General features: G+C 68.1%; 56 protein-coding genes and 3 tRNA genes (2 of these 59 cut by a window edge). 31 read left to right on the top strand and 28 right to left on the bottom strand.

Features of this window, described 5'->3' with window-relative positions:
- The 3 genes from LX13_RS09935 to LX13_RS09925 form a co-directional block, all read left to right on the top strand.
- A protein-coding gene (locus LX13_RS09935; protein ID WP_188487452.1) for an ABC transporter ATP-binding protein crosses the window boundary here: on the top strand, positions 1-422 show its final stretch. It extends 772 nt beyond the left edge of the window; 422 of the gene's 1,194 nt are visible here — the last part of the coding sequence; its start codon lies off the left edge, out of view; the stop codon is at positions 420-422.
- Positions 419-1,183 carry an ABC transporter permease gene (locus tag LX13_RS09930; RefSeq protein WP_253661168.1) on the top strand — a complete coding sequence of 255 codons (765 nt, stop codon included), beginning with the start codon at positions 419-421 and terminating at the stop codon, positions 1,181-1,183. Before LX13_RS09935 ends, LX13_RS09930 begins: the two co-directional genes overlap by 4 nt.
- 86 nt (positions 1,184-1,269) lie before the next feature.
- The gene (locus tag LX13_RS09925; RefSeq protein WP_253661167.1) at positions 1,270-2,214 is read left to right on the top strand and encodes a glycine betaine ABC transporter substrate-binding protein; all 945 of its coding nucleotides are present in this window, start codon (positions 1,270-1,272) and stop codon (positions 2,212-2,214) included.
- A 41-nt stretch (positions 2,215-2,255) separates the two neighbouring features.
- Here the strand turns inward: LX13_RS09925 and LX13_RS09920 are convergent, their stop codons facing one another.
- Both LX13_RS09920 and LX13_RS09915 read right to left on the bottom strand, forming a co-directional pair.
- The gene (locus tag LX13_RS09920; RefSeq protein WP_253661166.1) at positions 2,256-2,531 is read right to left on the bottom strand and encodes a hypothetical protein; all 276 of its coding nucleotides are present in this window, start codon (positions 2,529-2,531) and stop codon (positions 2,256-2,258) included.
- Between the two features lie 167 nt (positions 2,532-2,698).
- Entirely contained in the window at positions 2,699-2,899 is a 201-nt protein-coding gene (locus LX13_RS09915) for a hypothetical protein (protein WP_253661165.1), read from the bottom strand.
- Positions 2,900-3,068: 169 nt separating this feature from the next.
- Between LX13_RS09915 and LX13_RS09910 the strand changes: the two genes are divergently transcribed.
- Together LX13_RS09910 and LX13_RS09905 are read left to right on the top strand one after the other, a co-directional pair.
- Positions 3,069-4,871, top strand: a complete 1,803-nt coding sequence (locus LX13_RS09910; protein WP_253661164.1) for a penicillin-binding transpeptidase domain-containing protein — start codon at positions 3,069-3,071, stop codon at positions 4,869-4,871.
- An 85-nt stretch (positions 4,872-4,956) separates the two neighbouring features.
- A complete protein-coding gene (locus LX13_RS09905) occupies positions 4,957-5,244 on the top strand; it encodes a hypothetical protein (protein WP_253661163.1) in 288 nt (95 codons plus the stop codon).
- Here LX13_RS09905 and LX13_RS09900 read toward each other — a convergent pair.
- The 3 genes from LX13_RS09900 to LX13_RS09890 all read right to left on the bottom strand — a co-directional run bounded on the left by LX13_RS09900 (position 5,241) and on the right by LX13_RS09890 (position 7,303).
- Positions 5,241-5,561, bottom strand: a complete 321-nt coding sequence (locus LX13_RS09900; protein WP_253661162.1) for a PucR family transcriptional regulator — start codon at positions 5,559-5,561, stop codon at positions 5,241-5,243. The two genes, LX13_RS09905 and LX13_RS09900, sit on opposite strands and share 4 nt — an antisense overlap.
- Positions 5,489-6,445 (bottom strand): RsbRD N-terminal domain-containing protein, encoded by a 957-nt coding sequence (locus tag LX13_RS09895; RefSeq protein ID WP_253661161.1) that lies wholly within the window; start codon positions 6,443-6,445, stop codon positions 5,489-5,491. The genes LX13_RS09900 and LX13_RS09895 overlap by 73 nt, the downstream gene beginning before the upstream one ends.
- Before the next feature lie 114 nt (positions 6,446-6,559).
- Positions 6,560-7,303: a pirin family protein gene (locus LX13_RS09890; RefSeq protein WP_253661160.1), complete on the bottom strand. Its 744-nt coding sequence runs from the start codon at positions 7,301-7,303 to the stop codon at positions 6,560-6,562.
- A 151-nt stretch (positions 7,304-7,454) separates the two neighbouring features.
- Between LX13_RS09890 and LX13_RS09885 the strand changes: the two genes are divergently transcribed.
- The 3 genes from LX13_RS09885 (at position 7,455) to LX13_RS09875 (ending at position 9,889) form a co-directional block, all read left to right on the top strand.
- On the top strand, positions 7,455-8,501 hold the full coding sequence (locus tag LX13_RS09885) for a beta-ketoacyl-ACP synthase III (protein ID WP_253661159.1): 1,047 nt from the start codon (positions 7,455-7,457) through the stop codon (positions 8,499-8,501).
- Positions 8,502-8,553: 52 nt separating this feature from the next.
- Complete coding sequence (locus LX13_RS09880; RefSeq protein ID WP_253661158.1) at positions 8,554-9,171, top strand: MarC family protein; 618 nt, start codon at positions 8,554-8,556, stop codon at positions 9,169-9,171.
- Positions 9,172-9,232: 61 nt separating this feature from the next.
- Entirely contained in the window at positions 9,233-9,889 is a 657-nt protein-coding gene (locus LX13_RS09875) for a hypothetical protein (protein WP_253661157.1), read from the top strand.
- Between the two features lie 112 nt (positions 9,890-10,001).
- On the opposite strand, the gene LX13_RS09870 is transcribed toward LX13_RS09875, so the two are convergent.
- Both LX13_RS09870 and LX13_RS09865 read right to left on the bottom strand, forming a co-directional pair.
- On the bottom strand, positions 10,002-10,532 hold the full coding sequence (locus tag LX13_RS09870) for a hypothetical protein (RefSeq protein WP_253661156.1): 531 nt from the start codon (positions 10,530-10,532) through the stop codon (positions 10,002-10,004).
- 178 nt (positions 10,533-10,710) lie between these two features.
- Positions 10,711-10,796: transfer RNA gene (locus tag LX13_RS09865), tRNA-Leu, on the bottom strand.
- 351 nt (positions 10,797-11,147) lie between these two features.
- Here LX13_RS09865 and LX13_RS09860 point away from each other — a divergent pair.
- The 7 genes from LX13_RS09860 to pknB all read left to right on the top strand — a co-directional run bounded on the left by LX13_RS09860 (position 11,148) and on the right by pknB (position 21,030).
- The gene (locus tag LX13_RS09860; protein WP_253661155.1) at positions 11,148-12,611 is read left to right on the top strand and encodes an FHA domain-containing protein; all 1,464 of its coding nucleotides are present in this window, start codon (positions 11,148-11,150) and stop codon (positions 12,609-12,611) included.
- 232 nt (positions 12,612-12,843) lie between these two features.
- Positions 12,844-13,311: an FHA domain-containing protein FhaB/FipA gene (locus LX13_RS09855; protein ID WP_188487486.1), complete on the top strand. Its 468-nt coding sequence runs from the start codon at positions 12,844-12,846 to the stop codon at positions 13,309-13,311.
- Complete coding sequence (locus LX13_RS09850; RefSeq protein WP_253661154.1) at positions 13,308-14,810, top strand: PP2C family protein-serine/threonine phosphatase; 1,503 nt, start codon at positions 13,308-13,310, stop codon at positions 14,808-14,810. The genes LX13_RS09855 and LX13_RS09850 overlap by 4 nt, the downstream gene beginning before the upstream one ends.
- Entirely contained in the window at positions 14,810-16,237 is a 1,428-nt protein-coding gene (locus LX13_RS09845) for an FtsW/RodA/SpoVE family cell cycle protein (RefSeq protein ID WP_253661153.1), read from the top strand. Before LX13_RS09850 ends, LX13_RS09845 begins: the two co-directional genes overlap by 1 nt.
- Positions 16,234-17,739 (top strand): peptidoglycan D,D-transpeptidase FtsI family protein, encoded by a 1,506-nt coding sequence (locus LX13_RS09840; protein WP_253661152.1) that lies wholly within the window; start codon positions 16,234-16,236, stop codon positions 17,737-17,739. Before LX13_RS09845 ends, LX13_RS09840 begins: the two co-directional genes overlap by 4 nt.
- A gap of 22 nt (positions 17,740-17,761) precedes the next feature.
- On the top strand, positions 17,762-19,132 hold the full coding sequence (locus tag LX13_RS09835) for a serine/threonine-protein kinase (protein ID WP_253661151.1): 1,371 nt from the start codon (positions 17,762-17,764) through the stop codon (positions 19,130-19,132).
- Positions 19,132-21,030, top strand: a complete 1,899-nt coding sequence (gene pknB / locus LX13_RS09830; RefSeq protein ID WP_253661150.1) for a Stk1 family PASTA domain-containing Ser/Thr kinase — start codon at positions 19,132-19,134, stop codon at positions 21,028-21,030. The genes LX13_RS09835 and pknB overlap by 1 nt, the downstream gene beginning before the upstream one ends.
- Positions 21,031-21,034: 4 nt before the next feature.
- Here pknB and LX13_RS09825 read toward each other — a convergent pair whose 3' ends face one another.
- A complete protein-coding gene (locus LX13_RS09825; protein WP_253661149.1) occupies positions 21,035-21,700 on the bottom strand; it encodes an aminodeoxychorismate/anthranilate synthase component II in 666 nt (221 codons plus the stop codon).
- Between the two features lie 160 nt (positions 21,701-21,860).
- On the opposite strand from LX13_RS09825, the gene crgA reads away from it, so the two are divergent.
- The 3 genes from crgA to LX13_RS09810 all read left to right on the top strand — a co-directional run bounded on the left by crgA (position 21,861) and on the right by LX13_RS09810 (position 23,884).
- On the top strand, positions 21,861-22,151 hold the full coding sequence (gene crgA, locus LX13_RS09820) for a cell division protein CrgA (RefSeq protein WP_188487493.1): 291 nt from the start codon (positions 21,861-21,863) through the stop codon (positions 22,149-22,151).
- Between the two features lie 103 nt (positions 22,152-22,254).
- A complete protein-coding gene (locus LX13_RS09815; RefSeq protein WP_253661148.1) occupies positions 22,255-22,698 on the top strand; it encodes a PH domain-containing protein in 444 nt (147 codons plus the stop codon).
- A gap of 31 nt (positions 22,699-22,729) precedes the next feature.
- On the top strand, positions 22,730-23,884 hold the full coding sequence (locus LX13_RS09810) for a GNAT family N-acetyltransferase (RefSeq protein ID WP_253661147.1): 1,155 nt from the start codon (positions 22,730-22,732) through the stop codon (positions 23,882-23,884).
- 47 nt (positions 23,885-23,931) lie between these two features.
- On the opposite strand, the gene LX13_RS09805 is transcribed toward LX13_RS09810, so the two are convergent.
- Both LX13_RS09805 and LX13_RS09800 read right to left on the bottom strand, forming a co-directional pair.
- Positions 23,932-24,618: a rhomboid family intramembrane serine protease gene (locus LX13_RS09805; protein WP_308214727.1), complete on the bottom strand. Its 687-nt coding sequence runs from the start codon at positions 24,616-24,618 to the stop codon at positions 23,932-23,934.
- 182 nt (positions 24,619-24,800) lie between these two features.
- On the bottom strand, positions 24,801-25,337 hold the full coding sequence (locus LX13_RS09800) for a peptidylprolyl isomerase (protein ID WP_253661145.1): 537 nt from the start codon (positions 25,335-25,337) through the stop codon (positions 24,801-24,803).
- A 116-nt stretch (positions 25,338-25,453) separates the two neighbouring features.
- On the opposite strand from LX13_RS09800, the gene LX13_RS09795 reads away from it, so the two are divergent.
- The 4 genes from LX13_RS09795 (at position 25,454) to LX13_RS09780 (ending at position 28,367) form a co-directional block, all read left to right on the top strand.
- Complete coding sequence (locus LX13_RS09795) at positions 25,454-25,819, top strand: hypothetical protein (protein ID WP_253661144.1); 366 nt, start codon at positions 25,454-25,456, stop codon at positions 25,817-25,819.
- A 61-nt stretch (positions 25,820-25,880) separates the two neighbouring features.
- On the top strand, positions 25,881-26,624 hold the full coding sequence (locus tag LX13_RS23435; RefSeq protein ID WP_253661143.1) for a DUF4190 domain-containing protein: 744 nt from the start codon (positions 25,881-25,883) through the stop codon (positions 26,622-26,624).
- 108 nt (positions 26,625-26,732) lie between these two features.
- Positions 26,733-27,080 (top strand): YciI family protein, encoded by a 348-nt coding sequence (locus LX13_RS09785; RefSeq protein ID WP_253661142.1) that lies wholly within the window; start codon positions 26,733-26,735, stop codon positions 27,078-27,080.
- A 3-nt stretch (positions 27,081-27,083) separates the two neighbouring features.
- Positions 27,084-28,367, top strand: coding sequence for an RNA polymerase sigma factor (locus LX13_RS09780; RefSeq protein WP_253661141.1), 1,284 nt, complete (start codon positions 27,084-27,086; stop codon positions 28,365-28,367).
- Here LX13_RS09780 and LX13_RS09775 read toward each other — a convergent pair.
- The 10 genes from LX13_RS09775 to dnaA form a co-directional block, all read right to left on the bottom strand.
- Positions 28,341-28,413: transfer RNA gene (locus LX13_RS09775), tRNA-Ala, on the bottom strand. The genes LX13_RS09780 and LX13_RS09775 overlap by 27 nt on opposite strands.
- 142 nt (positions 28,414-28,555) lie before the next feature.
- Positions 28,556-28,629, bottom strand: a tRNA-Ile gene (locus LX13_RS09770).
- A gap of 75 nt (positions 28,630-28,704) precedes the next feature.
- Positions 28,705-29,751 carry a DUF3566 domain-containing protein gene (locus LX13_RS09765; RefSeq protein ID WP_253661140.1) on the bottom strand — a complete coding sequence of 349 codons (1,047 nt, stop codon included), beginning with the start codon at positions 29,749-29,751 and terminating at the stop codon, positions 28,705-28,707.
- Positions 29,752-29,792: 41 nt separating this feature from the next.
- Positions 29,793-32,309 (bottom strand): DNA gyrase subunit A, encoded by a 2,517-nt coding sequence (gene gyrA / locus LX13_RS09760; protein ID WP_253661139.1) that lies wholly within the window; start codon positions 32,307-32,309, stop codon positions 29,793-29,795.
- A 58-nt stretch (positions 32,310-32,367) separates the two neighbouring features.
- Entirely contained in the window at positions 32,368-34,407 is a 2,040-nt protein-coding gene (gene gyrB / locus LX13_RS09755; RefSeq protein WP_253661801.1) for a DNA topoisomerase (ATP-hydrolyzing) subunit B, read from the bottom strand.
- A 361-nt stretch (positions 34,408-34,768) separates the two neighbouring features.
- Complete coding sequence (locus LX13_RS09750; RefSeq protein WP_253661138.1) at positions 34,769-35,320, bottom strand: DUF721 family protein; 552 nt, start codon at positions 35,318-35,320, stop codon at positions 34,769-34,771.
- A complete protein-coding gene (gene recF / locus LX13_RS09745) occupies positions 35,317-36,564 on the bottom strand; it encodes a DNA replication/repair protein RecF (RefSeq protein ID WP_253661137.1) in 1,248 nt (415 codons plus the stop codon). The genes LX13_RS09750 and recF overlap by 4 nt, the downstream gene beginning before the upstream one ends.
- A gap of 17 nt (positions 36,565-36,581) precedes the next feature.
- On the bottom strand, positions 36,582-37,475 hold the full coding sequence (gene gnd / locus LX13_RS09740; RefSeq protein WP_253661136.1) for a phosphogluconate dehydrogenase (NAD(+)-dependent, decarboxylating): 894 nt from the start codon (positions 37,473-37,475) through the stop codon (positions 36,582-36,584).
- Positions 37,476-37,553: 78 nt separating this feature from the next.
- Positions 37,554-38,720: a DNA polymerase III subunit beta gene (gene dnaN / locus LX13_RS09735; protein WP_253661135.1), complete on the bottom strand. Its 1,167-nt coding sequence runs from the start codon at positions 38,718-38,720 to the stop codon at positions 37,554-37,556.
- Positions 38,721-39,249: 529 nt separating this feature from the next.
- A complete protein-coding gene (dnaA, locus tag LX13_RS09730) occupies positions 39,250-40,773 on the bottom strand; it encodes a chromosomal replication initiator protein DnaA (protein ID WP_253661800.1) in 1,524 nt (507 codons plus the stop codon).
- Positions 40,774-41,277: 504 nt separating this feature from the next.
- Here dnaA and rpmH point away from each other — a divergent pair.
- The 9 genes from rpmH (at position 41,278) to LX13_RS09685 (ending at position 47,931) form a co-directional block, all read left to right on the top strand.
- The gene (gene rpmH, locus LX13_RS09725) at positions 41,278-41,421 is read left to right on the top strand and encodes a 50S ribosomal protein L34 (protein ID WP_188487522.1); all 144 of its coding nucleotides are present in this window, start codon (positions 41,278-41,280) and stop codon (positions 41,419-41,421) included.
- Between the two features lie 51 nt (positions 41,422-41,472).
- A complete protein-coding gene (rnpA, locus tag LX13_RS09720) occupies positions 41,473-41,868 on the top strand; it encodes a ribonuclease P protein component (RefSeq protein WP_253661134.1) in 396 nt (131 codons plus the stop codon).
- Positions 41,865-42,206 (top strand): membrane protein insertion efficiency factor YidD, encoded by a 342-nt coding sequence (yidD, locus tag LX13_RS09715; protein WP_253661133.1) that lies wholly within the window; start codon positions 41,865-41,867, stop codon positions 42,204-42,206. Before rnpA ends, yidD begins: the two co-directional genes overlap by 4 nt.
- Positions 42,207-42,210: 4 nt before the next feature.
- On the top strand, positions 42,211-43,437 hold the full coding sequence (gene yidC / locus LX13_RS09710) for a membrane protein insertase YidC (protein WP_253661132.1): 1,227 nt from the start codon (positions 42,211-42,213) through the stop codon (positions 43,435-43,437).
- Between the two features lie 96 nt (positions 43,438-43,533).
- On the top strand, positions 43,534-44,142 hold the full coding sequence (locus tag LX13_RS09705; RefSeq protein WP_253661131.1) for a Jag family protein: 609 nt from the start codon (positions 43,534-43,536) through the stop codon (positions 44,140-44,142).
- A gap of 110 nt (positions 44,143-44,252) precedes the next feature.
- A complete protein-coding gene (gene rsmG, locus LX13_RS09700) occupies positions 44,253-44,933 on the top strand; it encodes a 16S rRNA (guanine(527)-N(7))-methyltransferase RsmG (protein WP_253661799.1) in 681 nt (226 codons plus the stop codon).
- 160 nt (positions 44,934-45,093) lie between these two features.
- A complete protein-coding gene (locus tag LX13_RS09695) occupies positions 45,094-46,038 on the top strand; it encodes a ParA family protein (RefSeq protein WP_253661130.1) in 945 nt (314 codons plus the stop codon).
- Positions 46,035-47,039: a ParB/RepB/Spo0J family partition protein gene (locus LX13_RS09690; RefSeq protein WP_253661129.1), complete on the top strand. Its 1,005-nt coding sequence runs from the start codon at positions 46,035-46,037 to the stop codon at positions 47,037-47,039. The genes LX13_RS09695 and LX13_RS09690 overlap by 4 nt, the downstream gene beginning before the upstream one ends.
- A gap of 160 nt (positions 47,040-47,199) precedes the next feature.
- Positions 47,200-47,931 (top strand): hypothetical protein, encoded by a 732-nt coding sequence (locus LX13_RS09685; RefSeq protein ID WP_253661128.1) that lies wholly within the window; start codon positions 47,200-47,202, stop codon positions 47,929-47,931.
- Between the two features lie 4 nt (positions 47,932-47,935).
- On the opposite strand, the gene LX13_RS09680 is transcribed toward LX13_RS09685, so the two are convergent.
- The 8 genes from LX13_RS09680 to murJ form a co-directional block, all read right to left on the bottom strand.
- Positions 47,936-49,114 (bottom strand): N-acetylmuramoyl-L-alanine amidase, encoded by a 1,179-nt coding sequence (locus LX13_RS09680; protein WP_253661127.1) that lies wholly within the window; start codon positions 49,112-49,114, stop codon positions 47,936-47,938.
- Positions 49,115-49,334: 220 nt separating this feature from the next.
- Positions 49,335-49,673, bottom strand: coding sequence for a thioredoxin (gene trxA, locus LX13_RS09675; protein ID WP_253661126.1), 339 nt, complete (start codon positions 49,671-49,673; stop codon positions 49,335-49,337).
- Between the two features lie 53 nt (positions 49,674-49,726).
- On the bottom strand, positions 49,727-50,716 hold the full coding sequence (gene trxB / locus LX13_RS09670) for a thioredoxin-disulfide reductase (protein ID WP_253661125.1): 990 nt from the start codon (positions 50,714-50,716) through the stop codon (positions 49,727-49,729).
- Between the two features lie 102 nt (positions 50,717-50,818).
- Entirely contained in the window at positions 50,819-51,619 is an 801-nt protein-coding gene (locus LX13_RS09665; RefSeq protein ID WP_253661124.1) for an RsmA family anti-sigma factor, read from the bottom strand.
- A 33-nt stretch (positions 51,620-51,652) separates the two neighbouring features.
- Positions 51,653-52,261 (bottom strand): RNA polymerase sigma factor SigM, encoded by a 609-nt coding sequence (sigM, locus tag LX13_RS09660; protein ID WP_253661123.1) that lies wholly within the window; start codon positions 52,259-52,261, stop codon positions 51,653-51,655.
- 77 nt (positions 52,262-52,338) lie between these two features.
- Complete coding sequence (locus tag LX13_RS09655; protein ID WP_253661122.1) at positions 52,339-53,385, bottom strand: NAD(P)H-dependent flavin oxidoreductase; 1,047 nt, start codon at positions 53,383-53,385, stop codon at positions 52,339-52,341.
- Between the two features lie 5 nt (positions 53,386-53,390).
- Complete coding sequence (locus tag LX13_RS09650) at positions 53,391-54,014, bottom strand: DNA-3-methyladenine glycosylase I (protein ID WP_308214725.1); 624 nt, start codon at positions 54,012-54,014, stop codon at positions 53,391-53,393.
- A gap of 6 nt (positions 54,015-54,020) precedes the next feature.
- Positions 54,021-57,671, bottom strand: partial view of a murein biosynthesis integral membrane protein MurJ gene (gene murJ / locus LX13_RS09645; protein ID WP_372499900.1) — the 3' portion only. It continues 201 nt past the right edge of the window; only the last 3,651 of its 3,852 coding nucleotides appear in the window; the start codon falls outside the window, past its right edge; it ends in the stop codon at positions 54,021-54,023.

Below are 57,671 nucleotides of genomic sequence, written 5' to 3'. Positions count from 1 at the left end.
GCGGCGGCGCACTTCTGCAGCAGCTCGGATTGGTGCGCGTGCGTGACGTCGACCTACAGCAACGCCCGACGGCCCACGAGAACGATCCGGTCGACGATCTCGCCCGTGCCATCGACGCGACCGACGACAACTGGGGGATCATCCTCGACGATCGCGACCGGCCGGTGCGCTGGGTACGCGACCACCACCTGCGCAACGCTCGATCGTTGCGCGACAACGGAGTTCCCGCCGACCTGGTGTCGATGTCGTCGACGCTGCAGCAGGCGCTCGAGGCCATCCTGTCCACCGGTTGCGTCTCGGCCATCGTCACCGGCAAGAACGGAAGATACGAGGGCATCGTGACCATCGAGACCCTGATGGCCGCGATTCGTGACATCCGTGTGGAGACCGGACCCGACGCCGAAGCCAGGGAACCGGAATGACCACCACCGTCGACGCCGAGGTCGCCAAGGGCGAGGGCAGACTCCGTCTGTTCATCCAGCCCGTCCTGGTGCTGATCGTCGCTGCGGCCGTGCTGATCTGGGCGTTCACCCGCGACCTCACCGCGACGCAGAAGGAGACCATCAACGGCTCCAACGTGAGTTCGTTGGTCTGGCAACACCTGGTTATCAGTCTCGTCGTCGCCGCGATCGTCGTGGCCATCTCGGTTCCGCTCGGAACGGTGTTGAGCCGACCCCGTTTCCACCGTCTCGCCCCGATTGCCATCGCGATCGCGAACATCGGTCAGGCCACGCCGGCCATCGGCTTGCTGGTTCTCCTGTTTCTCTGGACCGCCACGACCGGGTTCTGGATCGGTGTCATACCGATCGCGATCTACTCGTTGCTGCCGGTACTCGCCAACACCCTCCTGGGTTATGAGCGCGTTGATCCCGCCGTGATCGACGCCGGTCGGGGTCAGGGCATGTCGAAGATGGGAATCCTGGTGCGCCTGGAGTTCCCGCTCGCCATCCCCTACATCCTGGCCGGGCTCCGCACCTCGCTCGTCCTCGCGGTCGGCACCGCGACACTGAGCTTCCTCGTCGACGCCGGTGGCCTCGGCATCCTCATCGACACCGGTTACAAGCTGCGCGACAACGTCGCCCTGGTGCTGGGCAGCGTGCTCGCAGCCTGCCTGGCTCTGATGGTCGACTGGGTGGGCGCATTGGCCGAACGCTGGCTGGGACCAAAGGGATTGCGAGTATGACAACCACATTGCAACACCGAGACCGACGGCCGGGACGCGTACGCCGCGCACTCAGAGCCACTACCCTGCTCGCGGCCGTCGCCTCGATGACCGCTGCGATCGGGGCCTGCGGACTCGCGTCCGGCAGTACGCCGCCGTTCACCGTGGGGGCCGGATCGATCAAGAACATCCCCGCGCTCGACGGGGTCAAGGTGACCGTCGGCTCCAAGGAGTTCACCGAGCAGGTGATCCTCGGCTACATCATCGAGTTCTCGTTGATGGCGGCCGGTGCCGACGTCCGCGACCTCACCAGCATCGTCGGTTCGCGCAGCACGCGCGACTCCCAGACGCAAGGTCAGGTCGACGTCACCTACGAGTACACCGGTACCGGGTGGATCAACTATCTCGGCAACGAGAAGCCGATCCCCGACTCGCGCAAGCAGTTCGAGGCCGTACGCGACGAGGACCTGAAGAAGAACAACATCGTGTGGACCGCGGTCGCGCCGATGGACAACACCTACGCGCTGGCGGCGAGTCCCGAGGTCATCAAGAGCACCGGGGTGAAGACGCTGAGTGAGTACGGAGCGCTGGTCAACAAGAACCCGGGTGCGGCGCGGACCTGTCTGGAGACCGAGTTCCGCAGTCGCCAGGACGGATTCCCGGGTGTGGCGAGCACATACGGCTTCCCGGTGACCAAGGCCCAGGTGTCGATCCTGCAGACCGGCATCATCTACCAGGCCACCGCAGACGCGACTCAGTGCAAGTTCGGAGAGGTGTTCACCACCGACGGGCGCATCAAGGCCCTCGGCCTGCAGCTGCTGACCGACGACAAGCAGTTCTTCCCGCACTACAACGCCGCGATCGTGATGCGCGAGGCCTACGCCAAGGAGCATCCCGACATCGAGAAGGTGATGACGCCGGTGTCGGACAAGCTGACCAACGACGTGATCACCGACCTCAACCTGCAGGTCGACGTCCAGGGCAAGGAGCCCGCCGAGGTCGCACGGGACTGGTTGATCAAAGAGGGATTCGTCAGCAAAAAGGGTTCCTGACCGGGGGGGGGCGTCCGCCGGCCGTCGCGCGAGGAGCGGCGTCAGAGCTGACCGAGCGGGACGGGCTCGGCCCCGCCGTCGGCCGACACGCGGACCGCGTGCGCGACGTCGCGGAGACCGTCGGTCCCGACCACCAGCGCGCCGTCCGGCCGCTGGACGATCGTCGTCATGCGTCCATCGCGACTGAGTAGTTCGATGACCCGTTCACCGGGCTGCCCCATGCCGTCGACCAGCACACCGGCGTGCCCACTGAGCCCGATGACCACGGTCTGCACTGCCGAACCGGTCTCACCGGTCGTCACACGCTTGTCATTCACTCGATGTCTCCGTCACGCGTCGCTCGAACCCGAAAAGCAGACACGGTAGCGAGGCCCCCCGAACGCGGCCCGTGCACATAATTCACTATCAGCAATCGACTATAGCCCCACCCGTACAGATGTGTTGTCGATCGCTCGACGGACATCGAACGATCGACTTGCTCGTCTCATCGGTCGACGGTGCGGGCCGTGCCGTCCGGGTGAACGCGAACCGCGCGACCCACCGCGTCCATGGCGTCGGTCCGGATCTCGACCGAACCGTCCGCGAACTGCACGATAGTGGCCGCAGTTCCGGCGGCATCCCCGAGTCGGACGGTTCTCGACGACTCGACCCTGGTGCGACCGCGGTCGTCCGAGTGGGAGCTCATGTCATCACCTCCGGGTGGGTACGTTTGCTAAGGATTCGTCGCCGGTCGGCATTCGGATGGTCACCGCCGCCGTGTCGCTCCGTGCCGGACGACGCCGACGGGACAGACTCGTGAACGACGTCGCGGCGGTCGCCCGTCCGTCACGGCCCGACCGAAGGGGACTCGACCCGTGCGAACCCGCCGCGCTCTGGTGGCCCTGCTCGTGACGCTGCTCGGGGTCGCGGGGTGCTCGTTGTTCGCCGACGACCCCGCCGACACCTACGACGCACTCGCCAGTGCCCTCACGACCACCGACGTCGACGCCGCGGCCGGTCACACCGACGACGCGGCGTCGGCGCGGGCCGCGATCACCTCGATGTACGCCGGGATGGGTTTCGGTGATCGCGCGGCCGCGCAGAAGGCAGGCAAGAAGGTCAGCGTGCGCGCCGAGGGCGTCGACTCGAAGTCCGGTCGCGGCTCGCTGGAGTTCCGGTGGACCTTCGGCCCCGGCAAGGAGTTCGCCTACCGCACCGAGGCCACCGCGACCGACGACGACGGGTGGCGGGTGCACTGGGACCCGACACTCCTGCATCCCGCCCTCACGCGGGCATTGAGCTTTCAGTACTCCGACGACAAGGACCTCGAGACCCCGGTGACCGACCGTCGTGGTCTCCCGCTGCTGACGTGGCAGACGGTCGGGGTCGTCACCGTGGCGCGCGATCAGGCCGCGGCGCGATCGACCGCCCTCGCCGGAATCCTGAACCGGATCGACCCGTCCATCACCGCGCGATCCATCCGCTCGTCCGCCGAGTCAGCCGGCTCCGACTCGGTCGCGGTGGTCACGCTGCGTGCGACCGACCTGGCGACCGTGCGCGGTCGGCTGCGAGCCGTACCCGGCGTCTCGGTGAGCGAGCAGGGAAAGCTGCTCACCGTCGACCGATCGCTGCGCTCCCCCGCCCTGGCGCAGATCCCGGACCGCTGGAACGACCGGATCACCGCCAGCGCCGGGTGGTCGGTGGACCTGGTGGACGGCGCGGGCACCACAGTCGACCGACTGGCCACCCGCGCGCCCGGCGACGTCGACGCCGTGCCGTTGACGATGGACCTCCGGCTGCAGCGACTGGCGCAGCAGGCGGTGGCCGGCGAGACCAAGCCGACCGCACTGGTCGCGATCTCGGCGTCGACGGGCGGAATCCTCGCGGTGGCGCAGAACACGGCCGCCGACCGCCAGGGCCCGATCGCACTGTCGGGCCTCTATCCGCCCGGGTCGACGTTCAAGACGGTGACCACCGCGGCCGCGCTGCAGTCGGGCGACGTCACCGCGGCCACGCCGCTGCCCTGCCCCGGTCGGGCGACGATCGAGAACCGCACCATCCCCAACGAGGACGAGTTCGACCTCGGCACCGTGCCACTGCGCACGGCCTTCGCGCAGTCGTGCAACACCACCATGGGCGCCCTCTCCGACAAGCTCGGTCCCACGGCGTTGCGCGACACCGCCGCCCGGTTGGGCATCGGCGTCGACTTCGTCGCACCCGGGATCACCACGGTGACCGGGAGCGTGCCCGCCGCCGACACCCCGGCACAGCGCGTCGAGAGCGGCATAGGCCAGGGACGCGTCACCACGAGCCCGTTCGGTCTCGCCGTCGCCGAGGCGAGCCTGGCGCACGGCTCGATGATCCTTCCGTCGCTGCTGTCGGGTCAGACCACGACCGCTGACCAGCGTCCCGCGGCTCTCGACCCTGCGGTGGTGTCGCAGATCCGGTCGTTGATGCGCGACACCGTGACCACCGGTACGGCGCGGTCGTTGCGGGACATCCCCGGTCTCGGCGGCAAGACCGGAACCGCCGAGTTCGGCGACAACTCGAGTGCGCACGGCTGGTTCGCGGGCATCCTCGGCGACGTCGCCTTCGCGACACTGGTCGTCGGGGGCGACTCCTCGAGCCCGGCCGTCTCGGTCTCCGGTCAGTTCCTACGCGGGTCGCTGGGCGACTGAGGTCTCCTTCCGAGCTCGCTGAGGCGTCGCTCACGTTTCTGCCACCGGCGACTGACACTATCAACGGTGTGAGATAGTCGAATCCATGAAAACGCCTGGTCGAGGTGCGACGCGCCCGACGACTGCCCTCGCCGAGCAGCCCGAGACCCACCCCGCCATCGGCTTGACGGTCGTCGTCGACACCGGCGACGGCGTCGGAGCCCGCGGAGTGATCGTGGACGACTTCGGCGACCTCGCCGGAACCCCGGTCGGGATCGGCACCGAGCGGGTGGCCACCGCACGCCGGTGGGCCGTGGACATCGACGGTGGACACATCGTCTTCGTCGACGACGCCGCGCTCCTCGAGATCCACCCCGAGGTCTCGGACTCCTAGCCCGACGTCTCCGGGGCGTCGCCGTCCGAGGCGACGTTCCCGCGATCACGGCCGTGCAGTCGCGCCGCGGCCAACACCCAGCTGCCCTCGGGGTCCTGGGGATCGTGTCCGGTCAGTTTCGCCACCCGCGCCAACCGGTAGGCCACGGTGTTGCGATGGATGTGCATGCTCTGCGCCGTCGCCAGCTGATTGCACGAGTTGTCGAGGAACGTCCACAACGTCTCCTGCGCAACCGAATCCGACCTCAGTGCATCACTGACCCGCTCCAGGTACGGATGGGCGGGCCGAGCGGTCGCCACCACGTACGGGAACAGCACGTCGTCACCGACGCAGAGGCTGTCGGACCGCTCGAGCAACCGGGCTGTGCGACACAGTGTCTGGCCTCGATCCGCGCGGCGGGGATGCCCGTCGGGGTGGCCGGTGCGGACACACCGGCCCAGAACGTCGGGGACACCTCCGACAGGTCGGACCGCGGGACGAAACCCTCGAGGACCTCGACCGCCCCACGCCCGTCGACATCGGTTGCGGCCGCCGGGATCAACGCCGTCCACCCCGACGTGTCCGACACCGTCAACGCGCCGTCGTCCGCCGCGGTGCGGGTGTGGATCTCGCGCAGGATGCGGGGATCGCAGTGCGGGGCGGGTTCGAACGCCGCCACCACATACGCCTTCGCCAGCGGGCCGGCGCGATCGAGGGTTCCCGGCGGCGGTGAGGCCCCACTGAGCAGTGCCGTCGCGACCGCGCGCTTCGCGTCACCTCGCGTCCACACATGGTCGGAGACGATCAGCGGACTGCACGCGACGGCGATCTGGCCGGTGACGGTGGTCAGGTACCGGACCAGCGCGGCGGCGGATTCCAGCATGAACGCGCTGTCCTGCTCGACCAACGCACCGGTCAGCTGGTCCCAGATCGTCGTCGCGCCGCCCTGGTACACCGCCAGGATCTCCTCGAGGGGAACGCCGTCGCGCTGACGCATGAGCGCGAGCTCGATGAGCGGACCGAGCTCCTCGGTCGTCGGCATCGTCCGCGTCTGCAGGTAGCGGAAGTACAGGTCGACGTTGAGACGCGACCCGTGCACCATGTCGTGCTCGACGGGAGCGCTCGGGGCGTCGTCGTGTGCGGGCACCTTCGACGAGAACCCGTTGATCACGGTGTACGCCTGCTGGTGCAGGCGACGGATGACCTCGGTCCGCCCCTCCATCGATCTCTCCCCCCGGCCGCCCCGACTTGGGCGCACGCACATCCAGTGTCACCAATTGTTTGTCGAAGTGCCAGTGATCGGTCGCAGGACCCGTGCCGGTGGGTCCTCGCCGGCTCAGAGGTCGAACGAGGCGTGCATCTCCCAGTAGAGGATCTCGACGTCGGACACGGCCGTCACCGCGGCCGGTCCGTCGGCGGCCATGTCGGTGTGGCGCGTGACGTCGCCGGCGGCCAGGACCCCGACACCGTCGACCTCCACCTCGCCACGCGCGACGAACAGGTGCCCGAACTGCGCGGGCGGCAGATCGACCCGCACCCCGGACGGCAGGCGCGCGACATGCAGTGCGACATAGCGATTGGCGATCGACACGGCCGGGGTGTCGGCGTGTCGGCGCAGCCCGGACACCACCGGCACCAACGCCCCGTCGGCGAGGTCGGCGGTGAAGTCCCGCTCGGCGTAGCTCGGATCGAGTCCGTCGGTGTCGGGCGGCAACCACATCTGCACGACGTGCGCGGCGAGCCCCTCGGCCCGGGTGGACGCGTTGCGTTCGGAGTGGGTGATGCCGCGGCCCGCGGTCATCCGCTGGACCAGGCCCGGGACGATCACCCCGCTGTGCCCGCTGGAGTCGCGATGCTCGATGCTGCCCGCCAACAGCCAGGTGACGATCTCGGAGTCGCGGTGCTGGTGGGTGTCGAATCCGGACCCGACATCGACGACGTCCTCGTTGTGCACCATGAGCACGCCGAACGCGTTGGCCTGGAGGTCGAAGTTGCCGGTGACCGGGAACGACTGCGCCGAATGCAGCCATTCGTTGCTCCAGTGGTGGCGCTGCGCACCACGAATCACCGCGACCGGCATCGACCGGGACCTCCCCGTCATGAAATAGCGGCACCGTGTGTGTCACGGCCCGCGACGGAGTTTAGGCTCGCAGGAGACGCCGTGCGCATGTGCGGCGGCAGGAGTCACCGGTGTGGTTGGGGACCGGACGTTCGTGCATGAGGAGAAGTAGATGACCGCCGGAATCTCGACCGCATCGACCACCGACCACGTCGGCATCCTGGGATTGGGTGTCTACCGTCCACGCCGGTCGGTACCGAACTCGGAGATCATCGAGGCGATCGACTCGAGCGACGAGTGGATCCAGACCCGCTCGGGCATCAAGACCCGTGGTTTCGCGGGTGACGACGAGACCATCGTCAGCATGAGCCTCGCGGCGGCCCGCAAGGCCCTCGAGGCCTCCGGCGTGGACCCCGCGCAGATCGGCGCCATCGTGCTCGCGACATCGTCGATGCTCGTACTCGGTCCGTCCGCGGGCGCCGTCCTGGCCACCGAACTCGGCATCGAGAACTGCGCGGCGTTCGACGTCGGCGCCGGTTGTGCCGGGTTCTGCTACTCGCTGGCCACGGCCGCGGGGCTGGTCCGCTCCGGTGCGGCCAAGTACGCACTGGTCGTCGGCGTCGAACGACTGACCGACCTGTTGGATCCGACCGACCGCAGCTGCGCGTTCATCTTCGCCGACGGCGCGGGTGCCGTGGTGATCGGACCGTCCGACGTCGAGGGCGTCGGACCGGTCTCGTGGGGCAGCGACGGCTCGCAGACCACGGCCATCAAGCAGGACAAGGACTTCGGGCAGTACTTCGACGAGGTCGCCGAGGCCGAGGCCACCGGCGGCACGTCGGTCCGGCCCTACATCCGCATGAACGGTCCCGCGGTGTTCCGCTGGGCGATCACGTTCCTCGAGAAGGCCTGCCGTGACGCCATCGACAACGCCGGCGTCACGCCGGAGGACATCGACGCGTTCATCCCGCACCAGGCCAACAGCCGCATCACCGAGGCACTCGTCCGCGTGCTCAAGTTCCCGGACAACACGGTCGTCGCCAACGACATCTCGCAGTCGGGCAACACCAGCGCCGCGTCGATCCCGATGGCCATGGAAGAGCTCCTGCGCAGCGGTGAGGCCAAGCCCGGCGACACCGCGTTGCTGATGGGATTCGGTGCGGGTCTGGCCTACGCCGGCCAGGTCGTCACGCTGCCGCCGATCGCCGCCTCCGCCTGATCGGATCGGGCCGCGATTCGCCTGACGGGCGGTCGCGGCCCACACTGCTCAGGTGGGTTTCGACGTCACCGAGTACACAACGGTCCTCATCACGCTGATCGTGATCATGGACCCGCCCGGTCAGATCCCGATCTTCCTGTCGCTGGTGGGACATCAGACGCCCGCCGAGCGACACCGTGCGGCCTGGCAGGCCCCCGCGATCAGCTTCCTGGTGATCAGCACGTTCGCCCTCGGCGGCAAGTTCATCCTCAGCTACCTGCACATCGGCGTCCCGGCGCTGCAGGGCGCAGGCGGTCTGCTGTTGCTGCTCGTCGCATTGCAGCTGCTGACCGGGCAGGGCAACGCGTCCTCACCCAAGGCCGCCGACGGCGTCAACGTGGCCCTGGTGCCGCTGGGGACCCCGCTGCTGGCCGGACCGGGCGCCATCGCGGCGGTCATCGTCGCGGTGTCGCAGGCCGACGGCCACGGAGCGGCCTACATCGCCATCGCCGCGGCGATCATCACCGTCCATCTCGTTCTCGCCCTGGTCCTGCGGTTCTCCACCGTGCTGATCCGCATCCTCGGGGTGGGCGGGGTGACGCTGGTGGCCAAGATCGCCGGTCTGCTGCTGGCCGCGATCGCCGTGCAGCTCATCGCGAACTCGATCATGGGGTTCATCGACGCGCGCTGAGTGTGCACAGCCGGTGCCTGGTGGTCTCGGGCGGCACACCCCTGCGGCACAATCAGCGACGATGAACTCGATTCTTGCGATCGTCCCGCTGGCGGCGGTCGACTCGATCAACGTCCTGGCTCTGCTCGCGGTGTCCTATGTATGGGTCTCCGCCCCGTCGCGAGGTGCCTACGTCCGGACGGCAGGCGCCTTCGTGGTCGGCGGAGTGTGCGGACTGGCGATCACGCTGGCGTTCTCGTTCACCGTGATCCTCGGGCTCGTCCATCGCGCGATCGACGCGTTCCCCCCGACCGCGATCGCGGTGATCGCGCTGGTGATCGCCGTCGTCGTCTTCGGGATGGCGGTGCAGGGCTTCCGTCGTCCACCCACATCGCTCCCCGTACAACGCACGGTGCGTCCACTCGGCGCCTTCGCGCTGGGACTGCTCACGTGGGCGATCCAGTCGTTGACGTCGGCGCCGTTCTACGGGGCGATCGCGGTGATGGCCGACGACGGCACGGTCGTCCGTGTGGTCGTGTCGGTCGTGTTCGTACTGATCGCACTCGTCCCGGTCACGAGCCTGCTGCTCGCGTTGACACTGTTCCCGCAGGAGACCGGTCAGCGCCTGCTCGACCGCATGCAACGCGCGCTGCCGATCGCGTCACGCGTCGTGTCGGTCATCCTCATGATCGGTGCGGTCATCGCCGCCGTCCTCGCCATCGACTCGCTGGCGGGCTGAGCGCCGTCGCGAGGCACTCGACGACGAACGACGAACGAGCCGGACAACCCTGGATGGGACTGCCCGGCTCGTCGGGTTCAGTGTCTCTCCAGATGAGTTGTGCTGCCGGGGATCACGATCCGAAGCAGAAGATCCCGGTGCACGGCGGTGTGTAGGTGATCGTCACGGTGAACGAACCCTCGTTGTTGGCGAAGCCGTCGACGTTGTCGTTGAACGCGAACGACAGCGGGCCGGAGCCGGACAGCGTCGTCGGGCCGGCACCCACCAGCACGGGATCGGCGGTGCCGACCTTGCCCACCAGCGCCATGAAGGGGCGGTCGGCGAGCACGCACTGACTCTCCGGCGAGCTGGTGCAGTTGAGGGTCGAGAAGCCGTTCGGCCCCGCGACGTCGGTCGTGTAGCCGGGATCGAAGGTCGCCGTCCCGGTCGCCGTCACCGACACCGTCGACCCCGCGGCCACGGTCACACCGCTCTGGGCGAAGACGTTGTTCGCGCCTGCGGTCTTGGCGTCGATCGTGATGGTCTTGGTGACCGGTGCCGCGTTCGCGACCGCCGGGGTGGCGAGGCCGATGCCACCGGCGACCACGGCCGCGGCCGCGGCGATGGCCCCGATGCGGGCGCGGGTGGTGGTGGGTGAGTTCATGATTTCCCCTTCGGACGTCGATGCTCACTGATGAGTCGAGGCACCAGGGTCTGCGGTGCCGGGGGGAAGTACAGCAACGGACTGCAAATATTTTGTAAAGCCGGATCGCGTGACCGCGCCCGAGAGACGAGAAAGCCCGGATCGCATGTCGCGATCCGGGCTGTCCCGTCGAACCTGATGGTGGGCGAAGGGGGACTTGAACCCCCACGTCCCGAAGGACACTGGCACCTGAAGCCAGCGCGTCTGCCATTCCGCCACTCGCCCGTGACTTGCCCGTCGAAGCGACCGGGCGGTGAAAAATCCGCTGCAGAAACGGACTGCAAGACGATAGCACGCAGTCCCCACCGCACTTAAATCGTCACGCCCGCACCATTGCACCCAGTCGTCGTCGAATCCGTTGCGGCGTCCCGGCGTCACCCGGCCACAGGTGCGTGATCCATATGCGCAGGTCGGGGCGATGCGTCCATCCGATCGGGGGCCGGTTACCCATCTGCGACACCTGTGACTAGCGTGGCGGGTGATGCCGTGATGGCACGATTGGCCAGTTGAATCGCTATCATCAAACGGCGTAAGAAGCACGGCGACACGCTGATGGCGCGAAGGGAGGTCCCCGACATGGGAATTCTGCAACGAATCGAGCGCAAGCTCGAGGGTGCGGTCGACGACGGTTTTGCCCGCGTGTTCGGGGGCAAGGTCGCGCCCCAGGAGGTCGAAGGCGCTCTGCAGCGTGAGGCCGAGGACTCCATCGAGGATCTCGGCGACGGCGGAAAGCTCGTGCCCAACAGCTACACAGTCGTGGTCAGCTCGACCGACCACGAGCAGATGGCGGCCGAGTACGAGCTCAACCGCAAGACGTTCTCCAAGCATTTGGAGCATTTCATCCGCGACAACGGGTGGCAGACCTACGGTGATGTGATCGTCGAGTTCGAGCACTCACCGACGCTGCACACCGGTCAGTTCCGCGCACGCGGTGCGGTCGACCCCGATGTCCGCCCGCAACCGGTCGGTTCTCGGGTGTCCGCGCCACCACCGGCCGCAGCACGGCCGCGCCCCCACCCGACCGCACACGGTTCACACCCGAACTCAGAAGCAGGAGCCTTGCCGATGACCCAGAACTCAGGACCGGACCAGCGTCGCGGTTACGAACCCGCAGGCGGATACGACCAGGGCGAGCGGGGCTACGACCAGGGTGACCGCGGCTACGGCCAGGGCGCCTACCCACCCGAGTCCGATCGCGGCTACGGCGCGCCCGCCGAGGGCGGCTATGTCAACGGCGCCGGCTATGAGCAGGGCGGCTACGAACAGGGTGGTTACCGCGGTGGAGCCGACGCAGGTGGATACGCCGCGCCCGACGCCGACCCGAACTACGCCGACCGCGGCTACCGCGACGCCGGTTACCAGCAGGGTGGCGGCTACGACCGCAACGCCGGGTACGAGCAGCAGCCCGGTTACGACCAGGGCGCCTACCGGACCGGTGGCGGCTACCAGCAGGGCGGCTACGGCCAGGCCGGCGGATACGACCAGGGCGGCTACGACCAGAACTACGACCGCGGCTACCAGCAGGGCGACGCGGCACCGAACTACGCCGACCCGGGCTACCGGGACGAGGCATACCGCGAGGGCGGCTACGACCAGGGCGGGTACGCGCCTCGCGGCGGCTACCAGCAGGGCTACGCCGACCCGCAGCACGACCAGGCCGGCTACGCGGGCGGCGGCTACGACCAGGGTGGCTACCAGGGCGGCGGGTACGACCAGGGCTACGGCGCCGCGACGGCCGCACCGGCATACGCGCCGACCGCCATCACGCTGGTCCTCGAGGACGGCAGCAACCGCACCTTCGCGCTGCGTGACGGCTCCAACGTCATCGGCCGCGGCCAGGACGCCCAGTTCCGGCTCCCCGACACCGGCGTCTCCCGTCGCCACGTCGAGATCCGCTGGGACGGCCACGTCGCGCTGCTGCACGACCTGAACTCCACCAACGGCACCACCGTCAACGACGTGGCCGTGAGCAGCTGGGAACTCGCCGACGGCGACCGCATCCGCGTCGGCCACTCCGACATCACCGTCCGCTTCGGGTAGCCGCCGCGTCGGCGCGGGACAGTTGTCCCCCGCCGACGTGATCGGGTGCTCTCGCCGCGGAGTCACGACCAACCGTTGCAGACCTGTCATGTACAGATTCCGATTCACTCGCGTGTGACCCATAGGATGTGGATCCATGGGTCGTCGTGCGGCGCCCCCGGATGATCAATGCGTACGGTGCCCGTCCCCGACGGTCGCCGGCCGAGGACACTTCGCCTGGAGGTGAGCAGCTGTGCAGGGCATAGTTCTGCAGTTGACCCGTGTGGGTTTCCTCCTGCTCCTCTGGCTCTTCGTCTGGGCCGTCCTGCGCATCCTCCGTAACGACGTCTACGCCGCGACCGGGCAACGGCCTGTCCCCCGCTACGATCGCATCGGACGCCGCTCGGGTGGTTCCGCCCGCCCGAAGGGCGCCGCGCGCTACCTCGTCGTCACCCACGGCGCGCTCGCCAACACCCGCATCACGCTGGGCACGCAACCCGTGCTGATCGGCCGCGCCGACGACTCGACGCTCGTCCTCACCGACGACTACGCCTCGGAGAAGCACGCGCGGATCTCGCGGCGCGGCGACGACTGGTACGTCGAGGATCTCGGCTCCACCAACGGCACCTACCTCGATCGGGGCAAGGTGACCACCGCCGTGAAGGTGCCCATCGCGACCCCGGTCCGCATCGGCAAGACCGTGATCGAGTTGCGCCCGTGACCCTGGTGTTGCGCTACATCGCGCGAAGCGACCGCGGTCTGGTCCGGTCGAACAACGAGGACTCGGTGTACGCCGGTGCCCGGTTGCTCGCCCTCGCCGACGGCATGGGTGGCCACGCGGCAGGCGAGGTCGCCAGCCAGCTGGTGATCGAGGCGCTGCAGCCCCTCGACGACGACGAGCCCGGCGGCGATCTGCTCGGCAAGCTCGACGACGCGATCCGCAGCGGCAACGCCGCCATCGCCGACCAGGTCGAGCAGTCCCCCGAACTCGAGGGCATGGGCACGACGCTCACCGCGATCCTGTTCGCGGGCAACCGTCTCGGCCTGTGCCACATCGGCGATTCCCGCGGCTACCTGCTGCGCGACGGCCAGCTCACCCAGATCACCCGCGACGACACCTTCGTGCAGACGCTGGTCGAAGAGGGCCGGATCACCGCCGAGCAGGCGCACACCCACCCGCAGCGGTCGCTCATCATGCGCGCGCTGACCGGCGCCGAGGTCGAGCCGACACTGACCGTGCGCGAGTCCCGGGACGGCGACCGCTACCTCCTGTGTTCGGACGGACTGTCCGACGTGGTCACCGAGGAGACCATCGCCGACACCCTGTCGTCGGTCGCCGACCACGGCGCGTGCGCCGACCGTCTCATCGAGCTCGCACTGCGCGGCGGTGGCCCGGACAACGTGACCGTCGTGGTCGCCGACGTCATCGACTACGACTACGGCGATCACCGCCCCATCCGTGCGGGCGCCGCCGGCGATGACGACGACGAGTACACCCCCGACCCGACCACCGCGGCCGGTCGCGCCGCGGCCGGTCGCGCCGCGGCCCTGCGCCCGCCGCGCGAGTCACCGCGGCGTCCGACGGTGGAGCCCGAGCCCGTCGAGGCGACCCGCAACCCGCGCCGCAAGTGGTTCATCGCCGCGGCGGCGGTGACGCTGATCGTGTTGATCGTCGCCGGCGGCCTGGTGGCGCGCGGACTGATCCGCTCCAACTACTACGTCGACGAGAACAACGGCACCGTGGTGCTCTACCGCGGCATGCAGGGGTCGATCCTTGGGCTCTCGCTCAACTCGGTCAGCCTCACCACCTGCGTCAGCGACCTCAAGGCCGAGACGCCCACCATCACCTTCGCCGACGCGAACTCCGCGCCCGACTCCTGCACGCCGCTGCCGGTCAGCGACCTGTCGCAGCCCAGCCAGAACACCGTGCGCGCGAGCAAGCCGAGCGTCCCCCTCGACCAGGCCAAGCAGAACGTCAGCCTGCTCTCGCTGCTGCCGCTGTGCGGTACCCGCACGGGGGATCCCGGTGTGAACACACCCACCACGACCACCACGGCGCCGCCGACCACCACGGTCGCGCCCGCCCCGACCCAGACCGGCGCACCCGCACCCGGGGCACCGGCATCCTCGCCCGCGCCCACCGTCGCCCCGACGACCACCGTCGACACCAGCGAAGATCGCTTCGACGACAGTGGCCGCAAGGTCTGTCGAGGACACTGATGTCGCAGGCCGCCGTAACCCAGACGCCCACAACGGGTCCCACTCGCCGCCCGAACGGCCGCAACACCGAGCTCATGCTGCTCGGTGTCGGTGCCGTCGTCGTGATGGCCGCCATGATCAACGTCGAGGCGGCGCAGTCGCAGCAGATCTCGTGGGATCTCGCCAAGTACGGGATCGCCTACATCGGGCTGTTCGGCTTCGCGCACCTCGTGATCCGTCGCTACGCGCCGTACGCCGACCCGCTGATCCTGCCGTTGGTCGCGGTGATCAACGGGCTCGGTCTGGTGCTGATCCACCGACTCGATCTCGGTTCGGGCGCCAGCGGCGAGACCGCGGTGGCCACCGATCAGACCAACAACGCCGATCAGCAGGTGCTGTGGGCGGTGCTCGGTGTCGTCGCGTTCTCGGTGATCCTGATCTTCGTCCGCGACCACCGCACCCTGTCTCGCTACAGCTACATCCTGGGCCTGGGCGGCCTCGCGTTCCTGGCGATCCCGGTGATCCTGCCCGCGTCGCTCTCGGAGATCAACGGCTCGAAGAACTGGATCAAGACACCGTTCTTCAACATCCAGCCCGGCGAGTTCTCCAAGATCCTGATCATCATCTTCACGGCGTCGCTGCTGGTGTCGAAGCGGGACCTGTTCACCACCGCGGGCAAGCACTTCCTGGGCATGGACCTCCCGCGCGCACGTGACCTCGGTCCGCTGCTCGCCGCGTGGATCGTCACCATCGGCATCTTCGCCCTGGCCAACGACCTCGGCGGACCACTGCTGATCTTCTCGACCATCCTGGTGCTGCTCTACGTCGCGACCGAACGCGTCGGATGGGTGATCATCGGCGTCGCCCTGTTCACCGTCGGTGCGATCCTGGCCTACCAGCTGTTCCCCCATCTACAGGTCCGCGTGCAGGTCTGGCAGGACCCGTTCGGTGACTTCTACGGCACCGGATACCAGGTCGGACAGGGTCTGTTCGGACTCGCCACCGGCGGGTTGTTCGGCACCGGCCTGGGGTCGGGACGCCCGAACATCGTCCCGTTCGCCAACACCGACTTCATCATCGCGACCATCGGTGAGGAACTGGGCCTGGTCGGCCTGGCCGCAGTACTCGGCCTCTACCTGATCCTGGTGGTGCGCGGCCTGCGCACCGGAATCACCGTGCGCGACAGCTTCGGCAAGCTGCTGGCCACCGGGCTCTCGTTCTCGATGGCCGTGCAGCTGTTCGTGGTCGTCGGCGGTGTCACCAAACTGATCCCGCTGACCGGTCTCACCACACCGTTCATGTCCTACGGCGGGTCGTCGCTGTTGGCCAACTACGTCCTCGTCGCGCTGCTGATCCGGGTGTCCAACGCCGCCCGCGAGCCGGACGTGTCGAAGAAGAAGTCGACGCCGGTCGCCCTCGCGCAGACTCAGGTGGTGAAGCGCCCGTGAACATCCCGATCCGACGCGTCGTCATCGCCGTGATGGTCATGGTCGTCGCCCTTCTCGCCAGCGCCACCTACGTCCAGGTCTTCAAGGCCGACAACCTACGTGCCGATCCGCGCAACCAGCGGGTGCTGCTCGACGAGTACTCACGCCAGCGCGGCCAGATCACCGCGGGCCAGGAGGTCATCGCGCAGTCGGTGCCCACCGACGACCGTCTGAAGTACCTGCGGGTCTACCCCGGCAAGTACGCCCCGGCGTTCGCGCCGGTCACCGGCTTCTACTCGTTCCAGTACGGGAGCGCCGGCATCGAGCAGTCCAACGACTCGATCCTCAACGGCAACGACGACCGGTTGTTCGGGCAGCGGTTCCTCGACATGTTCTCCGGTCGCGACCCGCGCGGCGGCAACGTCGTCACCACGGTCAACCCGCGTCTGCAGAAGGTCGCCTACGACGCGATGAACTCCGGGTGCTCCGGCGGCTGCCGCGGGTCGGTGGTCGCGATCGCGCCGAACACCGGGGCGATCCTGGCGATGGTCTCGACCCCGTCGTACGACCCGAACAAGCTCACCAGCCATGACGCGACGGTGCGTGAGAACGCCTGGAACGCATGGAATCCCAGCGACGCCGGCGACTCGGCGCAGCCGATGCTCAACCGCGCCATCAGCGAGACCTACCCGCCCGGATCGACGTTCAAGGTGGTCACCACCGCGGCCGCGCTGGCCCAGGGCGTCAACCCGGACAACACCCGCCTCACCGCGAACAGCTCGATCACCCTGCCGAACACCGAGACGTCGCTGACCAACTACGCCGGTGAGACGTGCCCCGGATCGTCGGGCGGTCAGGTCACCCTGCGCCAGGCGTTCCAGTACTCGTGCAACACCGCGTTCGTGCAGTTGGCCACCGAGCGACTGAACAACCCGATCGACTCGGTGAAGTCGACCGCGAGCCGCTTCGGCCTGGACTCCGACACCCCCGACACCCCGCTGTCGGTGTCGGAATCGACGGTCGGGCCCATCGGCGACCTCGCGGCGTTGGGGCAGAGCGCGATCGGCCAGCGTGACGTCCGCATGACCCCGCTGGAGAACGCGATGATCGCGGCCACGGTGGCCAACGGCGGTGTGCGCATGCAGCCCTACCTCGTCGACAAGCTGCAGGGCCCCGACCTCAAGACCCTCTACACCACGGCGCCGAAGAGCATGAACGAGCCGATCTCGTCGACGACGGCGGCCACACTCACCAGCCTGATGATCGACTCGGAGAAGAACACGAGCGGATCGGGCGGCCCGGTGTCCATCGCGTCGAAGACGGGCACCGCCGAGCACTCCGCGACCTCCGAGGCCGCCAACACCCCCTACGCCTGGTACATCGCCTTCGGTCCGTCGAGCAACGCGCAGATCGCCGTCGCTGTGATCGTCGAGAACGGCGACCGCGGTGTGCAGTCGACCGGCGGTTCGTCGGCGGCTCCGATCGGCCGTGCCGTGATCAACGCGATGGTGGGGAACAGCTGATGCGGCACGACAAGGGGACCCGATGAGTCTGCAGAGCGGAACCACGATCGCCGATCGGTATCGGCTGATGAGACTCATCGCGACCGGTGGCATGGGCCAGGTGTGGGAGGGACTCGACACCCGGCTGGACCGTCGCGTCGCGGTCAAGGTCCTCAAGTCGGAGTTCTCCGACGACGCAGAGTTCCTGCAGCGCTTCCGGATCGAGGCCCAGACCACCGCCCGACTGCACAACCCCGGCATCGCCAGCATCTTCGACTACGGCGAGACGCCCGACCGCTCCGGCGGCCCCGCGCTGGCCTACCTCGTCATGGAACTGGTCAACGGGGAGCCGCTCAACGCCGTGCTGTCCCGGATGGGCCGGCTCTCGCTGAACAACGCGCTGGACATGCTCGAGCAGACCGGTCGCGCCCTGCAGGCCGCGCACACCGCAGGCCTGGTGCACCGCGACGTCAAGCCCGGCAACATCCTGATCACCCCGACCGGTCAGGTGAAGATCACCGACTTCGGTATCGCCAAGGCCGTCGACGCCGCGCCGGTGACCCAGACCGGCATGGTCATGGGTACCGCCCAGTACATCTCCCCCGAGCAGGCCCTCGGTGAGGACGCCACGTCGGCGTCGGACGTCTACTCGCTCGGCGTGGTCGGCTACGAGGCCATCGCCGGTCGTCGACCGTTCCTCGGCGACGGCGCGATCACCGTCGCGATGAAGCACATCCGGGAGACCCCGCCGCCGCTGCCGAACGACCTGCCCGCGGGCATCCGGGAACTGATCGACATCACGATGGCCAAGGAACCGCTCAACCGCTACTCCGACGGCGGCGAGTTCGCCGACGCCGTGGCCGCGGTGCGGTCGGGTCGTCGCCCGCCGCCGCCGCGCGCCGGTGGGATCGTCGTGCCGCCGACCTCGACCCGCGCGATGTCGGCGCCCATCCCGCGTCCGGCCGGACCGCCGCCCCCGACCGCGACCTCGCGTCGCCCGATCCCGGCCGCTCCCGCCCGCGACGACGGCCGCTGGACGGGCGGCCAGAAGGCGCTCGCCGCGGTCGCTGTGATTTTGCTGCTCGCCGCGGTCGCCCTCGTCGGGTACTGGTTGTCGACCAACGGCAGCGACGGATCGACCACGCCGTCGACCCCGCCGTCGGTCACGACCACCACCGACGAACCGGCTCCGACGACGCAGGAGGAGACGACGACCACCGAGGAGGAGACGACGACCACCACGACGACGACTCCGCCGACGACCACCACGACCACCCCGCCGACGACTACGACCACCACGACGCCGCAGGGCGGCCTGGTCATCCCCGGGATCACCATCCCCGGCTTCGGTGGGCAGAATTACGATGACAGCAGCAGCGATCCGTCGCCGCTCGACGAGAAGAAAGGTGACTGATGTCGACTCCTCGTCACCTCTCCGATCGGTACGAGCTGGGCGAGGTCCTCGGATTCGGCGGCATGTCCGAGGTTCATCAGGCGCGTGACCTCCGTCTGCACCGCGACGTGGCCGTCAAGATCCTGCGCGCCGACCTCGCGCGCGACCCGAGTTTCTATCTCCGCTTCCGCCGCGAGGCGCAGAACGCGGCGTCGCTGAACCACCCCACGATCGTGTCGGTGTTCGACACCGGCGAGGCCGACACCCCCGAGGGTCCACTGCCGTTCATCGTGATGGAGTTCGTCGACGGCGAGACCCTGCGCGACGTCCTGCGCACCCAGGGGCACGTCGCACCGCGCCAGGCCATGACCTGGATGGCCGATGTCGCTGCGGCCCTTGATTTCTCGCACCAGAACGGCATCGTCCACCGGGACATGAAACCGGCCAACGTGATGATCGACAAGTCCGGCGCGGTGAAGGTGATGGACTTCGGCATCGCCCGCGCCATGTCGGACACGTCCAGTGCGATGACCCAGACCTCGGCGGTCATCGGCACCGCCCAGTACCTGTCGCCCGAGCAGGCGCGCGGTGAGAGCGTCGACGCACGCAGCGACGTGTACTCGATGGGCTGTGTGCTCTTCGAGCTCCTCACCGGCGAACCGCCGTTCACCGGCGACTCCCCGGTCGCGGTCGCCTACCAGCACGTGCGCGAGGATCCGCCGGTCCCGTCGAGCATCCGCCGGGAGATCCCGCCGCAGCTCGACTCGGTGATCCTCAAGGCGATGAGCAAGAACCCGTTCAACCGCTACCAGTCGGCCGGCGAGATGCGCTCGGACCTGATGAAGGTGCTCGCGGGCGGACGCCCCAGCGCACCGATGCTGCTGTCCGACGAGGACAAGACCGGCATCATCGAGCCGGCGCGCAACCGCCCGGGTCGGGTTGGCCCGACCTCGCATCGTCGCCCCGATCCGGACGAGGACGAACGTCGCTCACCGGTGCTGAAGTACGTTGCCGCCGCGCTCGCCGCGGTGCTGGTCGTCGTCGGCGTCACCCTGCTGCTGACCACCCCGTGGGCCGACGACGCGACCGAGCAGGTGGCGATCCCGAAGGTCACCGGCCTCTCGGCGACCGAGGCCCGCTCCGAACTGGAGAAACTCGGCTTCCGGGTGAACAACCCCCTCGAGGAACCGAGCAACGACGTCGAGTCGGGCATGCCGACGCGCACCGCACCATCGGAGGGCGTGCAGGCGGACAAGGGATCCCAGGTCACGCTGTACGTGTCCACCGGCCCGCAGCGCCAGGACATCCCCAACCTCGTCGGCCAGACCTTCGAGCAGGCCTCGGACACGCTCACCAAACTCGGTTTCACCAACGTCCGTCAGGGCAACGTCGCCTCGACCAATCAGCTCCGTGGCAAGGTGGCGGCGGTGTCGCCCCAGGTCGGGACCTCGCAGGCCGTCACCACGAGCATCACGCTGCAGGTGGGCACCGGTCCGCGTCGGGTCACGGTCCCTTCGCTCGTCGGTCTGACCCAGGACGCGGCGCAGAGTGCCGTCGAGGACCTGCGCCTGCGGTTCGTGGCCGTCGCCGCGGACTCCGATCAGCCCGCGGACACGGTGATCAACTCGTCCCCGGTGGCCGGTACCCAGGTCGACGAGAACAGCACGGTGCAGGTGACCGTCTCGCGCGGCAACCAGTTCCGGATGCCCGATCTGCGGGGCAAGACGGCGAGTCAGGCGCGAGACGCGTTGAACGGCGCCGGATGGCGTAACGGCACGCTGAACGAGGTCCCCCGCAACGTGGGGTTGGGCAGTCCGGACGCCGACCGCGTCATCGATCAGGAACCGGCGAGCGGCGAGATGTTGAACAACGACGCCGCCATCAGCATCACCGTGGGACGCGCCAGCCTGTTCGGCTGATCGCTCAACCGACCGCGGTGGCCGCGGTCGCCTCGAGGCTCGACACCAGGTCCTCGGAGATCTCGAACCCGGACAGTCGCAGCCAGTTCGCCAGCATCCGGTGACCGCCCTGCGTCAGGACGCTCTCCGGGTGGAACTGCACCCCGTGGATCGGCAGTTCCCGGTGCGACATCGCCATGATGATGCCGCTCTCGGTCCGCCCGGTCACCATCAGTTCGGCCGGGATCGTCTCGGGCAGGACCGTCAGGGAGTGGTAGCGGGTGGCGATGAACGGGTCGGCGAGGCCGGCCAGCACCCCGCTGCCGTCGTGGAACACTGTGGATGTCTTGCCGTGCAACAGTTCCGGCGCACGATCAACGGTGGCGCCGAAGCTCGCGCCGATGGCCTGGTGCCCGAGGCAGACCCCGAGGATGGGGGTTCCGGTCCGCGCCGCGACACCGACGATGGGCATCGTCGCGCCCGCCCGCTCCGGAGTACCCGGTCCCGGACTGAGCAGCACCGCGTCGAATTCCGTGACGACGTCGTCGAGGTCCGCGAGCCGCTCGTCGTCGTTGCGCCACACCGTCGCGTGCACTCCGAGCTGACCCAGGTACTGGACCAGGTTGTAGACGAAGCTGTCGTAGTTGTCGATGACGAGGATCGACGGTTTCCGGACGGAACTGGTGGTCACCGGGTTCACGGTACCGGCGAGCCCGGTCGGATCTCACATCGGTTTATGGGCGTGGGATACCGTGGTCGCACGCGTCCATCAGCAAGTACGACCCGCACGAGGTGAGGACACCCACCGGTCCCTCGGATCCGCGCGGTCGACGTTCATCAGCGAGGAAGTCATGCCGAAGTCGAAAGTCCGGAAGAAGACCGATTACACGATCAACCCGGCCAGCCGTACGCCGGTGAAGGTCAAGGCCGGTCCGTCGAGCACGATCTACGTCTCGGCGATGCTCGGCCTCATGCTCATCGGTCTCGCGTGGCTGATCGTGTTCTACCTCGTCGCGACCCCGTCCAGCCTCGGTGCCGACGGCAAGATCCTGCACTGGATGTACAACCTGAGCGCCTGGAACTTCCTCATCGGGTTCGGCTTCATGATCACCGGCTTGCTGATGACGATGAAGTGGCGTTGACCGGCCGTTTCCTCCCCAGCCTGTTGAATTACATGTGTGTAATTCATCCACATTGTGCATAGAGCCTGTGGATAACTCTGCGCAGTGGGCGACTCCTCGTCCCGTGGGCTTCGCCCTCCTCGGTGGTGGCGTCGTTCTGTTGGTCGCCGCGGCCCTGTCCGGATCCGATCCTCCGGGCCTGGTCATCATGGGTGTCGCCGGGCTGTTGCTCGCGGCCATGGGGCTGGGTTCGCTGCTCGTCCGACCCCGCCTGGCCGCGTGGCCGGATCGCCTGGAGATCCGCGGGATCACCGGCAGGCACAGCTACACCCGTGCCCAGATCACCCGGATCCGGATCGTCAGCTATCCCCGGTTCGGACGTCGGGTGCCCAACCTCGAGATCGACGTCGACGACGACGGATCCGAGCGGCTGGTGATCCTGGGACGGTGGGAGCTCGGTGAGGCACCGCTCGACGTCGCCGATGTGCTCAGCGCGCAGGGGTATCCGATCGACGAGGACAAGAACCTGCGGTTACGCCCGGACCGCGACCCCGACCCCGACGACTGACGGCCCCGACGCCGCCGGACCCTGAACCATCATGACGAACAACGACCAGCGCGCGAGTCCGGGCACGGTGCGGCCGAGACGGGCGGTGCCGAGCGCGGCAGCGGCTGCCGGATTCACGTCCGGCGGGATACCTGTTGCCGAGCGCGACTTCTTCGTCGAGGAGTTCCGCGGGATCACCATCGTCGTTGCCCTCCCCACGCTGAGTGCCTCGGTGGTGGACGCGGTGGAACGAACGGTCGACGAGTTCGGCACGGGTGACACCCGGTTCGTCTTCGTCGTCCCGGCCGACTGCGTTCCGACCGTCATCGCTGCGGTCGGTGGTGTGCACGTGGACGGCTCGACGGTGTGGGACGACGACACGGTCGCCGATCTGTGGCTCGCCATCGCGGACTCGCCGTGCGTCGTGGTCGGGGCTTCGGCATCCGCCGTCGCCCGCGCGGCGGGGTCTGTCTCCGCGAGCGTCCGGGCATCGAAGATGGTGCTCACCGATCCGGGCGGCGGCTGGGGCAGTCCGCCCCGCAGCTTCGCCGACATCGACGTCCACCGCGACCGGCTCACCGCACACCTTGCCGAACGAGGTCTCCACGACTTCACGTCCGCTGCGCTGGAGGCGCTCGCCGGCGGCGCATACAGCGTGAACCTCTGCCGTGCCGAGGATCTGGAGTTCGAGCTGTTGACGTTCGACGGACGGGGAACCGTCCTGACCCAGGGGCGGTATCTCCAGTTGGCCTCACTCCAGGTGGATGACTTCCCCGCCATCGAGGCGTTGGTCGCGCAGGGGGTACGAGACGGAGTTCTCAAGGTGCGCAGCCGGATCGACGTCGCCAGGATGGCTGTCGGCGGGCTTGGTGCGCGGGTCCTACGAACCGGGCATCTCGCCGGTGTCGTCGGCCTCGAGGCCGACCGCTACGCCGGAACCGGATTCGCCGAGGTGTCCGGTCTGATCACGGTGGCGGAGTTCTCCGGGCTCGGCGCGGGGGGCCTGCTCATCGACGGACTGCTGGAGATGTGTCGCGCGCGGGGGATCGCGAGTCTCTTCGCGGTGACCGTCAGTGGCGAGGCCGCGGAGTTCTTCCTCCGACGGGGATTCCGTGAGGTGGGGCACCAGGACGTGCCCGGGGCGAAGTGGGAGGGCTACGACGCCGATCGACGCACAGCCGCCCGCTGCTTCCTGCGATCCGCGTGAGGAGCCGACACGGCTGGTGAGGCCCGAGCCCGCGGGGTGACGCGGCGTCAGAGAGTCGCGGCTCGGGCGACACAGATGAGCAACGCCACCAGGACGAGGATGCCGATCGACAGCCAGCCCACGAGCGATGCGGAGGCGGCGTCGCGCCGGCCGATCCGCTGTGGCAGCAACAGGACGCCCGCGGTGGCCGCGGCGCCGAATGCGAGGCCGCCGAGATGCGCCCACAGGGAGATGTTCGGGATCGTCAGCGAGATCACGATGTTGATCACGATCAGGCCGATGATCTGTCCGGGCGGCAACTTGGCCTTGATGACCGCGACCAACAGTCCGCCCATCACGCCGTAGATGGCGCCGGAGGCACCCGCGGTCGCCGCGAACGGCGAGAAGATCAACACCGCGGCGCTCCCGCCGAACAGGGCCGTCAGATAGACCCCGAGGAACCGTCTCGTGCCGATCGCCATCTCGAGGTCGCGGCCCAGGATGTAGAGCGTCAGCATGTTCAGGCCGACGTGGATGAGCGAGTAGTGCAGGAACCCCGAGGTCAAGATCCGCCAGTACTCACCGTTGCCGACCAGCGGACCGAACAGCACGCCGTCGGCGAAGATCCGCGACCGCAACAGGTTGGCGCTGAGACCGCCTGCCTGCGCGAGGGTGATCACGAAGATGACGACGTTGACGGCGATCAGCGCATAGGTGGCGGTGGGCCGGGTGGCGCCCATGGTGCGGACGGTCACCCGCTCGCCGCCCGCCTGCCGGACGCAGTCGACGCAGTGTTGGCCGACCGAGGCCGGCCGAAGGCATTCCGGACACGCCGGCCGTCCACAACGGGTGCAGGAGAGACCCGTGGGACGGTCCGGGTGCCGGACGCAGACCATCGCGGGCGCGGGGCCCCCGAACGGTTGCGGTTGGTTCGGGTTCAGCTGATCTCGATCTTCTCGATGACGACGTCCTCGAGCGGCTTGTCACGACGATCGGTGGAGGTCGCACCGATCGCGTCGACGACCGCCTTCGACTCGTCGTCGGCCACGACACCGAAGATGGTGTGCTTGCGGTTCAGGTGCGGCGTCTTGGCCACGGTGATGAAGAACTGCGAGCCGTTGGTACCCGGGCCTGCGTTCGCCATGGCCAGCAGGTAGGGCTGGTCGAAGACGAGTTCCGGGTGGAACTCGTCGCCGAACTGGTAGCCCGGGCCGCCGGTGCCGGTGCCGGTGGGGTCGCCACCCTGCAGCATGAAGCCGCTGATGACCCGGTGGAAGACCGACCCGTCGTAGAACGGGCCGCTGTCTCCACCGGAGGCGTTCGGCTGGCTGTATTCCTTGCTGCCGGTCGCCAGACCGGTGAAGTTCTCGACGGTCTTCGGCGCGTGGTTGCCGAAGAGGTCGATGACGATGTCGCCCCGGTTGGTGTGCACGGTCGCGGTTGCGGTTTTCTGTGGTGTACTCACGACGACCATGGTGCCACCAGCCGCTACGGCACCCACACTCCCGCTGCCAACCGGCCTCGCCCGGCAGGCCGGGACACGACAGCACAGGCGCGTACGCGACGGGAAGAGGACCACCGATGGGGATCGTGACCAGCACCGATACCGACGACAGCCGTAAGATCGCCGCCGCCAGGACCGCCGGCTCCGCGGCACTGGGATACCTCGTCCCGTGGACCCGGCCGGCTCGCGTCGTCGCGAAGCGAGTCGGGCGTCGTCGCACCGCGAAGAAGTCGCGGGCTCCGAAGGTTCGGGCACTGACGCCGTCCGCGGTGGCCCCGCTGCTCACGGCCCGACGCACGTCGAGGGTGTCGCGGCGCAACGGTCTGGTGGTGCTCGGGATCGCCGGTGTCATCGGCGGTGGCGTGGTGTTCTCGGTTCTGCGCAGCGGCCGCAATGCCCCTCCCCCGGTCGCCGCGCAGCCGCCGCGTGTCGAGGACGTCCCCACCCGATAGACCTGCGCCCGGCTTTCGCCCGATTCGCCGATCGACACGGGGCCACAGGTAGCTTGTAGGCGTGCACCCCGACGACAATCCCGACGCCCGACGTGCGCCGACGCCGTCGGGACGACCGCCCGCCGGACCGGCAGGCCCCTTCGGCGGACCGCCGCGGACTCCCCCGAGCGAACCGTTTCGTCAGCCGGGTCGTCCCCCTGCCGGTCCCGCCCACGGGCAGGACCCGCGTCGCCCCACCGGCCCCAGCACCGGCGGCAATCCCCGTCCGCCTGCACCGGGTGGCCCGAACAGCGGCCGCTTCGGACAGGTCCCGCCCCCGCCGCGCGGACCCGCACCACGGTCTGGTCCGCCCCCGCGCTTCGAACCCCGCCACGGCCCGCCCCCCGAGGCACCGACACGCGCCCACCCGCCCGAGGTCCTCAGCGGACCGGCCGCCGACTCCAACGCCGCCTACTCGCTGCGGCAGCCCGACCACCAGCACCAGAACACCAGGACCGCGTCAAGGGACGACGCACCCGTGCACCACGACGATCACGACGATCACGACCCGGAGTCGAATGACATGACCGCTGCACCCCGCAACAGCACGAACGTGCTCGCGATCGTGGCGCTGGTGTTGTCGTTCCTCGGTCTCACGTCGATCTTCGGCGTGATCTGCGCCCACATCGCACGACGTCAGATCCGCACGACCCGCGAGCAGGGCGACTCCCTGGCCGTGGCCGCTCTCTGGCTCGGCTACTTCTACATCGGCGCCGCGGTGCTGTGTCTGGTCGTCTACTTCGCCATCGCCGGGCAGGGTTCGTAGACCGGCACCGAGAATTCTTTTCGCCGAGATGTCGATCGCTCGGCGGCTCGTTCGTGTAACAGGTGAGGGCAGACACCCGGTCGGCCCCGCCGCACGAGAGGAATCGACATGTCGCACTATCTGCTGGGCGTGATGCAGCCCGAGGGAACCCCGCCCGCACCGGAGGTCCTGGCCGAGATCGGTACGAATCTCGACGCGTTCCATGCCGAACTGCGTGCGGCGAGCGCCTGGGTGTTCGCCGGGGGCCTGGACAGCCCCGCCACCGCCACGGTGGTTCGGGCCGGGGATTCCGGTCCACTCCTCACCGACGGTCCGTACATCGAGACCAAGGAGTATCTCGGCGGTCTGTGCATCATCGACGCACCCGATCTCGACGCAGCCCTGGCGTGGGGCGCGAAGGCGGCCGCGGCGACCACCCTCCCGATCGAGGTGCGCCCCTTCTTCGACCGGGGCTGACGGGTGACCGACCGATCCTCGCCCGTCGACGCGATCGCGACGGCGTTCCGCCGCGATCACGCCCGGGCGGTGTCGGTGCTGATCGGCGTCTTCGGCGATGTGGACCTCGCCGAGGAGGGCGTGGCCGACGCGTACGCCGTCGCCGCGCAGGTGTGGCCCCGAGACGGGACACCACCGAGCCCCGCCGGATGGATCATCACGACCGCCCGCCGACGCATCATCGACCGCATCCGGCGCGAGTCCTCCCGCGACGACCGCCACGCCCAGGCCGCGCGCCTGGCCGGCACGGCTGCAACGGCCACCGATCCGGCCGAGCAGGTGGACGAGGAGGTGCTCATGCGTGACGACCGGCTACGCCTGCTGTTCACGTGCGCACACCCGGCGCTGGCGATGCCGGCACGGGTTGCCCTGACGCTCCGGCTGGTCGGCGGGCTGCAGACGCCGGAGATCGCGCGGGCGTTCCTCGTTCCCGAGGCGACCATGGCGCAGCGGCTCGTCCGCGCCAAGGCGAAGATCCGCGGGGCGCGGATCCCCTACCGCGTCCCGACCGACGCCGACCTCCCCGATCGGCTCGACGGTGTCCTGACGGTTCTGTACATCGTGTTCGGCGAGGGATACGTGGCCTCGGCGGGCGACGGTCTGACGCGGGCCGATCTCTGTGACGAGGCGATCGTGCTCGCGCGGATGGTCGTCGATCTGATGCCCGACGAGTGCGAGCCCCGGGGACTGCTCGCGCTCATGCTGTTGCTCGACTCGCGGAGGTCCGCGCGCACCGATGCCGACGGAGCGCTGATCCCGTTACCCCGGCAGGATCGGTCGACGTGGAACCGCGCTCGTGTCGACGAGGGTCTGGCCGTGGTGCGTGCGTGCCTCGCGCGGCGGCGGACCGGGGGCGCGGCACCGGGGCGGTTTCAGCTCCAGGCGGCGATCGCCGCCGTCCACTCCGACGCCGACCGCGCGCAGGACACCGACTGGCATCAGATCGTCGCGCTCTACGACCAGCTCGCGGCGTGCGACCCCAACCCGATCGTCCGACTGAACCGGGCCGTCGCGGTGGCCGAGATCGACGACCCGACAGTCGCTCTCGGGCTCATCGGGGATCTGCCGTTGACGCACTACCACCTGTGGCACGTCACCCGGGCGGATCTGTTGCGACGACTCGGCGACACCACATCGGCACACCAGTCGTACCGGGAGGCGCTGGATCTGGCCGCGAACGCGGTCGAACGGGAGTTCATCCGTGATCGGATGGACGAGATGTGGAGCCTAGGAGATTCGAACTCCTGACATCTGCCTTGCAAAGGCAGCGCTCTACCAACTGAGCTAAGGCCCCGTGCCGGATCAGCTCCGGCGTTCGGGCAGACTAACGCGCTTCGAGAACATGCCACTCCTCGACGTTCCGGAGCGACTCGATGACCAGGCCGCCCGCAACGATCGCGAACAGACCGATCACGATCAACGCGATCTTTCCCACGTGGGCCTAGGAGGACTTGAACCTCCGACCCCTTCGTTATCAGCGAAGTGCTCTAACCGCCTGAGCTATAGGCCCGTGAACCGTCAAAAGGTTACCGGACTGTCCCCTCCAGAAACAAAACAGCGGGGTCCGGCCACCGAAAACGACAGGTCAATCCCGATCGGCGAGCGTCACTTCGACGCCGCCCACGAGGTCGGCACTCATGTTGTAGATGAACGCACCGACCGTGGTCAGCGCCGTGAACACGACGACGTACACCGCACCCACCAACGCCGCGACACCGAACACGGTGCCCGCGGTGATCTGGAACGAGGTGTCGGTCGACGAGTCGCTGGACACCAGGTCGCCGAACGAACCGTTCAGCTGATCCCACACGCCCATCCCGTCGAGGATCACGTACAGGACGCCGATGGCGATCATCCAGATCAGGAACAGGGCGATCGCGAGGACCGAGGAGATCTTGAACGTCGACCACGGGTCGATCCGGCGCAGCTGCACCGCGGCCCGCAAGGCTCCGCGCGGGCCCGCGGAGAACGTCTCCACCGGGCGCACCGGCGGCACACCGGAATCGGTCTGCTGACCGCCGGTCGGGTGATGGATCGCGTCGAGATCGGGCAGATCCTCCGGCAGGTTGTTCCGGTCGATGTTGCGTGTCGGTCCGTCGATCACCTTGCCGGTCAACGAATTACGTCCCTTGGACGGTTCCTGCGCCGAGTCCCGCGCGGTGTTGCCGTCGGAGTCGAGCTTCGCGATGGGCGCGCGGGTCGTCGACTGGTCCGACGAGGCTGCCGCCCGGTTGACCGCCGATCCGGTCACCAGCGGGCGCTTGGGCGCGCCGTTCGGCTGCCCCTGTCCCTGCTGCGGCGGCGGGCCGGACGGTCCCGGCTGATTCGGCTGCACGGGCTGGTTCGGCGCGCCGGGCTGGTTCTGCTGCACCGGTCCGCCGGTGGGCGGACGCTGGTTGCCGACCCGCTGCCACGGCGGCATCCCTCCCGGACCGGTCCCCGATCCGGCGCGCGGAGCGTCGTCGAGACCGGGGTCGCGACGAGGCGTCGCGTCGGCCGGAGCACCCCCGTTGTCCTGTCCGCCGTTCTCGGCGGGACGGGCCGCGACACCGTTGGAGTCGCTCCCCTCGGGCCGGTCGGTGGTACCGGGTCCCGATCGCGGCGACCCCTCGGGCTCGTTGGGTGTGCTCAACTACTTTCCTTCACCTCGTGTGACGTGCTGGATGGAAACGCTCAGCTACCGGCCGCCGGGCCGCCCTCGACCTCGTCGGGCTCGTCGGCGTTCCGGGCGATAGCCAAGAGCGTAGTTCCTTCGTCCAGGTTCATCAGGCGGACGCCCTTGGTTTGGCGCCCTGCCTTACGGACCTGTTTCGCGAGCGTCCGGATCACGCCACCGCCGGAGGTGATCGCGTAGACCTCGCTGGTGTCGTCGACGATCAGCGCGCCCACCAGCTCGCCTCGGCGTCGGTCGTACTGGATGGTCAGCACCCCCTTGCCGCCGCGGCCCTGCACCGGGTAGTCGTCCATCGCGGTGCGCTTGGCGTAGCCACCCGCGGTCGCGACCAGCAGATACGTTCCCTCGGCGACGACGTTGAGCGACAGGAGCTGATCGTCGTCGTTGAATCGCATGCCCTGCACACCCGAGGTCTGCCTGCCCATCGGACGCAATGCGTCGTCGGTGGCGCTGAAACGGATGGACTGGCCGTGCTTGGACACCAGGAGCAGGTCGTCCGACGAGCTGCACAGCTGCGCGCCGACCAACTCGTCCTCGCCGCGGAGGTTGACCGCGATGATGCCGCCGGAGCGGCTCGAGTCGAAGTCGACCAGACGCGACTTCTTCACCAGACCGCCGAGGGTGGCCAGCACCAGATACGGCGCGTCCTCGTAGCTCTTGATCTGGATGACCTGGGCGATGCGCTCCTCCGGCTGGAAGGCCAGCAGATTCGCGACGTGCTGACCACGTGCGGTGCGGTTCGCCTCGGGCAGCTCGTAGGCCTTGGCCCGGTAGACCCGACCCTTGGTGGTGAAGAACAGGATCCAGTCGTGGGTGGAGCAGACGAAGAAGTGCCGGACGATGTCGTCCTGCTTGAGGCCGGCACCCTGCACACCCTTGCCGCCGCGTCGCTGGCTGCGGTAGAGATCGGTCTTGGTCCGCTTCGCGTAGCCGGTCTCGGTGATGGTGACCACCACGTCCTCGCGGGCGATCAGGTCCTCGTCGGCGACGTCGCCGTCGGCCGGGATGATGCGGGTACGACGCTCGTCACCGAACTTCTCGACGACCTCGGTGAGCTCATCGCGCACGATGGCGCGCTGGCGTTCCGGGCGGGCGAGGATGTCCTGGTAGTCGGCGATCTCGCGCTCGATCTCGGCGAGTTCGTCGACGATCTTCTGACGCTCCAGGGCCGAGAGCCGGCGGAGCTGCATGGCGAGGATCGCGTCGGCCTGGATCTCGTCGACGTCGAGCAGACCGATCAGTCCCGTACGGGCCTCTTCGGTGTTGGCCGACGCGCGGATCAGGGCGATGACCTCGTCGAGCGCGTCGAGCGCCTTCACGTAGCCGCGCAGCAGATGTGCGCGTTCCTCGGCCTTGCGCAACCGGTACCGCGTCCGCCGGATGATGACGTCGATCTGGTGCGCGACGTAGTAGCGGATCATCTGGTCGAGGCGCAGGGTACGCGGTACGCCGTCGACGATCGACAGCATGTTGGCGCCGAAGCTGGTCTGCAGCTGGCTGTGCTTGTAGAGGTTGTTCAGCACGACCTTGGCGACCGCGTCGCGCTTGAGCGTGACGACGATCTGCATGCCCACGCGGTCCGAGGACTGATCCTCGATGCGGCTGATGCCCTTGAGTTTTCCGTCGTTGACCTGTTCGGCGATCGAGACGATCATCCGGTCGGGGTTCACCTGGTACGGGAGTTCGGTGATCACGAGGATGGTGGCGCCGGTCGACGACTCCTCGATGTTGACCACGCCGCGCATGCGGATGCTGCCGCGACCGGTGGTGTAGGCGTCGTGGATGCCCTGCGTCCCGACGATGAGCCCCGACGTCGGGAAGTCAGGTCCCTGGATGGCCGCCATGCACGCCGCGAGGGTCGACTCCTCGTCGGCCTCGTGGTTGTCGAGAGCCCAGAACACCGCTGCGGCAACCTCGTTGAGGTTGTGCGGCGGCATGTTCGTCGCCATACCGACCGCGATACCACCGGAGCCGTTGATCAGCAGGTTGGGGACACGGCTCGGCAGAACCGTCGGCTCCATCGTCTTGCCGTCGTAGTTCGGCGTGAAATCGACTGTCTCCTCGTCGATGTCACGGAGCATCTCCATCGCCAGAGGCGTCAGACGTGCCTCGGTGTAGCGCATGGCCGCCGCACCGTCGTCGCCGCGCGAACCGAAGTTGCCCTGGCCGTCGATCAGCGGGTATCGCATCGACCACGGCTGCGCGAGACGCACCAGCGCGTCGTAGATCGCGGTGTCGCCGTGCGGGTGGTAGTTGCCCATGGTCTCGGCAACGGGCTTGGCGCACTTGACGTAGCTGCGATCCGGCCGGAACCCGGCGTCGCCCATCGCGTAGAGCAGGCGACGGTGCACCGGCTTGAGACCGTCACGCACCTCGGGCAGAGCACGACCCACGATGACGCTCATCGCGTAGTCGATGTAGCTGCGCTGCATCTCCTGCTGGATGTCGACGGGTTCGATCCGGTCGCCACCGGAGGAGTCGGTGGTACCGCCCGGCGGCAGGGTGGTGTCGGTCATGATTGGATCACTTTCTTCTGGTCACATCGACAGCGGAGACGGCGCACGTGCGCCGCGCTCACACGTCGAGGAAGCGGACGTCCCGGGCGTTGCGGGCGATGAAGCTGCGGCGGGCCACGACGTCCTCACCCATGAGAACGCTGAACAGTTCGTCGGCCGCGGCGGCGTCGTCGAGGGTCACCTGGCGCAGCACACGCACCGAGGGGTCCATCGTGGTCTCCCACAGCTCTTTTGCGTTCATCTCGCCGAGACCCTTGTAGCGCTGGATGCCGTCTTCGGTGTTGATCTTCTTGCCGGCGACGCGGCCGGCCTCGAGCAGGCCGTCGCGCTCGCGGTCGGAGTAGGCGAACTCCGGTGCGGCGCCCTTCTGCCACTTGAGCTTGAACAGCGGCGGCTGCGCGAGGTACACGTGACCGTGCTCGACCAGCGGGCGCATGAAGCGGAACAGCAGGGTGAGCAGCAGGGTCGAGATGTGCTGCCCGTCGACGTCGGCGTCGGCCATCAGCACGATCTTGTGGTAGCGCAGCTTGGCCAGGTCGAACTCGTCGTGGATGCCGGTACCGAACGCGGTGATGATGGACTGCACCTCGGTGTTCTTGAGAACACGGTCGATGCGGGCCTTCTCGACGTTGATGATCTTTCCGCGGATCGGCAGGATCGCCTGGTACATCGAGTCGCGTCCCGACTTGGCGCTGCCGCCGGCCGAGTCGCCCTCCACGATGTAGACCTCGCACTTGCCCGGATCGTTGCTGCGGCAGTCCGCGAGCTTGCCGGGCAGGCCTCCGATGTCGGTTGCGCTCTTGCGCCGCACCAACTCTCGCGCCTTGCGCGCGGCCATGCGGGCCTGCGCGGAACCGACCGCCTTGTTGATGATGATCTTCGCCTCGGCGGGATTGGACTCCAGCCAGTGCGACAGGTGCTCGTTGGCGACCTTCTGCACGAAGCTCTTCACCTCGGTGTTGCCGAGTTTTGTCTTGGTCTGACCCTCGAACTGGGGGTCGGAGACCCGCACCGAGATCACCGCCGCGAGACCCTCACGGATGTCGTCGCCGGTGAGCTTCCCGTCTTTCTCCTTGAGAAGCTTCTTGTCCAACGCGTACTTGTTGACCGTACTGGTCAGTGCCGAACGGAAGCCCTCCTCGTGGGTGCCGCCCTCATGGGTGTTGATGGTGTTGGCGAACGTGTGCACCGACTCGGAATAGCCTGCGTTCCACTGCATCGCCACCTCGAGCTCGTGCCCGGTGCCCTTCGCGGTGAAAGCGACGATCGAGTTGTGGATGGCGCTCTTGGTCCGGTTCAGATGCGCCACATAGTCTTCCAGGCCACCGGGGTAGTGGTAGGTGCGGACGCGGGGCTTGCCTGCGACCTCCTTGGTCACGGCTTCGCCTGCGGTGTCGGCGATCTCGATCACGTCGGAGACCTCGGCCGCGGCGTCCTCGTCGAGCTCGGACTGACTGCGCGGGGCGTCGGCGGTCTCGACGTCGAGGCTGTCGTTGCCGATCTGCTTCGGCCGCTCGTCGGTCAGCGTGATGGTCAGTCCCTTGTTGAGGAACGCCATCTCCTGCAGACGTCGTGAGATGGTCTCGAAGCTGTAGTCGACCGTCTCGAAGATCTCCGGGTCCGCCCAGAACCGGGTGGTGGTGCCCTTCTTCCGGGTCGCCGAGCCCTTCACCAGCTCTGCCGGCTTGGCGTAGTTGTAGGTCTGCGACCAGTGGAAGCCGTCGCGAGCGATCTCGAGCTCGACCTTTGTCGAGAGTGCGTTGACCACCGAGATACCGACCCCGTGGAGTCCGCCGGACACCGCGTAGGAGTCGGAGTCGAACTTGCCGCCCGCGTGCAGCTGCGTCATGACGACCTCGACCGTCGGGACACCGGTCTTGTGCATCTCGACCGGGATGCCGCGGCCGTCGTCGATGACCTCGACCCCGCCGTTGGCGAGCAGTTTGACGTCGACCTTGCTTGCGTGGCCGGCCATCGCCTCGTCGACCGAGTTGTCCACGACCTCCCAGATCAGGTGGTGTAGACCCCGCTCACCGGTGGAACCGATGTACATGCCGGGTCGTTTACGTACCGCCTCGAGTCCTTCGAGGATGCTGATCGAGTCGGCGCCGTAGTCCTTGGGGGCTGCCTTCTTGGCAGCGGGGCGGGTCGCCTTCTTGGCCGGGACCGCGTCCGCAGGCGTCGGGTTGTCAGTGGGTTCGTTGCTGTCGGCCACGAGTGGTGTCCGCTCCTTGTCCTCGCCGGTACTGCTTCGCGCATGTTCGAGATGCCCGTCGGGCACTCGTTCCATACTACTGCCTCAATCGACCGGAAATGGGTATCCGGGGCCGCTGACGCGCTCACAGGCCGGATTTCTCGACTCAACCCAGTCCCGTTTGTACGAACCCAGCTCCGGGCACCTCTACGGCGTTTCTCCAGCCTTCTGACGTGGCCTGTGCGCGGACGGTTCCGTCTCCCGGTCATCCATAGGTGTCGCGAGGACCCCGTCCGGAGACGTGTCGGTCTCCCTTTCGCCAGGACGGAGCCTTGGGTCCGGTGATGCGCAGGGTCGTGACCACGCCGTTTCCGACCTGCGCCGCGATCTTCGCGAGGATCTGTGCCTGGATCAACCGCAGTTGGGTCGCCCAGGCGGTCGACTCGGCCGTGATGTGCAGGACCTTGTCGCGCAACACAGTGGGCTCGGCGTGACCCGCGATGTCGGGCCCGACGATCTGCGCCCAGGCACCGAACACCGTTCCCTCCCCGATCTTCGGCTGCCAGCCGCGACTGCGCGCGATGCCGCCGGCGAGACGGCCCAGCGGTTGGGGATCACGTTCGTCGGGACCCGCACCCGACCATCCGGTGCGCCGTGTTCTGCGACGGGTCGGCGACGACCGGCCCTGCCCGACCGACTTGCCCGCCGCCCGCGCCGCGGACCGCGCGTCCTCGAGAGCCTTGCGGGCGAGTTCGTAGCCTGCCGGGGCGGCACCCGACGGATCAGACGAATCCTGCGAGCCGGAGTCGCCGGTCATGGAGCCTCCCCCTCGTCGTCGTGTGGTTCGAGTCCCGGTCCATCATCGACCGCATCCGCGCTCGGCGCAGCGTCGTCGACGAGATGCGAGAGCCGCCCACCGTCGCCGTCGTCCCGCACCGCCACCGCGACCCGCCGACCGCCGATCGCAGGCGGGATGTCATCGGCGACCGCCGCGGTGATGATCACCTGCTCCACCGACTGGGCGAACGTCGACAGCGCAGCGCGCCGGGCGGCGTCGAGTTCGGCGAACACATCGTCGAGCAGCACCACCGGCTCAGCACCGTCAGAACGGATCAACTCCACCGAACCCAGGCGCATCGCCAGTGCCAGGGACCACGATTCGCCATGACTGGCAAAACCTTTGGCGATCTGACCGGCCAGGGTGATGTCGATGTCATCACGGTGCGGACCGATCAGGCACACCCCGCGATCGATCTCCTTGCCGCGCGCCGCGGCGAGACTGTGCAACAGCACGGCCTCGATGTACTCCTCGTCGGCCGGTGCATCGGCCGCGGGCAACACCTCGTCACCGACCACCGCCCGATAACGCAGGTCGATCGGTCGGGACGCGGGGGCCAACGTCGAGTACTCCTGTTGCACAAACGGTCTCAAATTGTTGAGCACATCGATACGTCCTGCGGTCACCTGCGCACCGAACTGCGCCAACTGGGTGTCCCACACGTCGAGGGTGCTGATCACCGACGCCGCGGAATCACCACCCGAGCGCATCGCGGACGCGGCGGTCTTCAACAGAGCCGACCGCTGACGTAGGACGCGGTCGTAATCGGCACGGGCAGCGACCATCCGTGGCCCCGCCAACGCGGCGAGCTCGTCGACGAACCGTCGTCGATCGGCTGGATCACCCCGGACCAGAGCGAGATCCTCCGGCGCGAACATCACCGTGCGCAGGATGCCCACGATGTCGCGCGGTCGGCGGGACGGGGCGCCGTTCACCGAGGCCCGGTTGCTACGACCGGGCGTGATCTGGAGTTCCACCGTCAGCTCGCGTCCGGCGTTGATCACCGTCGCGGACGCCGTCGCGGTCTCACATCCGGTACGGACCAGCGCCGCGTCGTTGCTGACCCGATGAGACCGGAGGGTGGAGAGGTAGTTCAGCGACTCGACGAGGTTGGTCTTGCCGAAACCGTTGCGCCCCACGAAGATGGTCGGCTCCGGATCGAGATCGACGCGCACCTCCTGCCACGACCGGAAGTCGCGCAGACGCAGCGTCCGGACGTACACCTACCCAGTGCCCGAGGTCACTGGTGCTGCGAGGGCTTGACCGCGTGCCCACCGAACTGGTTGCGCAGAGCGGACACCGCCTTGAGCGTCGGTGAACCACCCTCCTGACGGGACGCGAAGCGTGCGAAGAGAGCAGCGGAGATGACGTTCGCCGGTACCGAGTGACGGATCGCCTCCTCGACGGTCCACCGTCCCTCACCGGAATCAGTTGTGTAATCGGAGATCTCGGTGAGGCCGGGATCTTCCTGCAGCGCCTTGACCAGGAGGTCGAGCAGCCAGGAGCGGATGACCGTTCCGTGGGTCCATGCGCGCAGCGTGCCCTCGACGTCGTCGATGAGCGGCTCGGCGGACAACAGTTCGTATCCCTCGCCGTAGGCGTGCATCAGGCCGTACTCGATACCGTTGTGCACCATCTTCGCGTAGTGACCGGCACCGACCGGGCCTGCGTGGACGAAGCCGTCGGCCCGCTCGCCGGGCGGACGCAGTGCGTCGAAGATCGGCATCGCCTTCTCGACGTCGGCCGCGGCACCACCGGCCATCAGCCCGTAGCCGTTCTCCAGACCCCAGACACCGCCGGAGACACCGCAGTCGAGGTAGCCGATTCCCTTGGAGTCCAGCAGTTCTGCGTGGACAGCGTCGTCGGTGTAGCGCGAGTTGCCACCGTCGATCACGAGGTCACCCTGCGACAGCACCTCGGCGAGCTTCTCGACGGTCTCCCGCGTGGGCGCTCCCGACGGGACCATGACCCACACGACCCGGGGCGCCTCGAGGGCAGACGCGAGATCGGCCAGCGAGGCGACGTCGGTCACCTCGGGACGCGGGTCGTAGCCGATGACCTCGTGGTCGAACTTCTTGAGGCGCGAACGCATGTTTGCGCCCATCTTGCCGAGCCCGATCAAGCCGAGTTGCATGGTGATTCCTCTCGCGGATGTATGGAGGTGGGTTCTCGGCGCTGAGAACGATCGGGGACGACGATCACCGACGCGGGATCATCCCGGCAGTCGGACCGGCATCAGCAGGTAGGTGAACGCGCTGCTAGGAGCGGCGTACGCACCGGAGTCGTCGGCCTGGGGCGGCTCACCGGTCGACGGTCGCAGCACAGCGGGTCGGCTCGGGGTGGTGAAACCGAAATCGACTGCAGTGGTGTGCAATGCGGCCAGTCCGTCGAGCAGGTAGCCGGGGTTGAACGCGATGGTCAGCGGCTCACCGTGGAACGAGACCGGAACTTCCTCCTCGGCCTTGCCCGCGTCGTCACCGCCGGCGGTGAGCAGCACCGATCCCTCGGTGAACTCCATCCGCACCTGGGCGCCGCGCTCGGCGACCAAGGCGACACGCTTGATGGCGTCGGTCAGCGGCGCGATGTCGACGGTCGCCATCGAGGTGTGCGACGGCGGCAGCAGCTGACGGAACTTCGGGAACTCCGCGTCGAGCAGACGGGTGGTGGTCTGGCGTCCGTGTCCGAGGATGCCGAGCAGACCCTCCGCACCGATGCTGCCCGCCGAGCCGAGAGCCAGGGAGATGGCGGCGCCACCCTCGGCTCCGGCCGACTTGGCCGACTCGGACAACGTCTTCGCCGGGACCAGGACAGCCGCGGTGTCACCCGAGGTCGGCTCCCAGGTCAGCTCGCGCACCGCGAGTCGGAATCGGTCGGTGGCGGCGAGGACCACGGTGTCGTTCTCGATCTCGACGCGGATGCCGGTCAGCATCGGCAGGGTGTCGTCCCGACCCGCCGCGATGGCGACCTGGGTGATCGCCTCGGCGAACAGCTCGGTCGGGATGCTGCCGGTGATCGGCGGCACCTCGGGGAGCGAGGGGTAGTCCTCGACCGGCATCGTCGGCAGCGAGAACCGCGAGCTGCCGCAGGCGATGGCCACGCGGGTTCCGTCGAGACTCACGTCGACCGGCTTGGCGGGCAGGGACCGGGTGATGTCGGCCAACAACTTGCCCGAGACCAGGACGCGGCCCTCGTCGGCGACCTCGGCCGAGAGATCGACCTGGGCCGAGACCTCGTAGTCGAACCCGGAGACCGTCAGGCCCTTGTCGCCGGCGGTGAGGACTACACAACCGAGGACGGGAACGGGCGGACGGCTGGGCAGACTGCGAGCAACCCAGGCAACCGACTCTGCGAATTCATCGCGAGTCACGCGGAACTTCACTGCGATCGACCCTCCATATCGGTCCGATCCTCCATAGCGTCGACTGCCCTTCGATGGTGTGCGAGTCCTGCGTGAACCGGTGGGTCTCCACTCTAGAACGGAAGGCGCCCCGCGGGGGTAAACGGGTGGAGCTTGTAACGGCTGGTGACGGAAGCGTTCTCACCGGCGGTGTGGACGAACGATCTGTCCACACTCCTGCTTTTAAAGACTATTGAAAGAGATAAATTCTCAGTAGTAATAGGTCCTGTGGAAACTGTGCACAGGGTGTGGTCGGCGCACGTGGGACCGCACGCGACGCTGTGGACCGGACGTGGACAGATCACCGGAGATCGGTCACACGTTGTGTACACGTCAGAGTCCGTTCATCTCGGTCCACCGTCGGTACACAGGCTGACGGAGTTATCCACCGAGTTATCCACAGCTGGGGAGCGACGGTGAACGACTGTTCCGGTCGTCCGATTGCCCCTTCGAGGCCTCGATGTGAGGTCGAGAGAATGGCCGACACAGCGGCGGGTGCGGGGATCGGTGCTCAGCGACGGGCGCGCTGTTTGATGCGCGCAGTGAGTTCCTGGACATGGTCGTACACCTTGCGGCGCTCGGCCATCTCCTTGCGGATCTTCTTGTCGGCGTACATCACGGTGGTGTGGTCGCGGTCGAACGTCTCGCCGATCTTCGGTAGCGACAGATCGGTCAGTTCACGGCACAGGTACATCGAGATCTGACGGGCCTGCGCGATCGACCGGGTCTTGCCGGGCCCACGCAGCTCGTCGACACTGATCTCGAAGTACTCGGCGGTGATCGCCAGGATCGCCGGCGCGTTGATCTCCACGCTGCCGGAATCGGGCAGCAGGGCCTGCAGGACGATCTCGGCCAGGGCGAGGTTCAGTTCGGCGTTGTTCAGCGACGCGAACGCGGTGACCCGGATCAGCGCGCCCTCGAGCTCACGGATGTTGCGCTCGATCTTCGACGCGATGAGCTCGAGGACCTCGGCGGGTACCTGCAGGTTGTCCATCTGCGCCTTCTTGCGCAGGATCGCGATGCGGGTCTCCAGCTCAGGAGGCTGGACATCGGTGATCAGGCCCCACTCGAACCGTGTCCGGAGCCGGTCCTCGAGGGTCGCCAACTGCTTGGGCGGGCGGTCCGAGGACACCACGATCTGCTTGTTGGCGTTGTGCAGGGTGTTGAAGGTGTGGAAGAACTCCTCCTGGATGCCCTCTTTGCCCTCGAGGAACTGGATGTCGTCGACGAGCAGGACATCGACGTCGCGATACCGACGCTTGAAGGCCACGCGGCGATCGTCACGGAGAGAGTTGATGAAGTCGTTGGTGAACTCCTCGGTGGAGACGTACTTGACGCGCATCCCGGGGAACAACCGCTGGGCGTAGTGACCGGCCGCGTGCAGCAGGTGGGTCTTGCCGAGTCCGGACTCACCCCAGATGAACAACGGGTTGTAGGCACGGGCCGGCGCCTCGGAGATGGCGACCGCGGCGGCGTGCGCGAACCGGTTCGACGCCCCGATGACGAACGTGTCGAAGGTGTACTTCGGATTCAGGCTGCTCGGCTCACCCGGGGTGGACGCGTTGAAGTAGGTCGACCACTCTCCGTCGACCCTGCGGTGGTCGGGCGATCCGTGCGGTCCGCCGGCGTCGATACGACCGTTCTCGGAGTGGTACTCCGAGCTGTCGCGGCGGTCGGCGAAAGTGTCGGGAAGGGTGTCCAGGGAGGCCGCGACCTCGATGGCGGCGGGTGCGGCCGGCACTCCGACGGGCACATCGGGGGTCGGCGCGATCCGGACCCCGAGGTCGACCTCCATGCCGAGGTGACGGCTCAGGGAGGTACGGATGGGCTCACGCAGGGTGCGCTCGATTTGCTCCTGGACGAATGCGGTAGGCACGGCCAACAGCGCGAAGCCCTCGGCCAGGGTCAGCGGCTGGACCAGCGACAACCAGGCCTTTTGCTGACGTGTGAGCGTGTCGTCGGTTCCGGTGTCGGCACCGAGGTCGACGATGACCCGCTGCCAGATCTCACCGAACGTGTCGCGATCGGACCCCATCGACAACGCCCCTCCCGGCTGTGCGGCACCGCCGACATGCGCAACCGCGGTCGCCATCGTCGCGTACCGCAACGGGTTTGTCCACACGGTTATCCACAGTTGTGCACAGCTGCTTGAATACCGGCCATCGGGCAGTACCCGAGCCTGGAACCGGTCTGCGAAATCGACTCGGAACGGTGCCGTCGAACGCGTGCTCGTCAGAAGCTAACAGAGCCCGCGGCGGGTCTCAACAGATTCGGGCACACGATTTCGAACGAAAGTCGAGGACCGTCGTGTCGTCGGCGTGTCGCGGCGGATCGGATCCGCGCGGTGGAGGGTGCGTGCGCGGGTCGATCGCGGTTTGACCAGTGAACTTGCGATAAGTACTCTCGAACGGTCGCCGAGGTGTCGGTCGTCCATGTGCCGATGTGCGTGAGATCGACGAGCCGCGGCAAGCAAACCACCAGGTAATGGGTGTCTTGAGAGCGTAATGCTCCCGGTGCCCCGATAACGAGGAGTTCAGTCGTGGCCAAGGGAAAGCGGACCTACCAGCCCAACGTTCGTCGTCGTGCACGCGTGCACGGTTTCCGTCTCCGGATGCGTACGCGCGCCGGCCGGGCGATCGTCAACACCCGGCGCCGCAAGGGCCGCTCGAGCCTGACTGCCTGACCTCGACGGGAGACGCGGGCGTTCCCGCGTTCTTCCGCGGTCGTCGTCACAGTGCTCGCACGTCACCAGCGGATCAGCAGAGGATCCGAGTTCACCCGCACCCTGCGTCACGGTGTGCGGGTGCGTCGCACTGATCTGATGACCTACGTGCTGATCACTCCGACCGAATGGCCGGACAATCGTGACGTGCGGCTCGATGTCGTCGAGTTCGGTGGTCCCCGTGTCGGTCTGATCGTCAGCAAGGCCGTGGGTGACGCCGTGACCCGACATGCAGTGGCCCGTCGCCTCCGCGCTGCGGGAGCCTCCGCCCTCGTCGGCGTGGACACGGCCTCCACCGTGGTCATCCGAGCGCTGCCGTCCTCGGCGAATGTGTCGAGTGACGTTCTGGCGCAACAACTTTCTTCTGCTCTCGGTAAATCGGGGCTGCGCGCGACGGTGCCGTCATGAGTGTGACGGCCTTTCCGCGACGCGCCCTGGTCTTCCTGATCGAGCTGTATCGCACCTGGATCTCACCCACCCGACTCCCGTCCTGCCGGTTCGAGCCCACCTGTAGTGCCTACGCCGTCGAGGCGGTGACCCAGTGGGGTGCGGTCCGCGGCGGAGCGTTGTCGGTGGTGCGTCTGGCCAAGTGCGGCCCCTGGCACAAACCCGGGTACGACCCGGTGCCCGAGAGATCAGGGCACCATGGAGAGCGAACGGACGCCGCGGCCGCGGACGCCACACACCTACGCGTCCGGCGACGCGAGACAACAAGTGCGTCTGATGACGCAGTGAGGAGTACCTGACACCGTGCTCAACTTCATCTACTACCCGGTCTCGGGAATCATGTGGGTCTGGCAATGGGTGTTCAGCCACATCCTCCCCGACTCCCCCGGTGGCAGCGGTGTCGCGTGGGCACTGTCGGTGATCTTTCTCGTCTTCACACTCCGCGCGATCCTCTACAAGCCGTTCGTGAAGCAGATCCGCACCACGCGGCAGATGCAGGAGATCCAGCCGCAGCTGCAGGCGATCCGCAAGAAGTACGCCAAGGATCGCGTGAAGATGACCGAGGAGATGCAGAAGCTGCAGAAGGAGCACGGGTTCAACCCGCTCCTGGGCTGCCTGCCGATGCTCGCGCAGATCCCGGTGTTCATCGGTCTGTTCCACGTACTCCGGTCGTTCAACCGGATGGGTACCGGTTTCGGACAGCTCGGCATGACCGCGGCCGAGACCCGATCGACGGGCAACTACTTCTTCAGCGCGGACCAGGTGCAGAACTTTCTCGACGCGCGTCTGTTCGGTGTTCCGCTCTCGGCGGCCATCTCGCAGCCGAAGTCCGAGTGGGTGGCGTTCAGTGCCGACGGTGTCATCGACTTCACGCGCGCCCACATCATCTATCTGGTGATCCCGCTGGTGATCGTGTCCTCGATCGCCACTCACATGAACTCGCGTGCATCGGTGGCCCGACAGGGTGCCGCAGCTCTGGAGAACCCGCAGACCGCGATCATGAACAAGCTCGCGCTGTACGTCTTCCCCCTGGGCATCCTGGTGTCGGGTGCGTTCTTCCCCGTCGCGATCCTTCTCTACTGGGTGAGCAACAACCTGTGGACCTACGGCCAGCAGCACATCGTCTTCAATCGCATCGAGAAGGAAGACGAGGCGAAGAAGGCGGCCAAGCAGGAGAAGCTGAAGGCCAACGCGCCCAAGCCGGGTGCTCGTCCCGAGCGTGCCAAGAAGAAGGCCGGCTCGGATGGGTCCGCGAACGGCGGGGCGAACGGCACTTCGGCCAACGGCTCGGCGAACGGCTCGGCGAACGGCTCGACCCCGAATCTGACCAAGGGCTCCTCCCCCACCTCGGGCGAGATACCCGCGGTGAACGCGGAGACGAACGGTGGCGGCGCGCAGAACAAGGCGAAACAGACGGCGACGAAGCAGCCCGCTGCCAAGACGCCTCGCCCGGGACAGAAGCCATCGGGTGCGGGAGGTAGGACCGGCGCGGCCGGCTCCAACACCGCGCGCCGCAAGAAGCGACGCTGACCCACGCAGTCCTGCCCCGCTGACCGCGGGGCCACGGCACCGCCCTCGACGCGGTTGCCCCCTTCACGAACGAACACACGATCAAAGGTGATGAGAATGACCGCAGACACGAGCGACGTGGACGTCGCAGAGACCGACGAGACGACGGCCGAGCAGAACGAGGCAGTCGATCAGACCGACGTGGACACCACGACGCCCGACGCGGACGAGGCGCCGGAGTCCGATGACGCCGAGGGCGGCACGGATGATCGTCTGGTCGAGGAGGGCGAGGTCGCCGGTGACTACCTCGAGCAGCTCCTCGACGTCCTCGACTTCGACGGGGACATCGACCTCGACGTCGACGGCGACCGCGCGATCGTCAGCATCGACGGCGGATCGGATCTCGGCAAGCTCGTCGGCAAGAACGGAGAGGTGCTCGATGCTCTTCAGGAACTGACCCGCCTCGCCGTCCAGCAGACGACGGGTGATCGCAGCCGTTTGATGTTGGACGTCGCCCGCTGGCGTGCGGACCGCCGGGAGCGCCTGTCCATCCTCGGCGGCGAGGTCGCGCAGCGCGTCCTCGACAACGGTGGTCGCGAGGAGCTCGAGCCGATGACCCCCTTCGAGCGGAAGATCGTGCACGACGCGGTCGCCGCCGTGGACGGCGTCATCAGCGAGAGCGAGGGTGTCGAGCCCCGTCGGCGCGTGGTGGTCATCAAGCAGTAGCTCGACCACGAATCAGTTCGACGACAAAGTCCCGGTGACCCCGGGACTTTGTCGTATCCGGGGTGCGGTGCATCCCCGGTGGTGAATGCCAACCGTGTGATTAGGGGATGATGTTTCACGTGAAACCTGATGAGGAAATCGGCCAGAGCGAGGTCGCTGCCGCTGTCGCGGCGGTGTTCGGTGACGGCGCGCCAGTCGCCCGACAGTATCGCGAGATCCTGGCCGACGCCGGTGTCGAGCGTGGGTTGATCGGTCCACGAGAAGTGGACCGGCTGTGGGTCCGGCACATCCTGAACTGTGCCGTGATGGGTGAGTCGATCGCGGAGGGGTCGACCATCGTGGACATCGGGAGCGGAGCCGGACTCCCCGGTATCCCGTTGGCGCTCGCCCGGCCGGATCTGTCCATCACTCTCGTCGAGCCTCTCCTCCGTCGCCACACCTTTCTGACCGAGGTGGTCGAGCAGCTGTCGCTGCCCATCCGCGTGATTCGTGGACGCGCGGAGGAGAAGGCCGTACGGGCCGAGATCGGTCTGTCCGATGTCGTCACATCGCGGGCCGTCGCTCCCCTGGACCGGCTCGCACGATGGTCACTCCCCCTCATCCGACCCGACGGTGAACTGATCGCGATCAAGGGTTCGTCGGCTGCGGACGAGATCTCCACCCACAAGGCGGAGGTCGGCAAGCTCGGACTGACCGACCTGCGCGTGGAGTCGTGTGGGACCGATACTCTTGCGGTACCGACCACCATCATCCGCGGCAGACTTCGTAGTCCGTCGTCACGCCGCCGATGAGCGAGTGCGGAAGGTTCGGCTCAGCGAGGCGCAGTGGTGGGTCTCGTGGCGAGCATCGTCGAGGAAGTAGAGCGGCAATACATTGATGGGCAAGCGGGCGCGAAGGAGAATCGCTGTGGCGCAGGGTGCACCGGACAGTCCAGCTGGGAGCTCGGACGGCATGGTTTCACGTGAAACCTCCGACCCGGTTTCACGTGAAACAACGGCCAAGTACTTCGACACCCCGATCGCTGCGGCCGCTGAACGGGCCAGCCAGGTGCTGACGCCCGGCGGGGCCGGACAACTCCCCCGCCCCCGCGAACCCCGCATCATCACGGTCGCTAACCAGAAGGGCGGCGTCGGTAAGACCACGACGTCGGTCAACATCGCCGCTGCTCTCGCTCTGCACGGACTCGGTGTCCTCGTGATCGATCTGGACCCGCAGGGCAACGCGAGCACAGCGCTGGGCATCGACCACCGCGACCCCGACGTGAACTCGGTGTACGAGTTGCTACTGGGCGAGATCACCCTGGCGCAGGCGATGCAGCGGAGCCCGGCCCACGAGCGGTTGTTCTGTGTCCCCGCAACGCTGGATCTCGCGGGCGCCGAGATCGAACTGGTGTCGATGGTGGCGCGCGAGACGCGCCTGCGGAACGCACTCGATCTCGAGACCATCCGCGACAACGACATCGACTACGTGATCATCGACTGCCCGCCGTCGCTGGGCCTGTTGACGGTCAACGCGATGGTCGCCGCCCGTGAGGTGCTCATCCCCATCCAGTGCGAGTACTACGCACTCGAGGGTGTCGGGCAGTTGCTGTCCAACATCGAGCTGGTGCAGGCGCATCTGAACAAGCACCTGTGGGTGTCGACGGTTCTGCTGACGATGTACGACGGACGCACCAAACTTGCCGACCAGGTCGCCGACGAGGTCCGACGTCACTTCGGCGACAAGGTGCTGACGACCGTCATCCCCCGGAGCGTGAAGGTGTCCGAGGCGCCCGGCTTCGGCATGACGATCATCGAATACGACCCGGGTTCACGTGGAGCCATGAGTTATCTCGACGCCGGCCGTGAACTCGGCATGCGTGCCGAGCGCGCCGGACAGGAAGGGCAGAACCGATGACCCAGCGCAAAGGCGGACTCGGCCGCGGCCTCGCCGCCCTGATTCCGACCGGACCCGACGAGGGCCCGCGGTTGGGTAACGCCGCCGCCGATGTCGTTCTCGGTGAGGCGCGCACGACTCCGCGCCCCGCGCCCGACAACGTCACCGATGTTCCCGAGGAGTCGCTGACCGACGTCGGTGCGGTCTACCGCGAGATCCCGCCCCTGGAGATCCAGCCGAACCCGCAGCAGCCACGGACGGCGTTCGACGAGGAGGCACTCGCCGAACTGGTGCACTCGATCCGCGAGTTCGGGCTCATGCAGCCCATCGTGGTGCGTCGACTCCCCTCCCCCGTGGGCGACGTCCGCTACCAACTGGTCATGGGTGAGCGCCGGTGGCGCGCCAGCCAGGAAGCCGGCCTGACCGCGATCCCCACGATCGTCCGGGAGACGCCCGACGAGGACATGCTCCGCGATGCCCTCCTGGAGAACATCCACCGCGTCCAGCTCAACCCGCTGGAAGAGGCGGCGGCGTACCAGCAGTTGCTCGAGGAGTTCGGTGTCACGCACGACCAGTTGGCCGTGAAGCTCGGACGATCGCGCCCCGTCGTGACGAACATGATCCGGCTGCTGAAGCTCCCGATCGCGGTTCAACGGCGGGTGGCCGCCGGCGTGCTGTCGGCCGGGCACGCGCGGGCCATCCTCTCCCTCGAGGCCGGGAGCGACGCCCAGGAGGCACTCGCCGCGCGGATCGTCGCCGAGGGGATGTCGGTGCGGGCGACCGAGGAGGCCGTGACGCTGGCCAACCACGACGGTCCGGCAGGCGACCAATCACCGGCTCGCAAGCGCAAACCGATGCAGATGCCCGGACTCCGCGACGTCGCCGAGCGACTGTCGGACCGACTCGACACCCGCGTGACGGTGTCGATGGGCAAGCAAAAGGGCAAAATTGTCGTCGAGTTCGCCACCGTGCAAGACCTCGAACGTATCGTGGACCTCGTCGCGAAAAATGCTTCCGTTTAGCGCGATTTTTCACGAGGGACCGCTAGGGGGTGAAACGTCACTGTGACAGCAGAACGTCAGCGACGTACCATTTCCTTCGAGACAGGTTGTGCTCCAATGGATTTGCTGTTCACTACCGACTGCGCACCGCGGTCGGGTCCGAGCAGAGAACTCTGACGCCGTGGGAATCTCGATTCACCCCCTCCGGCTCGACGGATTCGACGCGTTGCCCCCCCACGTCCGACAGTGCATCTTCTGGGAGGTCGATCCGGCCGTCATCCCGGGAGCCGACAGCGGATACGTGATCGACAGCGAGTTCGACAAAGAGGCATGGGTCTCGATGGTCATGCTCGACTGGGGCAAGTGCGCTCAGGTCGCGGTGGAATCGACGACCGGCCGCGCGATCGGTACGGCCTTCTACGCACCGCCCGGACGTGTCCCCCGCGCCCGACTCTTCCCGACCTCGCCGGTCAGCGCCGACGCCGTGCTGTTGACGTCGCTACGCGTCGACGCCGGATTCGCGGGAACAGCCGAGATGCTGATCGACAGCGTCATCGGTGACCTGATCCAACGCGGCGTCCGTGCGGTCGAGGCGTTCGGCATCGTGCGCTCCGATGGCGGCACCGAACACCCGGCGACCGCTCGTCGCACGGCCGGCGGACGACCCGACCCGCAGGCGTCGCTGTGTCCGGGGTGCATGATCGACGCGCACTTCCTGAAGGACTCCGGCTTCGACCTCGTCGCATCGCATCCGCGGTTCCCACGGTTCCGGCTCGAGTTGGACGAGGGCCTCGGGTGGAAGTCTGCCGTCGAGAGTGCGCTGCAGGGACTGATCGTGATGGCGGCGATCGATGTGCCGGGCCGAGAGCGTGAGAGGGTGGCGACGCCGGTGGGGCGTCACCGCGACCGATGAAGGGTCAGCGAGCGATCTGCTCGGAGGCGAGCAGATCGGCGAACGTGTACGTGCCGGTCGGCTGGTCGTTCTCGCCGAGCAGGTAGAGGCGCTTCACGGCGACAAGGATCGCGTCGGCGATGACGTCGCGTGTCTGCGGGTCGGCCAGTGCGGCGGCGTCGCCGGGGTTGGTGATGTAGCCGACGTCGATCTGGGCGACCGGCATCTGTGTGAGTCGCAGGATGTCCCAGGTGCGCTCGTGGGTGCGGCAGTCCTTGAGGCCGGTCCGGGCGACGATCTCGCGCTGGATGAACCCGGACAGCGAGCGGCCGATGGTCGATGCCGATCCGTGGGCGTTGCCGAAGTAGAAGCTCGCGGTCCCGTTGGCGTTGGCGTTCTTGTAGCGGCCGCAGCGCAATGCGATGACCAGGTCGGCGCCGTAGCTGTTGGCGACGCGGGCGCGGTCGGCGTCATCGGGGTTGTCCGCGGCGGAACGGGACGGGAAGGTCTCCATGCCCGCTGCGGCCATTCGCCCCTCGACGAGTCGTGCGAGATCCCACAGGATGCGGGTCTCGAGGTCCGCGGTGGCGGCGTCGACGTAATCGTCGGGGATCCCGAAGCCGGGGTCGATGACGATGCGTTTGCCGGTGAGTCGAGGGCCTGAACTGCGCAGCCCCTCCTCCTCACGGATGGCGTGGGCGGATCCACCGGTGACGCGGGTACCCAGATGTTGCAGCGACCGCAACGTGCCGGGCCCGCAGATGCCGTCGGGGGTCATGCCGTACTCGCTCTGGTACGAGCACAGCGCGTTGTGGGTGACGGCGCCGAACTGGCCGTCGACGAGGCCGGTGTAGTACCCGAGGATGCCGAGGCGGGATTGCAGGGTGGCGACGTCGTCGCCGTGCATGGGGGCCGAGAGCCGGTAGGCCAGGATGCGTGCGCCGAGGCTGTAGGACGCCTCGCGCAGGACGCGGTACGTGGCGGGTCCGACGATGCCGTCGACGATCAGGCCGCGGTTCTGCTGGAATGCGCGCACCGCGTGATCGGTGGCCAGGTCGAACTCGGTCTCCGGCGCGGTCCATCCGTTGCCCGCGGGGGGCTCCGACGACGATGCGGACGAGTCGGCCAGCAGCCCTTGAGCAGCGAGGATGGCGCGAATCTCGGCGACGGCCGAGCCTCGGTCGCCCAGGCGGTACAACGGCATTGCACTGAGCCTTTCTCGCCATGCTGATCTGATCTGTTGCGGTCCGCGGGTGGTGCACACCCGTGGGCCGACACTGAAGTCTCTCAGGTCTGTGGCTCCGGAGCCAATATGAGCGACACGTCACCCACCGCAGGAGCGTCCGCGGCGGCGCGCCACCACGGACCCGGACACGACGACGCCGGGACTGTTCGTCCCGGCGTCGGCGACATGTTTCTCGGTGTCAGGCAGGCGTGCCGATGACGCCGTCGAGCTCGCGCAGGAGCGCGGCCTTGCCCTTGGCGCCGACGATCGTCTTCACGGGCTCACCGTTCTGGAACAGGATCATGGTCGGGATCGACATGATCTTGAAATCCCGTGCGACACCCGGGTTCTCGTCGACATCGAGCTTGGCGATGGTGAGCTTGTCACCATTGTCGGCCGCGATCTCCTCGAGGACGGGGGCGACCATCTTGCACGGGCCGCACCAGGTGGCCCAGAAGTCGACCAGAACCGGCTTGTCGGAGCCGAGCACCTCGGTCTTGAATGTGTCGTCGGTGACGACCACTGTGTTTGCACCCATTGTGTCCTCCTAGTGAGACGTGTGTGGAGTGAAGAAAATTGTGTCCGAAGCCCTCAGGCGAGGGATCCGACGGCCGCGTCGGCCTCGACGGGGAAGGCGGCGTCGGCGCGGTCGGCCAACCAGCGCTCGGCGTCGATGGACGCACTACATCCGGTACCGGCCGCGGTGATGGCCTGCCGGTAGCGATGGTCGACGAGGTCGCCGCACGCGAACACGCCGGGGATCGAGGTTGCAGTGGTCCGGCCCTCGACCTGCACGTATCCGTCCTCGTCGAGGTCGACCTGGCCGGCGACGAGCGCGCTGCGCGGGTCGTGACCGATCGCGACGAACATGCCGGTCACCTCGAGAACCCGGGTCTCGCCGGTGACGGTGTCGAGGAGGTCGATGCCGCTGACCGATCCCTCACCGCGCACACCGGTGACGGCGGCGTTGGTGACGAAACGGATCTTGTCGTTGGCCTTGGCCCTCTCGAGCATGATCTTCGACGCGCGGAACTCCTCGCGACGGTGCACGAGGGTGACCGAGCGCGCGAACTTGGTGAGGAAGGTCGCCTCCTCCATCGCGGAGTCACCACCGCCGATGACGGCGATGTCCTGGTCCTTGAAGAAGAAGCCGTCGCAGGTCGCGCACGCCGAGACGCCGCGTCCGAGCAGTTCGGCCTCGCCGGGGATGTCGAGGTAACGGGCGGCCGCGCCCATCGCGAGGATCACGGCGTGGCTGCGGTAGACATCGCCGGCCACCTCGACCTCTTTGATGTCGCCGGTCAACCGGAGTGCGTCGACGTCCTCCATGCGGAGGTCGGTGCCGAATCGCAGTGCCTGCTCACGCATCTCGTCCATCAGGGCGGGGCCCTGGATGCCGCTCTGGAAGCCGGGGAAATTCTCGACCTCGGTGGTGGTCATCAGTGCGCCGCCGAACTGGGTTCCCTCGAACACGACCGGCGCCAACTCGGCACGCGCTGCGTAGACCGCCGCGGTGTACCCGGCCGGGCCGGATCCGACGATGATCACGTCGTGGATCGTGCCGGTCCCTGAGTCGCTCATCTGTCCTCTTCTCACTGTCGATAGCCGGCTGGTTCAACACAAGGGTAAGTGGATCTGTTCCCCGTGGTCGGACGCGGCGGGTGTGCGGACCGTGTGAGGGGTTCACCCGGTGGGGCGGGGGGACCCCAGCGTGCGCCGCGAGATCGTCGCGGGGGTCCCGGAGTCGCATGACGACCCCACGACCAGGGCCTCGAACCGGCCCGCGACCCCGGTGGACAGCAGGACCACCACCGCTTGTCGACCGCCGATGGTCAGCGGTCCGCTGCCGACCACACCGGTGGTGGGCGCGACGTCGTTGGCGCTCAGGCAGCGCCGCAGCCGGTCGGGTCCGCTCTGACCGGTGAACGTGGCGTCGTCGCGTCCCAGCACCGACAGCAGCGCCCCGACCTGCACCTCCGCCGACTGTGCCGGGGTCGACATCGGCGCCGTGGTGTCGTCGGCGCGCTCGGTGTCACCCTGCGACGACATCGACGCGGTCAGGACCGCGACCACCAGCGTGACGACCGCGATGATCCCCGCAGCGATCGAGGCGATGACCATGCCGCGGCGGCGGCGGGCGTCCCGGTGTCGGTCGCGTGCGTCCTCGATCGACTCGACGGGGGGCACCGGCGTGTCCGGTGCGGTGGTGTCGGAGCGGATCGCGGCCAGGGTGGACTCGATCCTCGCGGCGACCGCGGGCGGCGGTGGTTCGGCGTCGACCGGGGCCGATGCCAGGTCCGACCGTGTCGCGTCGAGGGCGGCGATCACACCCATCGCATCCGGATCGGCGCGGACACGCGGCCACAGCTCCGCCGCGACCTCGTCGGGGAGGACGCCTGCGTGCAGGTCGGCGACCAGATCGACCGGGAACGGGGGGCCGGAGGGGACACTCGTCGGTCCGTCGGCGGATTGCCGGTCAGTCATCGATCGCCTCACCTCCTCGGTCTGTGGTCTTCATCAGACGCCGACGGGGGTCGCGGGGTTCCCGCCGGGGTGGTGATCGTCCGGTTCGCGGAGATGTCCGAGGACCACCGCGAGCTTGGCCCGTCCTCGCGAGCACCGGCTCTTGATGGTGCCGGTCGGCACCCCGAGCAGCGCGGCGGCGTCGGTCACGGAGTAGCCCTCGACATCGACCGCCACGACCGCGGCGCGCTGATCGCTCGGCAGCAGGTCCAGGGCGCGGCCGATGGACAGCCGCAGGTCCACCGAGACGGTGGGGTCGAGGGGGTCGGCGATGGCGGCGATGTCGTACTCGGGCAACGGGACCGTCTGGCGCATCTTGTCACGGCGGATCCGGTCGAGGCAGGCGTTGACCACGATCCGGTGCAGCCAGGAGGTCACGCGTGCGTCCGACCGGAAACGGTGCGCGTTGCGGTGGGCGTTGAACAGGGCATCCTGCAGTGCGTCGGCCGCGTCGTCGGTGGTGTGGCTGGTCCTCCGGGCGACCGCCCAGAGCTGGTTCTGATGACGGTGCACCAGCACCGCGAACGCATGTGTGTCCCCCGCGACGTGAGCGGCGAGCAACTGCTCGTCGGTGCGCTCGTCACCATCCCCCGCATCGGCCATGCGTGGAGATTAGTGGACACGCCGCGCTCAGGGCATCCGTCGCGGAGGTGCCTGTGGATCAATTGCAGACGTCGGGATCAGCGGTGTCCGCGCGCCTGCGCCCAGAGTCGTCCCACGACTGTGGCGGCCGGGTCGTCGGTCACCGCGGCCACGCCGGTCCCGGCCCACAGGGTCACCCCGTCCGGGTCGTCCTGTGCGGCGGCGGCCTTACGCAGCGGGCCGGTCAGCGTGTTCAGCTCGGGGAAGGCCGGCGGTGCCAGGACGTGGAGGTCGCGGTGGAAGGCGTTGTCCAGACCGCGCGCCGGCCGCCCGGAGAACGCCCTGGTCAGCACCGTCTCCGAGAACGCGGGATCGTTCAGGGCGCGGCGGTGCGCCCCGCTGGTGCCGGCCTCGGGGGTGTCGAGCAGCAGTGTGCCGATCGCGACGGCGTTTGCACCGAGGTCGAGCAGGCGGGCGACATCGGCACCCGAGGCCACTCCCCCGGACGCGATCAGTTCGACGTCCACCGCGGCGCGCACCGCGGGCAGCAACTCGACCAGGGGTGTGGTCGGTGGCGTCGCATGCACCGAGAACGTGGACCGGTGGCCGCCGGCCTCGGGCCCCTGCACCCACACGACGTCGGCGCCCCGGTCGACCGCGGCGCGTGCGTCGTCGACGTCGGTGACGGTGATGACGACCGACGACCCCGCGCGGTGCAGCGCCGCGACATCGGAGTCCGACGGCAGGCCGAAGGTGAACGACACCCACGGCACCGCGGCCTCGACGAGCACGGCGACCACCTCGTCGTAGGCGTCTGTCGAGTGTTCCGGGATCTCGGGCACGGTGACACCGAGCGCCGCGGCCCGCGGGGCCAGGGCGTCGCGGTAGGCCTGCACTGCGTCGCGGTCGACGACGTGGTCGGCGGGCGAGTCCGGCACGAACACGTTGGCGCCGAACCGGTCGACACCGCGGTCACGCAGCGCACTGATCGACTGTGCCACTGCGGATCCGGAGCGGTATGCGGTCGCGAGGAAGCCGAGGCCTCCCGCGCCGGACACCGCGGCGACGAGGTCGTCGGTACTCGGGCCACCCGCCATGGGTGCGCCGACGACGGGGACGGTGAGATCGGTCAGCTTCGGGGTCACGGGGCTCACGCTACCGGGGTGCCGTCGGGTGCCCACACCTCCGACGATCCGCGTCGGAACGAATCGACGAGATGGGTGTCGACGATGCCGACCGCCTCCATCAGGGCGAACATGGTGGTCGGGCCGACGAAGCGGAAGCCTTTGCGGCGCAGCTCCTTCGACATTGCCGTCGACTCGGCCGAGACCGTCGGGACGTCGGCGAACGTGACGGGCAGCGGCGTTGTCTCGGGACGGAACGACCACAGCAGCTCGACCAGTCCACCGTCGTCGCGCAGCGCCTGTGTCGCGCGCGCGTTGCCGATGGTCGCCTCGATCTTGGCGCGGTTGCGGACGATGCGTGCGTCGACGACGAGCCGTTCCACGTCGTCGTCGGTGAACGCCGCGACGGTGTCGACGTCGAAGTCGCAGAACACTTCTCGGAACGCGGGCCGCTTGCGCAGGATGATCGACCAGGACAGACCGGCCTGGAAACCCTCGAGGGACAACCTCTCGAAGTGTGCGTTCTCGCCGTCGACCGGCATGCCCCACTCGGTGTCGTAGTAGTCACGCATCATGCCCGGCTCCGAACCCCACACGGGTCGGAGGAGACCGTCCTCGCACAGCACGGTGCCCGGCGCGGTGTCGGCCACGCGGGTCTAGCCGGCCATCGAGATCTGGCCGATCACACCCTGATAGCCGCCGCGGGACGACTGCGGCAGCGAGGTGATCCAGATCAGCACGAAGGGGGCGGACTGCGCGCCGCGCACGGTGATGGTGGTGGTGGGCTGGTCGACCGAGCCGGCGGCGACCTGCGTGGTGTCGTCGAAGGCCGCCGACGCCGACGGCGACGTACGGACCTGTACCTCGAGGCCGGGCGACGGGGTCCGGATGGTGACCGTGCGGACGGTGCTCGCGCGGTCGAGGGCGAACATCAGGCCCAGCCCGGGCTTGAGGTTGCCGAAGCGGGGACCGCCCCGGTAGGTGTCGGTCCGCCACGCCGGCGTCTCACCGGAGATGACGTTGCCGACGTTGGCGCTGGAGTCGGCGGTCTGACGCGAGTAGTCGACCACCGTCACCGACCGCAGTCCGATCGGACCCGCCTGTGGCGCAGCGGTTCCCGCACCGGGGCTCGCGGGTGCGGAACTGCCCAGGAACGAGTCGATGTTCGTGGGCTGCTCGTCGGGGTCGACGGTGTCGGTGAGCCACACGATCAGGGCGATCACCAGCAGCAGGGTGATCAGACCGGCACCTGCGGCGATGGCGAGAACTCGCATGGACCGTGGGGAGCGGTCCCCGAGGCCGAAGCGGGACTTCCCGCCACCTCCGTCGCCGCGGACGTTGCTCGCCGGTGCGGGACGCTCGGTCGCGTCGCCGATCACCGGCATCAGGTCGGTCTTCTGGTCGACGACGGTCGCCTGGTCGAGCACGTGCTGGATGGTCGCGGCGGTGCGGATGCCGCTGTTGCCCTCGAGCGCACGCGCGGCGACCGCGGAGATCTCGAACGGGACGTCGGGACGAGCGGCCCTGGGCTCCTTGGGGATCCCGGTCGCCGACGGCTCCGCGACGGGCAGCCCGCCGATCGGCTCGCCGGAGGTGCGGCTGGTGATGACGCCGGCGGCGCCGTCGGGATCGAGCGGCCAGTGCGCGAGCAGCAGGGCGTAGAGCACGGCCCCGAGACCACGGACGTCGGTGGTCTTGTCGTCGCCGGCGAGGGTCCCGGGGAAGGCCAGCACGGCGTTGCCCTCGGTGGAGATCCGGATGCGGTCGGGGTGGTCGATGGACAGCGAACTGCCGGTGCGGTGGGCGGCCTCGGCCGCTGCGGCGAGCGCGCGCACGGCCCGTGCGGCACCGACCGGTGACGGGTTGGTCTTGGCGACATCGGCGAGCGAGGAACCCGTGACCCATTCGGCCACAACGATTCCGCCGGACGAACCGCGCACCACGTCGAGTACGCGAGCGATGCCGGGAGAGTTGACCCGGCCCAGGCGCAGCGTCCGGGACAGGACGGCCTGCGGACCCTCACCCCGCGCCCCGACGGCCACACCGGGCTCGGGTGGCGGCGCGAGTTGGTCGGCGTCGACGAAGGTCAGCGCGACGTCGCGGTCGAGGTTGATGTCGCGGGCGCGCCAGAACTGCAGTCCGCGTGTGCCGCCGTGTGCGGCGAGGAGTCGGTAACGACCACCCGCGACCGCTGCACCGGGCACCAGACGGGGTCCACGTCGCGGACGGGGACGACCGTCCGGCGGTCCTGCGGGTGCGCCGACGGGGCCGGGATCGCCCACGGGGACCGAGGGTCCGGGCCGGGTGGGCTCGGAATGGTCGGCGTCGCGCTCGGGGGTGTCGGTGTCGGCGGGGCCGGTCGGCTCGTCGCGCGCCGCGTCATCGGGCCCGGTGCTCTGAGCACGCACCGGTCCGGTCGACGGCGACGGGGCACCACGTGCGGGACCCTCGGCGTCGGGACGTATCGCGCTGAGTCGGGGATCGGTGTTGACCAGTCCCGGGAGGTCGCGCGCTCCGCCGGCATCGACGTCGTTGTCACCCATGAGGTCCACTCCTCTCCGTCGGTATCGCAGGTCGCGCGGCACACCGGGGGTCACCTGTCCGGCCGCGCCGCCCGTGTGTACCGAATATGCCTGCCAACTGGCCGTTCCGCGATCGAATCGTCGCAACACCTGAACCTGGCCAGAATACGGGAGGCTCTCGTCGCCGGTGATCCGCGGGAAGGCAACGGTCATCTCGGCGATCGACTCCGACGGCGGCTGACTCGTCGGTGCGATGGCCGGGATGAAGCGACCGAGCATCCGGCGGACGCTCACGCTGACCGCGATCACGTCGGGGATCCGCAGCAGAACCAGTGCGGTGTAGACCAATCCGAGCGCGACCACCGCGGTGAACGCGAGGTAGGCGATCGACCCGAGCTTGCCGTGGTCGGAGGCGAAGCGGTGCAGCCCGGACAGTTGCGAGACGCCCCACACCAACGCACAGCCGCCGACCGAAGCGAGCAGGGTCAGCACGGTGGTGCGGCTGACGTTGGTCATCCGGATCGGGCCGAGTCGTCGTCGCAGCAGGAAGTGTCCGACGATCGCGCCGACGATGTAGCCGAGCCCGTTGGAGAACGCGAGCCAGCGCACGATGGTGTCGCCGTCGTCGAACAGCACCGGGCCCAGGTACGACGCCGCGACCTTGACGATGGTGATGCCCACCGCGATCGCGGTGGGGGTCCAGGCGTCTTCACGCGCATAGAACACACGGAGCTGCACCAGGGTCATCGAGTACGGGATGATCGTGAACGCGCCCCAACTCAGGACGGTGCCCAGCTGGTCGGCGTCGTTCAGTCCGAACTGGCCGAAGTTGAAGACGGCGATGCCGATCGCCGGCCCGAAGAACGTCATGAACGTGATGACCGGGACCAACGCGACCATCGTCAGACGGGTGGACAGCGACAGGTCGTCGACCACCGAGTGGGTGTCGTCGGCCGCGGCGTTGCGCGACAACCGCGGCATGATCGCGGTCAGGATGGTCACGCCGAGAACGCCGTACGGCAGTTGCAGCAGCTGCCAGTGGGTGGCGTAGATGCTGACACCGGAGGAGCTCGCGCTCGCCGCGATGCGGTAGGTGATGATGAAGCCGACCTGCAGCACCGCGACGTAGAGCACGATCGCACCCGCCATCCGACCGAACGTGCGCAGGCGGTCGTCGAGGCCCCACCGCAGCCGCAGCTTGATTCCGGCACGGCGCAGGGCGGGCAGCAGGATCGCCGCCTGGCAGACCACACCGAGGGTGGTGCCGATGCCCAGGACGAGCAGTTTCGTGTCACCCATCCGCACCGGGTTCAGCGAGATCTCACCGGGCACGATCGCGAACACGACGAGCGTGCTGATCTGGACGATGTTGTTGCACACCGGCGCCCAGGCGCCCGGTTTGAACAACCCCTTCATGTTCAGGATCGCGATGAACAGCGCCGACATCCCGTAGAAGAGGATCTCGGGCAGCAGCAGGTAGGCGAGAGCGGTGGCGAGGTCGCGGTTGACCAGGCCGTCACCGAGGTTGAGCAAGGTCAGCAGTGGTGCCGCGACGAGCGCGACGATCGTCGCGACACCCAGCATCGTCAGCGCGAGGGTGAAGATCCGGTTGATGAATCCCTCACCGCCGTCGGCGTCCTCGGACTCCGCGCGCACGAGGACCGGGATCACGATCGCGGTGAGCACCGCGCCGAGGACGACCTCGGCGACGAGGTTGGGGAGCACGTAGGCGGCCTGGAACGACGACGCGATCGCCGGTCCGAGCAGGGCCAGCACGAGGATGGT

Source organism: Williamsia maris, from assembly GCF_024171815.1.
GTDB classification, from domain to species: domain Bacteria; phylum Actinomycetota; class Actinomycetes; order Mycobacteriales; family Mycobacteriaceae; genus Williamsia_A; species Williamsia_A maris.
Note: the sequence above shows the minus strand (reverse complement) of the source record. Positions and strands in the feature narration are given on the sequence as shown.

Excerpts from the sequence above, each read along its gene's own strand:
- LX13_RS09930 (WP_253661168.1), top strand. The coding sequence starts at position 419 with ATGACCACCACCGTCGACGCCGAGGTCGCCAAGGGCGAGGGCAGACTC.
- LX13_RS09925 (WP_253661167.1), top strand. The coding sequence starts at position 1,270 with ATGACCGCTGCGATCGGGGCCTGCGGACTCGCGTCCGGCAGTACGCCG.
- LX13_RS09915 (WP_253661165.1), bottom strand. The coding sequence starts at position 2,899 with ATGAGCTCCCACTCGGACGACCGCGGTCGCACCAGGGTCGAGTCGTCG.
- LX13_RS09905 (WP_253661163.1), top strand. The coding sequence starts at position 4,957 with ATGAAAACGCCTGGTCGAGGTGCGACGCGCCCGACGACTGCCCTCGCC.
- LX13_RS09895 (WP_253661161.1), bottom strand. The coding sequence starts at position 6,445 with ATGGAGGGGCGGACCGAGGTCATCCGTCGCCTGCACCAGCAGGCGTAC.
- LX13_RS09890 (WP_253661160.1), bottom strand. The coding sequence starts at position 7,303 with ATGCCGGTCGCGGTGATTCGTGGTGCGCAGCGCCACCACTGGAGCAAC.
- LX13_RS09885 (WP_253661159.1), top strand. The coding sequence starts at position 7,455 with ATGACCGCCGGAATCTCGACCGCATCGACCACCGACCACGTCGGCATC.
- LX13_RS09875 (WP_253661157.1), top strand. The coding sequence starts at position 9,233 with ATGAACTCGATTCTTGCGATCGTCCCGCTGGCGGCGGTCGACTCGATC.
- LX13_RS09870 (WP_253661156.1), bottom strand. The coding sequence starts at position 10,532 with ATGAACTCACCCACCACCACCCGCGCCCGCATCGGGGCCATCGCCGCG.
- LX13_RS09860 (WP_253661155.1), top strand. The coding sequence starts at position 11,148 with ATGGGAATTCTGCAACGAATCGAGCGCAAGCTCGAGGGTGCGGTCGAC.
- LX13_RS09845 (WP_253661153.1), top strand. The coding sequence starts at position 14,810 with ATGTCGCAGGCCGCCGTAACCCAGACGCCCACAACGGGTCCCACTCGC.
- LX13_RS09835 (WP_253661151.1), top strand. The coding sequence starts at position 17,762 with ATGAGTCTGCAGAGCGGAACCACGATCGCCGATCGGTATCGGCTGATG.
- pknB (WP_253661150.1), top strand. The coding sequence starts at position 19,132 with ATGTCGACTCCTCGTCACCTCTCCGATCGGTACGAGCTGGGCGAGGTC.
- crgA (WP_188487493.1), top strand. The coding sequence starts at position 21,861 with ATGCCGAAGTCGAAAGTCCGGAAGAAGACCGATTACACGATCAACCCG.
- LX13_RS09810 (WP_253661147.1), top strand. The coding sequence starts at position 22,730 with ATGACGAACAACGACCAGCGCGCGAGTCCGGGCACGGTGCGGCCGAGA.
- LX13_RS09800 (WP_253661145.1), bottom strand. The coding sequence starts at position 25,337 with ATGGTCGTCGTGAGTACACCACAGAAAACCGCAACCGCGACCGTGCAC.
- LX13_RS09785 (WP_253661142.1), top strand. The coding sequence starts at position 26,733 with ATGTCGCACTATCTGCTGGGCGTGATGCAGCCCGAGGGAACCCCGCCC.
- gyrA (WP_253661139.1), bottom strand. The coding sequence starts at position 32,309 with ATGACCGACACCACCCTGCCGCCGGGCGGTACCACCGACTCCTCCGGT.
- LX13_RS09750 (WP_253661138.1), bottom strand. The coding sequence starts at position 35,320 with ATGACCGGCGACTCCGGCTCGCAGGATTCGTCTGATCCGTCGGGTGCC.
- gnd (WP_253661136.1), bottom strand. The coding sequence starts at position 37,475 with ATGCAACTCGGCTTGATCGGGCTCGGCAAGATGGGCGCAAACATGCGT.
- dnaA (WP_253661800.1), bottom strand. The coding sequence starts at position 40,773 with ATGGGGTCCGATCGCGACACGTTCGGTGAGATCTGGCAGCGGGTCATC.
- yidD (WP_253661133.1), top strand. The coding sequence starts at position 41,865 with ATGAGTGTGACGGCCTTTCCGCGACGCGCCCTGGTCTTCCTGATCGAG.
- LX13_RS09705 (WP_253661131.1), top strand. The coding sequence starts at position 43,534 with ATGACCGCAGACACGAGCGACGTGGACGTCGCAGAGACCGACGAGACG.
- rsmG (WP_253661799.1), top strand. The coding sequence starts at position 44,253 with ATGTTTCACGTGAAACCTGATGAGGAAATCGGCCAGAGCGAGGTCGCT.
- LX13_RS09695 (WP_253661130.1), top strand. The coding sequence starts at position 45,094 with ATGGTTTCACGTGAAACCTCCGACCCGGTTTCACGTGAAACAACGGCC.
- LX13_RS09690 (WP_253661129.1), top strand. The coding sequence starts at position 46,035 with ATGACCCAGCGCAAAGGCGGACTCGGCCGCGGCCTCGCCGCCCTGATT.
- LX13_RS09680 (WP_253661127.1), bottom strand. The coding sequence starts at position 49,114 with ATGCCGTTGTACCGCCTGGGCGACCGAGGCTCGGCCGTCGCCGAGATT.
- trxA (WP_253661126.1), bottom strand. The coding sequence starts at position 49,673 with ATGGGTGCAAACACAGTGGTCGTCACCGACGACACATTCAAGACCGAG.
- trxB (WP_253661125.1), bottom strand. The coding sequence starts at position 50,716 with ATGAGCGACTCAGGGACCGGCACGATCCACGACGTGATCATCGTCGGA.
- LX13_RS09665 (WP_253661124.1), bottom strand. The coding sequence starts at position 51,619 with ATGACTGACCGGCAATCCGCCGACGGACCGACGAGTGTCCCCTCCGGC.
- sigM (WP_253661123.1), bottom strand. The coding sequence starts at position 52,261 with ATGGCCGATGCGGGGGATGGTGACGAGCGCACCGACGAGCAGTTGCTC.